The 57,113-nt window shown below is 65.2% G+C and carries 51 protein-coding genes (1 of these 51 only partly in view); 31 read left to right on the top strand and 20 right to left on the bottom strand.

What is annotated here, in order from left to right:
* Positions 1 to 34 precede the first annotated feature (34 nt).
* The 6 genes from JEY66_RS30970 (at position 35) to JEY66_RS30945 (ending at position 5,588) form a co-directional block, all read left to right on the top strand.
* Positions 35 to 853: a putative hydro-lyase gene (locus JEY66_RS30970; protein WP_026192485.1), complete on the top strand. Its 819-nt coding sequence runs from the start codon at positions 35 to 37 to the stop codon at positions 851 to 853.
* 87 nt (positions 854 to 940) lie between these two features.
* On the top strand, positions 941 to 2,188 hold the full coding sequence (locus JEY66_RS30965; RefSeq protein ID WP_026192486.1) for an ABC transporter substrate-binding protein: 1,248 nt from the start codon (positions 941 to 943) through the stop codon (positions 2,186 to 2,188).
* Positions 2,189 to 2,316: 128 nt separating this feature from the next.
* Entirely contained in the window at positions 2,317 to 3,195 is an 879-nt protein-coding gene (locus JEY66_RS30960; RefSeq protein WP_026192487.1) for a branched-chain amino acid ABC transporter permease, read from the top strand.
* The gene (locus tag JEY66_RS30955) at positions 3,195 to 4,172 is read left to right on the top strand and encodes a branched-chain amino acid ABC transporter permease (RefSeq protein WP_016842863.1); all 978 of its coding nucleotides are present in this window, start codon (positions 3,195 to 3,197) and stop codon (positions 4,170 to 4,172) included. Before JEY66_RS30960 ends, JEY66_RS30955 begins: the two co-directional genes overlap by 1 nt.
* Positions 4,169 to 4,900: an ABC transporter ATP-binding protein gene (locus tag JEY66_RS30950; RefSeq protein ID WP_016842862.1), complete on the top strand. Its 732-nt coding sequence runs from the start codon at positions 4,169 to 4,171 to the stop codon at positions 4,898 to 4,900. The genes JEY66_RS30955 and JEY66_RS30950 overlap by 4 nt, the downstream gene beginning before the upstream one ends.
* On the top strand, positions 4,884 to 5,588 hold the full coding sequence (locus JEY66_RS30945) for an ABC transporter ATP-binding protein (protein ID WP_018270525.1): 705 nt from the start codon (positions 4,884 to 4,886) through the stop codon (positions 5,586 to 5,588). The genes JEY66_RS30950 and JEY66_RS30945 overlap by 17 nt, the downstream gene beginning before the upstream one ends.
* Positions 5,589 to 5,673: 85 nt before the next feature.
* Here the strand turns inward: JEY66_RS30945 and JEY66_RS30940 are convergent, their stop codons facing one another.
* Positions 5,674 to 5,949, bottom strand: a complete 276-nt coding sequence (locus JEY66_RS30940) for a hypothetical protein (protein ID WP_018270526.1) — start codon at positions 5,947 to 5,949, stop codon at positions 5,674 to 5,676.
* A gap of 33 nt (positions 5,950 to 5,982) precedes the next feature.
* Positions 5,983 to 6,639, bottom strand: coding sequence for a 3-oxo-tetronate 4-phosphate decarboxylase (gene otnC / locus JEY66_RS30935; RefSeq protein WP_018270527.1), 657 nt, complete (start codon positions 6,637 to 6,639; stop codon positions 5,983 to 5,985).
* A gap of 178 nt (positions 6,640 to 6,817) precedes the next feature.
* Between otnC and ltnD the strand changes: the two genes are divergently transcribed.
* From ltnD to JEY66_RS30905, 6 genes are all read left to right on the top strand, one after another.
* The gene (gene ltnD / locus JEY66_RS30930) at positions 6,818 to 7,747 is read left to right on the top strand and encodes an L-threonate dehydrogenase (RefSeq protein ID WP_259171330.1); all 930 of its coding nucleotides are present in this window, start codon (positions 6,818 to 6,820) and stop codon (positions 7,745 to 7,747) included.
* A gap of 12 nt (positions 7,748 to 7,759) precedes the next feature.
* A complete protein-coding gene (otnI, locus tag JEY66_RS30925) occupies positions 7,760 to 8,542 on the top strand; it encodes a 2-oxo-tetronate isomerase (RefSeq protein ID WP_018270529.1) in 783 nt (260 codons plus the stop codon).
* Positions 8,539 to 9,828 carry a 3-oxo-tetronate kinase gene (otnK, locus tag JEY66_RS30920; protein ID WP_018270530.1) on the top strand — a complete coding sequence of 430 codons (1,290 nt, stop codon included), beginning with the start codon at positions 8,539 to 8,541 and terminating at the stop codon, positions 9,826 to 9,828. Before otnI ends, otnK begins: the two co-directional genes overlap by 4 nt.
* Positions 9,829 to 9,997: 169 nt before the next feature.
* On the top strand, positions 9,998 to 11,689 hold the full coding sequence (locus tag JEY66_RS30915) for a methyl-accepting chemotaxis protein (protein ID WP_018270531.1): 1,692 nt from the start codon (positions 9,998 to 10,000) through the stop codon (positions 11,687 to 11,689).
* Between the two features lie 381 nt (positions 11,690 to 12,070).
* Positions 12,071 to 15,250 (top strand): efflux RND transporter permease subunit, encoded by a 3,180-nt coding sequence (locus JEY66_RS30910; RefSeq protein ID WP_018270532.1) that lies wholly within the window; start codon positions 12,071 to 12,073, stop codon positions 15,248 to 15,250.
* Positions 15,237 to 16,439, top strand: a complete 1,203-nt coding sequence (locus JEY66_RS30905; RefSeq protein ID WP_018270533.1) for an efflux RND transporter periplasmic adaptor subunit — start codon at positions 15,237 to 15,239, stop codon at positions 16,437 to 16,439. The genes JEY66_RS30910 and JEY66_RS30905 overlap by 14 nt, the downstream gene beginning before the upstream one ends.
* A 122-nt stretch (positions 16,440 to 16,561) precedes the next feature.
* Here JEY66_RS30905 and JEY66_RS30900 read toward each other — a convergent pair whose 3' ends face one another.
* Both JEY66_RS30900 and JEY66_RS30895 read right to left on the bottom strand, forming a co-directional pair.
* The gene (locus JEY66_RS30900; protein ID WP_069276196.1) at positions 16,562 to 18,076 is read right to left on the bottom strand and encodes an acetyl-CoA acetyltransferase; all 1,515 of its coding nucleotides are present in this window, start codon (positions 18,074 to 18,076) and stop codon (positions 16,562 to 16,564) included.
* A 184-nt stretch (positions 18,077 to 18,260) separates the two neighbouring features.
* Positions 18,261 to 19,394 (bottom strand): nitronate monooxygenase, encoded by a 1,134-nt coding sequence (locus tag JEY66_RS30895; protein ID WP_018270535.1) that lies wholly within the window; start codon positions 19,392 to 19,394, stop codon positions 18,261 to 18,263.
* 278 nt (positions 19,395 to 19,672) lie between these two features.
* Between JEY66_RS30895 and yghU the strand changes: the two genes are divergently transcribed.
* Positions 19,673 to 20,548 (top strand): glutathione-dependent disulfide-bond oxidoreductase, encoded by an 876-nt coding sequence (gene yghU / locus JEY66_RS30890; protein WP_018270536.1) that lies wholly within the window; start codon positions 19,673 to 19,675, stop codon positions 20,546 to 20,548.
* Positions 20,549 to 20,617: 69 nt separating this feature from the next.
* Here the strand turns inward: yghU and JEY66_RS30885 are convergent, their stop codons facing one another.
* From JEY66_RS30885 to JEY66_RS30865, 5 genes are all read right to left on the bottom strand, one after another.
* Positions 20,618 to 20,893 (bottom strand): GNAT family N-acetyltransferase, encoded by a 276-nt coding sequence (locus JEY66_RS30885; RefSeq protein WP_018270537.1) that lies wholly within the window; start codon positions 20,891 to 20,893, stop codon positions 20,618 to 20,620.
* A 13-nt stretch (positions 20,894 to 20,906) separates the two neighbouring features.
* Positions 20,907 to 21,524: a flavin reductase family protein gene (locus JEY66_RS30880; protein WP_018270538.1), complete on the bottom strand. Its 618-nt coding sequence runs from the start codon at positions 21,522 to 21,524 to the stop codon at positions 20,907 to 20,909.
* Between the two features lie 288 nt (positions 21,525 to 21,812).
* Complete coding sequence (locus JEY66_RS30875) at positions 21,813 to 23,087, bottom strand: acyl-CoA dehydrogenase family protein (RefSeq protein ID WP_018270539.1); 1,275 nt, start codon at positions 23,085 to 23,087, stop codon at positions 21,813 to 21,815.
* Between the two features lie 269 nt (positions 23,088 to 23,356).
* Positions 23,357 to 23,734 (bottom strand): VOC family protein, encoded by a 378-nt coding sequence (locus JEY66_RS30870; RefSeq protein WP_026192489.1) that lies wholly within the window; start codon positions 23,732 to 23,734, stop codon positions 23,357 to 23,359.
* A 345-nt stretch (positions 23,735 to 24,079) separates the two neighbouring features.
* On the bottom strand, positions 24,080 to 24,862 hold the full coding sequence (locus JEY66_RS30865; protein ID WP_016845858.1) for an SDR family NAD(P)-dependent oxidoreductase: 783 nt from the start codon (positions 24,860 to 24,862) through the stop codon (positions 24,080 to 24,082).
* A gap of 151 nt (positions 24,863 to 25,013) precedes the next feature.
* Between JEY66_RS30865 and JEY66_RS30860 the strand changes: the two genes are divergently transcribed.
* The 3 genes from JEY66_RS30860 to JEY66_RS30850 are packed head-to-tail and all read left to right on the top strand — an operon-like array spanning position 25,014 to position 27,161.
* The gene (locus JEY66_RS30860; RefSeq protein ID WP_018270541.1) at positions 25,014 to 25,805 is read left to right on the top strand and encodes an enoyl-CoA hydratase/isomerase; all 792 of its coding nucleotides are present in this window, start codon (positions 25,014 to 25,016) and stop codon (positions 25,803 to 25,805) included.
* On the top strand, positions 25,802 to 26,788 hold the full coding sequence (locus JEY66_RS30855; protein WP_018270542.1) for a phosphotransferase family protein: 987 nt from the start codon (positions 25,802 to 25,804) through the stop codon (positions 26,786 to 26,788). Before JEY66_RS30860 ends, JEY66_RS30855 begins: the two co-directional genes overlap by 4 nt.
* Position 26,789: 1 nt before the next feature.
* A complete protein-coding gene (locus JEY66_RS30850; RefSeq protein ID WP_018270543.1) occupies positions 26,790 to 27,161 on the top strand; it encodes a DUF6285 domain-containing protein in 372 nt (123 codons plus the stop codon).
* Between the two features lie 266 nt (positions 27,162 to 27,427).
* Here JEY66_RS30850 and JEY66_RS30845 read toward each other — a convergent pair whose 3' ends face one another.
* A complete protein-coding gene (locus JEY66_RS30845) occupies positions 27,428 to 28,207 on the bottom strand; it encodes an enoyl-CoA hydratase-related protein (protein WP_018270544.1) in 780 nt (259 codons plus the stop codon).
* A gap of 220 nt (positions 28,208 to 28,427) precedes the next feature.
* Here JEY66_RS30845 and JEY66_RS30840 point away from each other — a divergent pair, with 220 nt between their 5' ends.
* Together JEY66_RS30840 and JEY66_RS30835 are read left to right on the top strand one after the other, a co-directional pair.
* On the top strand, positions 28,428 to 29,702 hold the full coding sequence (locus JEY66_RS30840; RefSeq protein ID WP_018270545.1) for an acyl-CoA dehydrogenase family protein: 1,275 nt from the start codon (positions 28,428 to 28,430) through the stop codon (positions 29,700 to 29,702).
* A 15-nt stretch (positions 29,703 to 29,717) separates the two neighbouring features.
* Entirely contained in the window at positions 29,718 to 30,194 is a 477-nt protein-coding gene (locus JEY66_RS30835; protein ID WP_018270546.1) for a GFA family protein, read from the top strand.
* Positions 30,195 to 30,244: 50 nt separating this feature from the next.
* Here JEY66_RS30835 and JEY66_RS30830 read toward each other — a convergent pair whose 3' ends face one another.
* The gene (locus tag JEY66_RS30830) at positions 30,245 to 31,825 is read right to left on the bottom strand and encodes a fatty acid--CoA ligase (protein ID WP_018270547.1); all 1,581 of its coding nucleotides are present in this window, start codon (positions 31,823 to 31,825) and stop codon (positions 30,245 to 30,247) included.
* A gap of 243 nt (positions 31,826 to 32,068) precedes the next feature.
* On the bottom strand, positions 32,069 to 32,944 hold the full coding sequence (locus JEY66_RS30825) for an SDR family oxidoreductase (protein ID WP_018270548.1): 876 nt from the start codon (positions 32,942 to 32,944) through the stop codon (positions 32,069 to 32,071).
* 100 nt (positions 32,945 to 33,044) lie between these two features.
* Between JEY66_RS30825 and JEY66_RS30820 the strand changes: the two genes are divergently transcribed.
* The 3 genes from JEY66_RS30820 to ppc all read left to right on the top strand — a co-directional run bounded on the left by JEY66_RS30820 (position 33,045) and on the right by ppc (position 38,627).
* The gene (locus JEY66_RS30820; RefSeq protein WP_018270549.1) at positions 33,045 to 33,854 is read left to right on the top strand and encodes a crotonase/enoyl-CoA hydratase family protein; all 810 of its coding nucleotides are present in this window, start codon (positions 33,045 to 33,047) and stop codon (positions 33,852 to 33,854) included.
* A gap of 139 nt (positions 33,855 to 33,993) precedes the next feature.
* The gene (locus tag JEY66_RS30815) at positions 33,994 to 35,541 is read left to right on the top strand and encodes an acyl-CoA synthetase (protein ID WP_018270550.1); all 1,548 of its coding nucleotides are present in this window, start codon (positions 33,994 to 33,996) and stop codon (positions 35,539 to 35,541) included.
* Positions 35,542 to 35,819: 278 nt separating this feature from the next.
* Positions 35,820 to 38,627 (top strand): phosphoenolpyruvate carboxylase, encoded by a 2,808-nt coding sequence (ppc, locus tag JEY66_RS30810; protein ID WP_026192491.1) that lies wholly within the window; start codon positions 35,820 to 35,822, stop codon positions 38,625 to 38,627.
* A gap of 153 nt (positions 38,628 to 38,780) precedes the next feature.
* On the opposite strand, the gene JEY66_RS30805 is transcribed toward ppc, so the two are convergent.
* From JEY66_RS30805 to JEY66_RS30790, 4 genes are all read right to left on the bottom strand, one after another.
* Positions 38,781 to 39,893, bottom strand: a complete 1,113-nt coding sequence (locus tag JEY66_RS30805) for an SMP-30/gluconolactonase/LRE family protein (protein WP_018270552.1) — start codon at positions 39,891 to 39,893, stop codon at positions 38,781 to 38,783.
* Positions 39,894 to 40,063: 170 nt separating this feature from the next.
* Positions 40,064 to 40,978, bottom strand: coding sequence for an SDR family oxidoreductase (locus JEY66_RS30800; protein WP_018270553.1), 915 nt, complete (start codon positions 40,976 to 40,978; stop codon positions 40,064 to 40,066).
* Positions 40,979 to 41,150: 172 nt separating this feature from the next.
* Positions 41,151 to 42,290 (bottom strand): thiolase C-terminal domain-containing protein, encoded by a 1,140-nt coding sequence (locus JEY66_RS30795; RefSeq protein WP_018270554.1) that lies wholly within the window; start codon positions 42,288 to 42,290, stop codon positions 41,151 to 41,153.
* Between the two features lie 4 nt (positions 42,291 to 42,294).
* The gene (locus tag JEY66_RS30790; RefSeq protein ID WP_016841161.1) at positions 42,295 to 42,708 is read right to left on the bottom strand and encodes a Zn-ribbon domain-containing OB-fold protein; all 414 of its coding nucleotides are present in this window, start codon (positions 42,706 to 42,708) and stop codon (positions 42,295 to 42,297) included.
* Between the two features lie 233 nt (positions 42,709 to 42,941).
* Here JEY66_RS30790 and JEY66_RS30785 point away from each other — a divergent pair, with 233 nt between their 5' ends.
* The 10 genes from JEY66_RS30785 (at position 42,942) to JEY66_RS30740 (ending at position 52,532) form a co-directional block, all read left to right on the top strand.
* Positions 42,942 to 44,189: an amino acid ABC transporter substrate-binding protein gene (locus tag JEY66_RS30785; protein WP_018270555.1), complete on the top strand. Its 1,248-nt coding sequence runs from the start codon at positions 42,942 to 42,944 to the stop codon at positions 44,187 to 44,189.
* Between the two features lie 46 nt (positions 44,190 to 44,235).
* On the top strand, positions 44,236 to 45,159 hold the full coding sequence (locus JEY66_RS30780; RefSeq protein ID WP_018270556.1) for a branched-chain amino acid ABC transporter permease: 924 nt from the start codon (positions 44,236 to 44,238) through the stop codon (positions 45,157 to 45,159).
* A complete protein-coding gene (locus JEY66_RS30775) occupies positions 45,152 to 46,072 on the top strand; it encodes a branched-chain amino acid ABC transporter permease (protein ID WP_018270557.1) in 921 nt (306 codons plus the stop codon). Before JEY66_RS30780 ends, JEY66_RS30775 begins: the two co-directional genes overlap by 8 nt.
* A complete protein-coding gene (locus JEY66_RS30770; RefSeq protein ID WP_018270558.1) occupies positions 46,062 to 46,790 on the top strand; it encodes an ABC transporter ATP-binding protein in 729 nt (242 codons plus the stop codon). The genes JEY66_RS30775 and JEY66_RS30770 overlap by 11 nt, the downstream gene beginning before the upstream one ends.
* Positions 46,780 to 47,499: an ABC transporter ATP-binding protein gene (locus tag JEY66_RS30765; protein WP_018270559.1), complete on the top strand. Its 720-nt coding sequence runs from the start codon at positions 46,780 to 46,782 to the stop codon at positions 47,497 to 47,499. The genes JEY66_RS30770 and JEY66_RS30765 overlap by 11 nt, the downstream gene beginning before the upstream one ends.
* A 107-nt stretch (positions 47,500 to 47,606) precedes the next feature.
* Entirely contained in the window at positions 47,607 to 48,956 is a 1,350-nt protein-coding gene (locus tag JEY66_RS30760; protein WP_018270560.1) for an amidase, read from the top strand.
* On the top strand, positions 48,949 to 49,635 hold the full coding sequence (locus JEY66_RS30755) for a DUF2848 domain-containing protein (RefSeq protein ID WP_018270561.1): 687 nt from the start codon (positions 48,949 to 48,951) through the stop codon (positions 49,633 to 49,635). The genes JEY66_RS30760 and JEY66_RS30755 overlap by 8 nt, the downstream gene beginning before the upstream one ends.
* Positions 49,636 to 49,868: 233 nt before the next feature.
* Entirely contained in the window at positions 49,869 to 50,612 is a 744-nt protein-coding gene (locus JEY66_RS30750; RefSeq protein ID WP_016841153.1) for a 2OG-Fe(II) oxygenase, read from the top strand.
* Between the two features lie 13 nt (positions 50,613 to 50,625).
* Positions 50,626 to 51,279, top strand: coding sequence for a DNA oxidative demethylase AlkB (gene alkB, locus JEY66_RS30745; protein ID WP_018270562.1), 654 nt, complete (start codon positions 50,626 to 50,628; stop codon positions 51,277 to 51,279).
* Between the two features lie 41 nt (positions 51,280 to 51,320).
* A complete protein-coding gene (locus JEY66_RS30740; protein ID WP_018270563.1) occupies positions 51,321 to 52,532 on the top strand; it encodes an MFS transporter in 1,212 nt (403 codons plus the stop codon).
* A 118-nt stretch (positions 52,533 to 52,650) separates the two neighbouring features.
* Here JEY66_RS30740 and JEY66_RS30735 read toward each other — a convergent pair whose 3' ends face one another.
* From JEY66_RS30735 to hpaE, 4 genes are all read right to left on the bottom strand, one after another.
* On the bottom strand, positions 52,651 to 54,279 hold the full coding sequence (locus JEY66_RS30735; RefSeq protein ID WP_018270564.1) for a thiamine pyrophosphate-dependent enzyme: 1,629 nt from the start codon (positions 54,277 to 54,279) through the stop codon (positions 52,651 to 52,653).
* Between the two features lie 25 nt (positions 54,280 to 54,304).
* Positions 54,305 to 55,177: a fumarylacetoacetate hydrolase family protein gene (locus tag JEY66_RS30730; protein WP_018270565.1), complete on the bottom strand. Its 873-nt coding sequence runs from the start codon at positions 55,175 to 55,177 to the stop codon at positions 54,305 to 54,307.
* A gap of 177 nt (positions 55,178 to 55,354) precedes the next feature.
* Entirely contained in the window at positions 55,355 to 56,338 is a 984-nt protein-coding gene (gene hpaD / locus JEY66_RS30725) for a 3,4-dihydroxyphenylacetate 2,3-dioxygenase (RefSeq protein WP_016841148.1), read from the bottom strand.
* Positions 56,339 to 56,447: 109 nt separating this feature from the next.
* Positions 56,448 to 57,113: the 3' portion of a 5-carboxymethyl-2-hydroxymuconate semialdehyde dehydrogenase gene (gene hpaE / locus JEY66_RS30720; protein ID WP_018270566.1), read on the bottom strand. It continues 879 nt past the right edge of the window; only the last 666 of its 1,545 coding nucleotides appear in the window; its start codon lies beyond the right edge, outside the window — the gene reads right to left on this strand; its stop codon occupies positions 56,448 to 56,450.

Below are 57,113 nucleotides of genomic sequence, written 5' to 3'. Positions count from 1 at the left end.
TTGTCCTTGTCGAGATTATGGGCAGGAGAATCCCATGACTGTTTTTGCGGCAGTGCAGCGATCTCAGGGGGAGCCGGTGCCGGCGAGCGTCGAAGCGCGCCGCGCCTGCCGTGACGGCGTGGCCTCGGCCACCACGGCCGGCCTCGCCAATGGTTTCGTCCAGGGCAATCTCGCGATCCTGCCGGAAAAGCTCGCCGGCGCCTTCCACCGCTTCTGCCAGCTCAATCCGAAGCCGTGCCCGATCATCGGCATGTCCGATGTCGGCGACCCCCGCATTCCGGCGCTCGGCCTCGACCTCGACATCCGCACCGACGTGCCGCGCTACCGGGTCTGGCGCGACGGCGAGGTGGCGGACGAGCCGACCGACATCACCAAATACTGGCGCGACGATCTCGTCACCTTCGTGCTCGGCTGCTCCTACTCGTTTGAAGAGGCGCTGCTGGATGAGGGCCTGCCGATCCGTCACATTGAACGCAATCTGCGTGTGCCAATGTACCGGACCAATATCGCCTGCAGCCCGTCGGCGCCGTTCGCGGGACCCATGGTGGTGTCGATGCGCCCGTTCAAGCCGGCGGATGCGATCCGCGCGGTGCAGATCACCTCGCGCTTTCCGTCCGTGCATGGCGCGCCGGTCCATCTCGGCCATCCGCATGCGATCGGCATCAAGGATATCGCCAAGCCCGATTACGGCGATGCGGTACCGGTCGCCGATGACGAGATCCCGGTGTTCTGGGCCTGTGGCGTCACGCCGCAATCGGTGATCGCAAGCGCGAAGCTGCCGTTCGCGATCACGCATTCGCCGGGCCTGATGCTGGTGACCGATCTCAGGAACAAGCAGCTCGCTGTGCTCTGAATAGGCAATTCGTGCAATTCATTGAGGCTTTACTGCGCGCTACAAGCGTCACATCGATAATAACAAGCTGACCAAGGGGAAATTTCGATGACGATCTCTCGCCGTAACGTGTTGCTGGGTGCCACTGCCGCCGCGGCGCTCGGTCCGATGGCCGCGCGCGCGCAGGCCAGTGAAGTGGCAATCGGCGTGATCTATCCGCTCTCGGGCGCCAGCGCCCAGATCGGCGTCGACGCGCAGCGCGCGTTCGAGACCGCGGCAGACATCATCAACAAGAACTATGATTTCGCGCTGCCGCTCGCCAAGGGCGAGGGCCTGTCCGGCCTGGGCGGCGCCAAGGTCAAGCTCGTGTTCGCCGACCACCAGGCCGATCCGCAGAAGGGCCGCGCCGAAGCCGAGCGCCTGATCACGCAGGAGAAGGTCTGCGCCGTGATCGGCACCTATCAGAGCGCGGTCGCCGTCACCGTCAGCCAGATCTGCGAGCGCTACGGCGTTCCGTTCCTCTCGGCCGACAATTCCTCGCCGAGCCTGCATCGCCGCGGCCTGAAATACTATTTCCGCGCCTCGCCGCATGACGAGATGTTCTCGACCGCGATGTTCGATTTCTTCGATGCGATGAAGAAGAAGGGCCAGAAGATCGAAACGCTGGCGCTGTTCCACGAGGACACCATCTTCGGCACCGATTCGGCGAACGCGCAGACCAAGCTCGCCGGCGAGCGCGGCTACAAGATCGTGGCCGACATCAAGTACCGCGCCAACTCGCCGTCGCTGACCGCCGAGGTGCAGCAGCTCAAGGCGGCGAATGCCGACGTGCTGATGCCGTCGAGCTACACCACCGACGCGATCCTCCTGGTCAAGACCATGGCCGAGCTCGGCTACAAGCCGAAGAACATCATGGCGCAGGACGCCGGCTTCTCCGAGAAGGCGACTTATGACGCGGTCGGCGACAAGCTCGAGGGCGTGATCTCGCGCGGCAGCTTCTCGCTCGACCTGGCGCAGAAGCGTCCGATGGTCGGTCTGATCAACGAGATGTACCGTGCCAAGTCCGGCAAGGACTTCAACGACTATTCGTCGCGCCAATTCATGGGCCTGATCGTGATGGCGGACGCCATCAATCGCGCCAAGTCGACCGACGGCGAGAAGATCCGCGAGGCGCTGGTCGCCACCGACATGCCGGGCGATCAGACCATCATGCCGTGGCGGCGCGTCAAGTTCGACGAGATGGGGCAGAACAACTTCGCAGATCCGGTGCTGTTGCAGTACTCCGCGAAGAACTTCGTGACGATCTTCCCGGAACAGGCCGCCGTCTCCGAGGCGATCTGGCCGATGAACAGCTGATCGGTCGGGCGCCGGAGCTCCGTTCCGATTGTACCGGAACGGAGCCCCGGATTCTTGTTGCGACGCGTTTTCCTAGCGCGAACCGGTATCCACTTCGCTCGAAAACGCTCTAGAGGGGACAGACGGCGGTGACAGCCGAGACCATTATCCAGAGTTTGGCGAGCGGCCTGTTGATGGGCCTGCTCTACGGACTGATCGCCGCAGGCCTCGCATTGATCTTCGGATTGATGGACGTCGTGAATTTCGCGCACGGCGAATTCCTGATGATCGCGATGTACGCGACCTTCTTCCTGTTCGCGTTCTTCGCGATCGATCCCTTGCTCTCGGCGCCGCTGGTCGCCGCGGCGCTGTTCGTGTTCGGCGCGGTGGTCTATCTGTTGATCGTCCGCTTCGCGATGCGCGCCAAGGCCAATGCCGGCATGGTGCAGATCTTCTCGACCTTCGGCCTGGCGATCGTGATGCGGGGCCTCGCCCAGTTCTTCTTCACGCCCGACTACCGCAGCGTCACCAACTCCTGGGTCGGCGGCAAGACGGTGTCGATCGCCGGCATCTATCTGCCGGAGCCGCAGCTGATCGGCGCGATGCTGTCGATCGCGGCCTTCGTCGCGCTCTACTTCTTCATCAATCGCACCGATTTCGGCCGCGCGCTCGAGGCGACGCGCGAGGATGCCGGCGCGGTGGCGCTGGTCGGCATCGACAAAAACCGGGTGTTCGCGCTCGGCTGGGGCCTTGGTGCTGCGCTGGTCGGCCTCGCCGGCGCCATCATGGCGATCTTCTTCTACGTCTATCCCGATGTCGGCGCGTCGTTCGCCCTGATCGCCTACGTCACCGTGGCGCTCGGCGGCTTCGGCAGCGTGTTCGGCGCCTTTGCCGGTGGCATCATCGTCGGCCTGGTGGAGGCGACCACCGCGCTGATTCTGCCGCCGTCGCTGAAATCGGTCGGCATCTATGCCGTTTACCTGCTGGTCGTCTTCATCCGCCCGCGTGGCCTGTTCGGATCGATGTGATGGACACCCAGTTCGCCCAACGCCGCAGGCGTGACCTGATCGTGGCGGCCTGCCTCGCGGTGATCGCCGCGCTGGTGCCGCTGTTCGTCAAGGACGTCTACGTCCAGAACATCATGGTGCTGACGCTGATGTATGCGGCGCTGTCGCAGAGCTGGAACATCCTGTCCGGCTATTGCGGGCAGATCTCGCTCGGCCACGCGCTGTATTTCGGGCTCGGCGCCTACACCACCGCGCTGCTGTTCACCAAGTTCGGCGTGCTGCCGTGGTTCGGCATGCTGGCGGGCGGGGCGATCTCCGCCTTGATCGCGATGGCGCTCGGCTATCCCTGCTTCCGCCTGCGCGGGCACTATTTCGTGATCGCGACCATCGTGATCGCCGAGATCGCGCTGCTGTTGATCCAGAACTGGGATTGGGCCGGCGCGGCGCTCGGCATCGACATCCCGGTGCGCGGCGACAGCTGGCTGAAATTCCAGTTCACGCGCTCGAAGCTGCCATATTTCTATTTCGCGCTGGCGCTGGCCTGCATCGCCTGGTTCGTCACCTGGTGGCTGGAGGATTCCAAATGGGGCTATTGGTGGCGCGCGGTGAAGGACAATCCGGACGCGGCCGAAAGCCTCGGCGTGGTCGTGTTCAATTCCAAGATGGGCGCGGCGGCGGTCTCGGCCTTCCTGGTTGCGGTCGGCGGCAGCTTCTACGCCCAGTTCGTCTCCTACATCGATCCTGAGAGCGTGATGGGCTTCCAGTTCTCGCTGCTGATGGCGCTGCCCGCGGTGCTTGGCGGCATCGGCACCTTGTGGGGCCCGGTACTGGGCGCGGTCATCCTGATCCCGCTCACCGAGCTGACGCGCTCGTTCATCGGCGGCTCCGGGCGCGGCGTCGACCTCATCGTCTACGGCACGCTGATTGTCGTGATCTCGCTGGCGCTGCCGCGCGGCCTGGTCAGCGTGTTCTCCCTGCGCAAGGGAGCCGCACGATGACGGCGCTGCTGGAAACGCGCGGAGTCTGGCAGCGCTTCGGCGGCCTCGTCGCCAACAGCGATGTCTCGATCTCGGTCGGGCGCGGCGAGATTGTCGGCCTGATCGGCCCGAACGGCGCTGGCAAATCGACGCTGTTCAACCTGATCGCGGGCGTGCTGCCGCCGACCCAGGGCTCGATCATCTTCGACGGCGAGGACGTGACCAAGCTGCCGGCGGCGGAACGCTGCCAGCGCGGCGTCGGGCGCACCTTCCAGGTCGTCAAGAGTTTCGAGACCATGACCGTGATCGACAACGTCATCGTCGGCGCGCTGATCCGCAACACAAAGATGCGCATCGCGCGGCAGAAGGCCTATGAGGTGCTGGAGTTCTGCGGACTTGCGGCGCGCGCCGACAAGCTGGCCGCTGATCTGGTGCCGTCGGAGAAGCGCCGGCTCGAGGTCGCCCGCGCGCTCGCCACCGAGCCGAAGCTGCTGCTGCTCGACGAAGTCCTCACCGGACTGACGCCGGTCGAGGCACAGACCGGCGTCGAGCTGGTGCGCAAGGTGCGCGCCGCCGGCATCACCGTGCTGATGGTCGAGCACGTCATGGAGATCGTGATGCCGCTGGTCGACCGCGCCATCGTGCTCAATCTCGGCAAGGTGCTGGTCGAGGGCAAGCCGACCGAGGTCGTCCGCAATCCGGAAGTCATTTCTGCCTATCTCGGGGATCGTCATGCTGTCGGTGCGTGAAGTCACCACCGCCTATCAGGGCCTCGTCGCGATCTCCTCGGTGTCGATCGACGTCACCAAGGGCGAGATCGTCTGCGTCGCCGGCGCCAACGGTGCGGGCAAGTCGACGCTGCTCAAATCGATCGCCGGCGCCGAGCGGCCGCGCGCAGGGACCGTCACCTTCGACGGCAAGCGCATCGACGGCCAGCCGCAGCACGTCATCACGTCAAGCGGCATCGCTTACGTGCCGGAGAACCGTCGGCTGTTTCCGCGGCTCTCGGTGCGCGATAATCTGCGGCTCGGCAGCTATCTCTATCGCAGCCAATCCGACCGCGACGCGCCGCTCGATCTGGTCTTCAAGCTGTTCCCGCGACTTGGCGAACGGCTCGACCAGCGTGCCGAGACCTTGTCCGGCGGCGAGCAGCAGATGCTCGCGATCGGCCGCGCGCTGATGACACGGCCGCGGCTTCTGATGCTCGACGAGCCCTCGCAGGGCATCATGCCGAAACTGGTCGACGAGATCTTCCAGGCCGTGAAGCGCATCCGCGACGCCGGCATGACGGTCCTGATCGTCGAGCAGCGCATGGCCGAGTGCTTGGAGATCGCCGACCGCGCCTACATCCTGCAGACCGGCCGCGTGCTGATGCAGGGCACCGCGGCCGAGATCAGCGGCAATCCGGATGTGCGGAAAGCGTATCTGGGGCTGTAGCGACGGAATATCTCCACGCACGCAACCGTCCGGGCGTCCCGCATATCGCTGCGCTCATGCGGGCTACTGATCCAGCCCACGCAACCTACTTGCCCTCGTCGATCTTTTCGACCTTGGCGGCGAGGTCCGGCACGCGGCTGACGCGGTAGGTCGCGTTGCTGCAGGTCAGCGTCCAGGCCTCGTTGTCGGGCTTGGAGAGCTTGTCGTCCCGTTCGGCCTTGAGCGGCTTGTCGCAAGGATAGCCCTGCGCGCGCAGCTGGGTTGCCAGCATGCCTTGCAAGGTCTCTTCGGTCCGTGCGTCGGACGCCGCAAGGCCAACGGCGAACGGAACCGCTAACGCCAAGCCTGTGAACCTCATCATGACTGTCTTCCGCATATCGATCCTCCGCTTGATCTAGTGAGGGTGATCCGGCAGCACGAGCCCGAACGTCCTGGTCAAATCCGCCACCTGGTCGGGCGACAAATAGCGCGGGTTCAGCCCGCGCAGCAGCAGATAGAGCTTTGCGGTTTCCTCGAGCTCCTCGGTCGCGAACACCGCCGCTTCCAGCGTATCGCCCGACACGACGGGCCCATGATTGGCGAGCAGCACCGATGAATATTTCCCGGCCAGCCCCCGGATCGCGTCGGCAACGGCGGGATCGCCGGGGCGATAATAGGGCACCAGTGCGGTCTGGCCGCACTTCATGACGTAATAGGCCGTCATCGGCGGCAGCGCGGCGCGCGGATCGATCTCGGGCAGCATCGAGAGCGCGACCGAATGGGTCGAGTGCAGGTGCACCACGGCGCCGGCGGAGCCGCGCGTCTGGTAGAGCGCGGTGTGCAGCGGCACCTCCTTGGTCGGGGCGTCGCCGGAGACGAGCCGGCCGTCGCCGTCGAGCCGTGACATTTTCGCCGGATCGAGGAAGCCGAGCGAGGCGTCGGTCGGCGTCACCAGCCAGCCGCCGTCCGCGAGCCGGACGCTGATATTGCCCGACGAGCCCGGCGTCAGGCCGCGCTCGAACAGCGAGCGGCCGAAGCGGCAGATGTCCTCACGAAGCTTTGTTTCGCTCATCCGGTTTCGCTCGTGGCGCCATCCTTGGCGCTATCCGTTTTCCGCTTTGTCTCATGCTTTGGCAGCGCGGCCAAGCCGTGATAGGCAAGCAGCAACGAGCATGATCCGGACCCGGCGGGCCGCGCTGGCGCAAAGTGGCAGCCGGTTTTCCGAAAAGATCACGCTCAAACAACTAAAAATGTTCAGGGATCGCCACATGTCCAGTTCCGCAACATCACGTGTCGCCGTCATCGGGCTGGGCTCGATGGGATACGGCATGGCGACCTCGCTCAGGCGGGCCGGTTTCGAGGTGACCGGCTGCGACGTGTCGGCCGATGCGGTGGCGCGCTTCGTCGCCGACGGCGGCAAGGGCGCCAGGTCGCCGGCCGAGGCGGCCCGGGATGCCGACATCGTCGTCAGCGTCGTCGTCAATGCCGCGCAGACTGAAGGGATCCTGTTCGGCAAGGACGGCGTCGCCGAGACCTTGGCGAAGGACGCGGTCTTCATCTCCTCGGCGACCATGGATCCCGATATTGCGCGGCGTCTCGCAAAACAGCTCGAGGCGACCGGCCGGCATTATCTTGACGCCCCGATCTCCGGCGGCGCGCAGCGCGCGGCGCAGGGCGAATTGACGATTCTCGCGTCCGGCAGCGCGGCGGCGTTTGCGAAGGCGCGGCCGGCGCTGGATGCGATGGCGGCAAAACTCTACGAGCTCGGCGATGCCGCGGGGCAGGGCGCTGCGTTCAAGATGATCAACCAGTTGCTGGCCGGCGTGCACATCGCTGCCGCCTCCGAGGCGATCGCCTTTGCCGCCAAGCAAGGCCTCGATATCCGCAAGGTCTATGAGGTGATCACCGCCTCCGCCGGAAATTCCTGGATGTTCGAGAACCGCATGCCGCATGTGCTCGATGGCGACTATGCGCCGCGCAGCGCGGTGGAGATCTTCGTCAAGGACCTCGGCATCATCCAGGACATGGCGCGCAATGCACGCTTCCCGGTGCCGGTCTCGGCCGCGGCCTTGCAGATGTTCCTGATGACCGCGGCCGCCGGCATGGGCCGCGACGACGATGCGTCGGTGGCGCGGATGTATGCGCAGGTTACCGGCACCAAGCTTCCAGGCGAGAAATAAGAGGATCCTGCAATGCCCCGTTTTGCCGCCAACCTCACCATGATGTTCAACGAGGTCCCGTTCCTCGACCGCTTCGAGGCGGCGGCGAAAGCGGGCTTCACCGCGGTCGAATTCCTGTTTCCTTACGACCATCCGGCCGAGGAGGTCGGCAAGCGGCTGAAGGGCAATGGGCTGACGCAGGCGCTGTTCAACCTGCCGCCGGGCGACTGGAACGCCGGCGAGAAGGGGTTTGCCGCGCTGCCCGACCGTTTCGCCGACCTCCAGCAAAGCCTGAAGACCGCGCTGCCCTATGTGCAGGCGACCGGCGTCAAGCGGGTGCATTTGATGGCCGGGATCGCCGACCGCAGCGATCGACGCGCAGTGGAAGCCTTTTACAAATCCGTCGCGAACGCCGCGGAGTTCTTCGCGCCGCACGGCCTCGACGTCGTGATCGAGCCGATCAATCCGCGCAACGTGCCCGGCTACTTTCTCAACGATTTCAACTTCGCGTACGACCTGATCAGCGAGCTGAAGATTCCGAACCTCAAGCTGCAGTTCGACATCTACCACTGCCAGATCATTCATGGCGACGTCACCATGCGGCTGCGCGAGATGATGCCGATCATTGGCCACATCCAGATCGCGTCGATCCCCTCGCGCAACGAACCCGATGGCGAGGAGCTAAACTATCCGTTTCTGTTCGGCGAGCTCGACCGGCTCGGCTATGGCGGCTTCGTCGGCTGCGAATACAATCCGCGCGGCAAGACCACCGAGGGTCTCGCCTGGTTCAAGCCCTATGCCGGAGTGAAGCCGTGACATCAGCCGGAAAGCTGTCTCTCGGTTGCATCGCCGACGACTATACCGGCGCCTCCGATCTCGCCAACACGCTGACCCGCGCCGGCCTGCGCACGGTGCAGACCATCGGCGTGCCCGCGGACGATCTCGCGCTGCCCGAGGTCGACGCTGTCGTGGTGTCGCTGAAGAGCCGTTCGATCGAGCCCGGCCTCGCCGTAACGCGTTCGCGTGCGGCGGAGGCCTGGCTGCGCGGCCGCGGCGCCAAACATATCCTGTTCAAGATCTGCTCGACCTTCGATTCAACCGATGCCGGCAATATCGGCCCCGTGATGGACGCGCTGCGCGCCGATTCCGGGGATGCCATCGTGCTGGTGACGCCGGCGTTCCCCGAGACCGGCCGCACCGTCTACCAGGGCAATCTGTTCGTCGGCTCGGTGCCGCTGAACGAGAGCCCGCTGAAGGACCACCCGCTCAACCCGATGCATGATTCCAATCTGGTTCGCGTGCTGGCGCGGCAAAGCACGACCAAGGTCGGTCTGGTCGATCTGGCGACGCTGAGCCGCGGCGCGGACGCCGTCCGGGCAAAGCTCGCCGAGCTCGCGCAAGGCGGCATCGGCGCCGCCATCGTCGATGCGGTGTTCGACCGGGACCTCGAGACCATCGGGCAGGTGGCGCTGGATCACCGTCTTTCGGTCGGCGCTTCCGGCATCGGGCTCGGTCTGGCGCGGGCGCTGGTCGCCGCGAGCAAGGCCAAACCGGATACGGCGGATGCGATGCTGGCGACGCCGGTCGGTGGCCCGGCAGCGTGCCTTGCCGGCAGTTGCTCGCAGGCGACCTTGCGCCAGATCGCCAACGCCGAGAAGGTGATGCCGGTTCTGCACCTCGATCCCGAGCAGGTGATCGCCGGCAGGGACGAGGCGCGACGCGCGCTCACCTGGGCGAAGGATCGGCTCGGGTCGGGACCAATCCTGATCGCGAGCAGCTCGACCCCGGATGAGGTGGCAGCTCTGCAATCCCGTCATGGTCGTGATGCAGCCGGGCATGCCATCGAACAGGCGATGGCCGACATCGCGGAGGGGCTGGTGCAGTCGGGTGTGCACAGGCTGGTGGTCGCCGGTGGTGAAACTTCAGGCGCCGTGGTCGATCGCCTGGGCATCCCGGGATTCCTGGTCGGCGCGGAAATCGCGGCAGGCGTGCCGGTTCTGCGCGCAGTCGGCGCCAAGAATGGCGAGATGGTGCTTGCCTTGAAATCGGGCAATTTCGGCGGGCCGGAGTTCTTCTCGGACGCGCTGGCGCTGATGACATGATGCGCCCCTTGCGCATCATGTCACGGCGATGACCGATATCTCAGTAGTTCAACGGGGAACCAAATTAACCCTACTTAAGGAGGGGGGCTGGCTTTGATGTCGGCGGCGTCCCGCCGCGCCCTCAGCCATTCGATCGGGCTTCGCGAGCCCGATATCAAGAGACCCCACGATGTTCGCCAAATTCTCGATCCGCGCCAAGATCATTGCCGTGGTTGCATTCCTGCTCGTCGCGATGACCGGCATGGGCTTGCTCGCCGTCTGGAATATGCGCGCAATCAACGCCAGCACGGTCGACATCACGACCAACTGGTTGCCGAGCGTGCGCGTGTTGGGCGAGCTGCGCGCCGGGGTGATCACCTATCGCAACGTGATCCGCGAACACCTGCTCTCGGAAACGCTCGAGGAGAAGCTGGCCGTCGAAAAGACGCTCGCCAGCGTCGTCGAGGCGAACACCAAGGCCCGCGCCAAGTACGAGCCGATGATCACCTCACCCGAGGAGCGGGCGCTCTACCGGCAATGGACTGACGTCTGGGACAGGTACCGCAAGGGTACCGAAGAGGTGATGGCCCTGTCGCGCAAGGAAGCCGGCAAGCTCCCGCATGAGGCGCATGAGCTCAACTCCAAGGTCGTGAACAAGATCGGTCTTGAGGCGGACGAGATCCTGAACAAGGATATCGAGTTCAACAACACCGGTGCGGACAAGGCCGCGCAGGATGCCGCCAGCAACTACGGCTCGGCGCTGATGATGGTCGCCATCCTGCTCGGCATTGCCATCCTGGTCGGCGTCGGCGTCAGCTTCCTGATGATTCGCGACGTCTCGTCGGGCATTGCTTCGATCGTGGCGCCGATGCAGGCGCTGGGTCGCGGCGACCTGACCGCAAACGTCCCGCATCAGGGCGAGAAGACCGAGATCGGCGCGATGGCCGATACGCTGCAGGTGTTCAAGGAAGCCCTGGTCGCCAAGAAGGCGGCCGATGAAGCCGCCGCTGCCGACGCCGAAGCCAAGATCGAGCGCGGCCGCCGGGTCGATACCATCACCCGCAATTTCGAACAGATGATCGGCGAAATCGTGCAGACCGTGTCGTCGGCCTCGACCCAGCTCGAAGCCTCCGCCGGCACGCTGTCATCGACCGCCCGGCGTTCGCAGGAGCTGACCACGTCGGTTGCCGCCGCGTCCGAGGAGGCCTCGACCAATGTCCAGTCGGTGGCGTCGGCGACCGAGGAGCTGTCGTCTTCGGTGACCGAGATCAGCCGCCAGGTGCAGGAGTCGGCACGGATGGCCGGCGATGCAGTCGTCCAGGCGCGCACCACCAACGATCGCGTCAGCGAGTTGTCGAAGGCGGCCGCGCGGATCGGCGACGTCGTCGAGCTGATCAACACCATCGCCGGCCAGACCAATCTGCTGGCGCTGAACGCGACGATCGAGGCGGCGCGCGCCGGCGAAGCCGGCCGCGGCTTCGCCGTGGTGGCGTCCGAGGTGAAGGCGCTCGCCGAGCAGACCGCCAAGGCGACCGGAGAGATCGGCCAGCAGATCGCCGGCATCCAGACCGCGACCCAGGAGTCGGTCGGCGCGATCAAGGAAATCTCCTCGACCATCGAACGGCTGTCGGAGATCTCGTCCACCATTGCCGCCGCGGTCGAAGAGCAGGGCGCGGCGACGCAGGAAATCTCCCGCAACGTGCAGCAGGCGGCGCAGGGCACCCAGCAGGTCTCGGCCAACATTACCGACGTGCAGCACGGCGCCAACGAAACCGGCTCGGCTTCGTCCCAGGTGCTGTCGGCGGCGCAGTCGCTGTCGGGCGACAGCAACCGCCTCAAGCTCGAAGTCGGCAAGTTCCTCGACGCGGTCCGCGCCGCCTGATCCGGCGCCGCCGCTCGGGCGGCCGCCATCCTTCACCTAACCGATGCCGACGTGGTGGGCTGACCCGGCCCACCACGTTTTACATTTTCGCAGAGCAGCGATGCGTTAAGCTCGCGTCAGCCGAAATAGCATCCTCGGCCTGCTCGCATTCGCAGCAGAGCCGTCTCTTTTTGACGACGATCCGCGCGCGATCGGCGGCACCGTGCCCGGCAGGGTCGATCGGAGCGCGCAGCCTCACGCACTATGCCGAGGAAGTGAAAGCCGCCGCGGCTCCGCGGGTTGGCGTTTTGCCCGCCATCGGGTAAATCGGCCGCTGCGGAACGGCTTTTGCAATGTCGATTCCTCTGCCTGGGCGGGCTTCATTTCGGGAACGCTTCTTTTATGATCGCACTGGTCCGTATCGCGCTGAGCCGGCCATATACTTTCGTCGTGCTCGCGATCCTGCTGCTGATTATCGGACCGCTGGCGGCGTTGCGCACGCCGACCGACATCTTCCCGGACATCCGCATCCCCGTGATCGGCGTGGTCTGGCAGTACACCGGCCTGCCGCCGGACCAGATGTCCGGCCGCATCACCACGCCGTTCCAGCGCGCGCTGACCACGACCGTCAACGACATCGAGCACATCGTCGCCAATTCCTATAACGGCGTCGGCATCATCAAGATCTTCTTCCAGCCCAACGTCGACATCCGCACCGCCAACGCGCAGGTCACCGCGATCTCGCAGACCCTGCTCAAGCAGATGCCGCCGGGCGCGACCCCGCCGCTGATCCTGAACTACAGCGCCTCGACGGTTCCGATCATCCAGGTCGCGCTGTCGGGCGAGGGACTGACCGAGCAGAACCTCGCCGATATCGGCATCAACCAGCTGCGCACGCCGCTGGTCACCGTGCCTGGTGCTGCGATCCCGTATCCGTTCGGCGGCAAGCAGCGTCAGGTCCAGATCGACCTCAATTCGACCGCGCTGCAGGCGCGCGGCCTGTCGGGCCAGGACGTTGCCAATGCGCTCGCCGCGCAGAACCTGATCACGCCGGTCGGCACGCAGAAGATCGGCAATTTCGAATACACCATCAACCTCAACAACTCGCCGCTGCGGCTCGAGGAGCTCGGCGACCTGCCGATCAAACAGGTCAACGGCGCGATGGTCTATGTGCGGGACGTCGCCTCGGTGCGCGACGGCAACCCGCCGCAGACCAACATCGTCCATGTCGACGGCAACCGCTCGGTCTTGATGATGGTGCTGAAGGCCGGCGCCACCTCGACGCTCGATATCATCTCCGGCATCAAGCAGAAGGTGATCGAGGTCAAGGATCAGATGCCGGATGCGCTCAAGATCGGCTTCATCGGCGACCAGTCGGTGTTCGTCCGCGGCGCAATCACCGGCGTCGCCTTCGAGGGCGTGATCGCCGCGCTGCTCACCAGCATCATGATCCTCTTGTTCCTCGGCAGCTGGCGCTCGACCGTCATCATCGCGGTGTCGATCCCGCTGTCGGTGCTCGGCGCCATCATCATGCTGTCCCTGATCGGCGAGACGCTGAACATCATGACGCTCGGCGGCCTCGCGCTCGCGGTCGGCATCCTCGTCGACGACGCCACGGTGACGATCGAGAACATCAATTATCACCTCGAGCAGGGCAAGCCGGTCGAGCAGTCGATCCTCGACGGCGCCAACCAGATCGTGACGCCGGCCTTCGTCTCGCTGCTCTGTATCTGCATCGTGTTCGTGCCGATGTTCTTCCTCACCGGCGTGGCGCGCTTCCTGTTCGTGCCGATGGCCGAAGCGGTGATGTTCGCGATGATCTGGTCCTTCATCCTGTCGCGCACGCTGGTGCCGACCATGGCGAACTATTTGCTGCAGGCGCATGTGCATCATGAGGGCGCGCCGCCGAAGTCGCGCAATCCCCTGGTCTGGTTCCAGCGCGGCTTCGAGGCGCGGTTCGAGCGCATCCGCAGCGGCTATCGCGGCTTGCTCGCGATGGCGCTTGGTCACCGCACGGTGTTCGTGAGCTGCTTCCTCGCGGTCGTCGCCGCGTCGTTCCTCTTGGTGCCGTTCCTCGGGCGCAACTTCTTCCCGTCGGTCGACGCCGGCAACATCCTGATGCATGTCCGCACCCAGGTCGGCACCCGCGTCGAGGAGACCGCCAACCAGCTCGCCGACATCCAGAAGGCGATCCGCAAGCTGGTGCCCGGCGAGATCGAGACCATGACCGACAATATCGGCATGCCGATCTCCGGCATCAACATGACCTACAACAACACCGGCGTGATCGGTCCGCAGGACGGCGATATCCAGATCCGCCTGAAGGAAGGCCACAAGCCGACCGAGGAACACGTCCGCACGCTGCGCGAGCAATTGCCGCGGCTGTTCCCGGGCACCAGCTTCGCGTTCCTGCCGGCCGACATCGTCAGCCAGATCCTGAACTTCGGCGCGCCGGCGCCGATCGATTTGCAGATCCGCGGCGCCAATCTCGAGGCCAACTTCGCCTATGCCAACAAGCTGCTGGCCGGGATCAAGCGGATTCCCGGCATCGCCGATGCGCGGATCCAGCAGTCGCCGAACAACCCGACCTTCAACATCGATGTCGATCGCACCCGCGCGCAATATGTCGGCCTGACCGAGCGCGACGTCACCAACTCGCTGGTGGTCAACCTCGCCGGCTCCTCGCAGGTGGCGCCGACCTATTACCTCAATCCCGACAACGGCGTGTCGTATTCGATCGTGATGCAGACGCCGCAATACCAGATCGACTCGCTGAGCGCGCTGCAGACCCTGCCGATCACCGCGACCGGCAACACCCAGGCGCCGATCCTCGGCGGCATCGCCGACATCAAGCGCGCGACCTCGAGCGCGGTGGTGTCGCAATATGACATCCAGTCGCTGGTGCAGATCTACGCCACGACGCAAGGCCGCGATCTCGGCGGCGTCGCGACCGACGTGCGCAAGCTGATCGCCGACACCGCCAAGGAGGTGCCGAAGGGCACGTCCGTGGTGCTGCTCGGCCAGGTGCAGACCATGAACTCGGCCTTCACCGGCCTCTTGTTCGGCCTGCTCGGCGCCGTCGTCTTGATCTACTTCCTGATCGTTGTGAACTTCCAGTCCTGGTCGGACCCGTTCGTGATCATCACAGCGCTGCCCGCTGCGCTCGCCGGCATCGTCTGGATGCTGTTTACGACGGAGACCACGCTGTCGGTCCCGGCGCTCACCGGCGCCATCATGTGCATGGGCGTGGCGACCGCCAACAGCGTGCTCGTGATCAGCTTCGCCCGCGAGCGCTATGAGGAACTCGGCGATCCCGTCGCGGCGGCCCTGGAAGCCGGCTTCGTCCGGTTCCGCCCGGTGCTGATGACCGCGCTCGCCATGATCATCGGCATGGCGCCGATGGCGCTGGGGCTCGGCGAGGGCGGCGAGCAGAACGCGCCCTTGGGCCGGGCCGTGATCGGCGGCCTGATCTTCGCCACCTTCGCGACCCTGATGTTTGTTCCCGTGGTATTCAGTATGGTACACAAGAAGCAAGGCGCCAAAGCCGCCGCCTCATCGGAGATTCCGCATGCCGCCCACTGAACAGCGCCCCCCGGTCTCACGCCGGAAGCTGGGCATCTTCGGCGTGGTGGCCCTGGTCGGGGCGGGCCTGATCGTCGGCACCGGGATCCGCGCCCGTGAGGAACAGGACACACGGCTGAAGGAATGGACCGACGACCAGGCCATTCCGACGGTCGCGGTGGCGCTGCCCAATGCCAAGGCGCTGAGCCCCACGATCGACCTGCCAGGCCGGCTCGAGGCCTACTCCCGCGCGCCGATCTATGCCCGGGTGTCCGGCTATCTCAAGAACTGGGACGCCGACATCGGCGCTCGCGTCAAGGCCGGCCAGGTGATCGCCGAGATCGAGGCGCCCGACCTCGACCAGCAATTGCTGCAGGCGCGCGCCGATCTCGCCAGCGCCCAGGCGTCCGCCAAGCTCTCCGAGGCCACGCTGAACCGGCGCAAGACGCTGGTGGCCTCGAACTTCGTCTCCGCCCAGGAGATCGACGAGCGCACTGCCGACCTTTCCAACAAGAACGGTGCGGTCAAGGCCGGCCAGGCCAATGTCGAGCGGCTGGAAGCGCTCGCCGGCTACAAGAAGATCACGGCGCCGTTCGACGGCGTGGTGACCTCGCGCGACACCGACGTCGGCGCGCTGATCAACGCCGGCGGTAACTCGGGCCCGGCGATGTTCACGATCTCGGACATCACCAAGCTGCGCGTCTATGTCAACGTGCCGCAGAATTACGTCCCGGCGATCAAGATCGGTGCCAAGGCCACGCTGGTACTGCCGGATTACCCGAACCGCACCTTCCAGGCGACGGTGGAAGCCTCCTCGCAGGCGGTCGATGTCGCCTCCGGCACGACGCGGATGCAACTCGGGCTCGACAACTCCTCCGGCGAATTGATGCCGGGCAGCTATGCCAGCGTGAAGCTGAACCTGCAGCGCGAATCCACGCCGCTCAGCATTCCCGCCAGCGCGCTGATCTTCAACAGCAGCGGCCTGCGGGTCGCAACCGTCGGTCCTGACGACAAGGTGCTGTTCAAGACCGTGAAGATCGGCCGCGACCTCGGCAAGGAGATCGAGATCGCCACCGGCCTTGCGCCCGACGACCGCATCATCACCGCCCCGCCGGACGGACTCGCCGACGGCGACCATGTGCGCGTCACCGGTGCCGGCGCCAAGGGCAAGCCGACCACGGCGTCCGAAAAGCAGGACGTGAAGGGGTAGGGCACAAGCCGCCCTTTACTTCGTCATGCCCGGGCTTGGCCCGGGCATCCACGTCTTACTTTCCTTCATGAGGCAAAGACGTGGATAGCCGGGACAAGCCCGGCCATGACAGCGTTGGTGGGTCAGCCCACCCGCCATTCCAGCATGCCGTCACCGGCGGTGACGATGTTGCCTCTAGTGCCGACCGGCGTACGATCCATGTCCTGCAGATAGGCCAGCGTCGCCGTGTCGCTCGCCGGGATGCGGCCGAGCGTGCGGCGGCCGTCCTCTGTGAGCAGCATGGTGACGCCGTGCTCGACCTCGCCGTTGGCGCGATAGATCACGGTGAAGGCCTCGACCTGGCCTTTTCCCACAGCCTCTGCGGTGAAGTCCGGCACGTTGCGCCTGTTGCGGTCGGCCTCCGCCTGCACGCTGGTGTCCTGCTTGAGCGCGACGTTCGGCGCCGCGCGCGACAACACGAGGCCATGATGCTTGGTGACGAAGCCGCCCTGGCCGTAGAGCAGGCCGAGCGTGCCGCCGCTGCGGAGCTTGCGCACCATCGCGCAGGCCGAGTGCGTCATGTAAGTGTTGAGCGGCGCGCCGAAGAACGTAAGCCCCCCCGTCACGGTCGGCTGCACGTCGGGCCCAAGGCCGAGCGTCCGGCGCGCCATCTTCGGCACACAGGGGAAGCAGCTGTAGAGCTCGATCGCGTCGAACTTTCTGCCGTCGCCGCCGACGAGATCCATCACCGCCTTCAGCACCGCGGTCTGCGCGTGGCTTTCGACGAACTGGTCGCGGATCAGGTAGTCGCGCGGCTCCTCCGCCGAGGCGCCGCCGAGCGGATAGATCAGTTTTTCCTCCGGCACGCCGGCCGCGCGCGCTTTCGCGAGGCTGGTCAGGATCAGCGCACCACCCATGTTCACCGTCGGGTTCGCCACCATCAGCTTTGTATACGGCCAGGCGATCATCCGGTTGTCGGGCGTGGCCGTGGTGATCTCGTCGCCGGTGAACGTCTTCTTCAGCCACGAGTTCGGATTGTCGGCGGCGACGCGCGCATAGGTCGACCACAACTCGCCGGATTCCTTCAGCGCCTCGCGCGGCGTCTGGCCCCAATGCGCCGATGTTGCAGACTCATAGAGCGGATAGACCGTGATCGGCCTGAACACGCCGAGCGCAACGGCCATCGGTTTCTGGAATGCGGCGCCGCGCTTCGGCTCTTCCACGTCATGAGCGAATGGCGTCCACGGCAGCTCGACGCCGGCACGCTGCGCCTTGGTCGCGGTCGACTGCGCCTCCGCGCCGCAGACCGCGGCAACGCTGCATTCGCCGCGCGCGATACGTTGCGCGGCCTCGTGCAGATACCGGATCGGGCTCTCGCCGCCGACCGGGCCGTAATAGAGATGCGCGGGCGCAATGCCGAGCCGCTGCGCCAGCTGCTTCTCGGGATCGCGGTAACGCCAGCTCAGGAAGTTGACGACGTCGAGCGACTGCACCTCGGACAGCAGCCTGGCGCCGCTATCCGCCTCGGCGCGCTTCAGCGCCTCCTCCAGCAAGGTGAGCGGCTCGAGGCCGGCGGCGATGTCCTTTGGGCGATCGACGATCTCGCCGACGCCGACGATGACGGGAATGCGGTCTTCGGGGATGTGAGATGTGGTCATTTCTTCTTGCTTCACTTTCTTTGGTACGCCGCCGCCCTTCGAGGCTCGCTGCGCTCGCACCTCCAGCGACAACGGCTTCGCCGTTGCGCGGGGGTGACGGCTACGGGCACGCCGTCATCCTGAGGTGCGAGCCCTGCGGCGCTTCAGCGCCGTAGGGCGAGCCTCGAAGGATGGGCCACGTACTCTACTCCGCCACCAGCGCGTTCATGTGCTCGACGGCCTCGATGAACTCTTCCTTGAACTCCTGCACCACGGCGCCGGCCGATTTGACGCTGTCGACCAGGCCGACGCCCTGGCCGACGAAATAGCTGACGAGGTCGCGGGCCTTCTCGTTGCCGGCCGCAGCCGAGCGGTCGATGGCGTTGAAGGCGTCGCGGCTGATGATGCTTTGCAGCGGCATCGGCAGCGCGCCGGGGCTCTCCGGCGAGCGGTCCCACGCGTCGGTCCAGACCGAGCGGAGCTGCCGCGCCGGCTTGCCGGTGCGGCCCTTCGAGCGCACCGCGTCACGCGAGGAGGCCGCGATCATCTTCGCGCGGAAGATCTCCGAGGTCTCCGATTCCACCGTGGCCAGCCACACCGAGCCGGTCCAGGCGCCGGCCGCACCCATTGCCATGCAGGCCGCCATCTGGCTGCCGGTCATGATGCCGCCGGCGGCGAGCACCGGCACGTCGCGGATCCTCTTGACCGCCTTGATCACCTCGGGCACCAGCACCATGGTCGACACCTCGCCGCAATGCCCGCCGGCCTCGGTGCCTTGCGCTACCAGGATATCGACACCGGCCGCAACCTGGCGCAGCGCGTGCTCCTTGGAGCCGACCAATGCCGCCACCGGCACACCATGCTTGCGGCCCATCTCGATCATCGCCTTCGGCGGCACGCCGAGCGCATTCGCGATCAGCCTGATCGGATGCCGGAACGAAACCTCGAGCAATTGCAGCGCGGTCTCGGCGTCGAACGGCTGCGGCTGGTTGTCGGCGACGTTGCGGCTGGTCAGCTCGATATCGTATTTCTTCAGCAGATTGCGGGTGAAGTCGCGATGCTCCTGCGAGACGCGCGCCTCGAGGCTCTTCCAGGTTACGTTTTTCTCGCCCGCGGTCGAGATGTTTTCAGGGATCAGCACGTCGATGCCATAGGGCTTGTCGTCGACATGCGCGTCGATCCACTTCAACTCCTGCTCCAGCGTCTCCGGCGAATGCGCCGTCGCGCCGAGCACGCCGAAGCCGCCGGCGCGGCTGACCGCCGCCACCACGTCGCGGCAATGGCTGAAGGCGAGCAGGGGGAAGTCTATCCCCAGCATGTCGCAGATCGGTGATTTCATGGACTGGTTCTCTCCCGGCGGCTGCTTCTTGTGCTTGTTGGCATCAGCCCCTGCAACGCTAGCGCATCACGGTCAGCGAAGCCAAGCGGGTTTCGGCCACGGCGATCTTGCGTGCAGGCGCTGCTTCGGCTGCATCCCTCGCCGTGCATTCCGCTGGATAGAAAATGCGATCGTGCGGGGTGGGCAAAGCGCAGCCTGCGCACCATCTAGTGCGGACATGGGATGGGCACGGCGGCCGCCGCGCCACCCGGCAAGAACATGAATCGGGAGCCAACGACGTGAATGACATTTCTGCCTACGAGCCGCCGAAGGTCTGGACCTGGAACAAGGAGAGCGGCGGGCGCTTCGCCAGCATCAACCGGCCGATCGCCGGTCCCACCCACGACAAGGAACTGCCGGTCGGCCGCCATCCGCTGCAACTCTACTCGCTGGCGACGCCGAACGGCGTCAAGGTCACCGTGATGCTGGAAGAGCTGCTGGCGGCGGGTCACAAGGGCGCGGAGTATGACGCCTGGCTGATCAAGATCGACGGCAACCAATTCGGCAGCGGCTTCGTCGCGGTCAATCCGAATTCGAAGATCCCGGCGCTGATGGACCGCAGCGGGAAGGAGCCGATCAGGGTGTTCGAGTCGGGCTCGATCCTGGTTTACCTCGCAGAAAAATTCGGTGCGTTCCTGCCGACCGACGTCAAGACCCGTGCCGAAACCTTCTCCTGGCTGTTCTGGCAGATGGGCGCCGCGCCCTATCTCGGCGGCGGCTTCGGGCATTTCTATGCCTATGCGCCGACCAAGATCGAATACGCCATCGACCGCTTCGCGATGGAGGTGAAGCGCCAGCTCGACGTGCTCGACCGCCGGCTCGCCAACAATGAGTATCTCGCGGGCGATGTCTACACCATCGCCGACATGGCGGTGTGGCCCTGGTACGGCAGCCTTGCCAAGGGCCTGCTCTATGGCGGCGGCGAATTCCTCTCGGTGCAGGACTACAAGAACGTGCAGCGCTGGACCGATGCGATCGCAGCAAGGCCGGCGGTGAAGCGCGGCCGGATGGTCAACCGCACTTGGGGCGAGCCGTCGAGCCAGCTCCACGAGCGCCACGAGGCCAGCGATTTCGAGACCAGGACGCAGGACAAGATCGAGCAGGCGGCATCGTAACGAAACGCGTCATGGCCGGGCTTGTCCCGGCCATGATGAAATGACACGCTTTGCCAACTCGCCCTGCGGTCAACCCAACAGATCGTCATACTCCGGATGCTTCTTCATGAAGCCCTGGATGAATTCGCATTTCACCACGAGCTTGATGCCCTGCGCGCGGACGGCGTAGAGTGTCGCGCGCGCGAGCTTGGAGCCGATGCCGCGGCCGCCGAGCTCCGCCGGCACCTCGGTGTGAACCAGCGTGATCGTGTCCGGCGTCTTGCGGTAGACCACGAAGGCGGTGGCACCGTCGACGGCGAGCTCGAACCGGCTCTGCGCTTCGTTGTCGCGGAATGTTTCGCTCATTGTCTTGTCCTTGTTATTTCGTCTTTGCGCCCTCAGCCGCGGGAAACACCACGCGGTCGTCGGTGCGGCAGTAGCGGTCGGCGAACATGCGGCCGATCGGGTGGTAGCGCTCCATGTAGACGCGCATCGCCTCGCGGTCCCACAACTCGTCGCGGATATGGAAATGGATGCCTTCGCCCATGATGAGCTGGCGGTCGCCATTGACGTCGATCAGCTTCCAGGTCTTGCACTCCATCGCGAACGGCGCATCCGCAAGCCGGGGCACCGCGATCCTGCTTGAGGGCGCGAGCTTCAATCCGAGATAATCGGGCTCGCCGATCTCGGGCGGGAAGTCGCCGCTCGTCTCGTGCATCGCGCGCGCCAGCGGCTCGTCGGTGAGGTTGACCACGAACTCGCCGAGGCGCTGGATGTTGACCAGGGTGTCCTTCTCGCGGCCGTCCGGCCTGCGGTTGACCGCGAACATGCAGAGCGGCGGATCCTCGCAGAACACGTTGAAGAACGAGAACGGCGCTGCGTTGACCACGCCGTCCGCGCCCTGGCTCGTCACCCAGGCGATCGGCCGCGGCAGCACGAAGGAGGTCAGCACCTTGTAACGTTCGCGCTGGGTGAGGTCGCTTGGGGAATATTCCATGGGATGTCCGGAAGTTCGTAGAGCAGGTTAGCGAAGGGTAACCGGCCGCGAGCGGACCGCAAAGCAAAAGGCGGGTTACGCTCGCGCGAACCCGCCTTGCAGACTTGCTTGTTTGTTCCTTGGAGCGCTCTTCCCTTACCTCGCCCCGCCTGCGGGGAGAGGTCGGATCGCATCGTCAGATGCGATCCGGGTGAGGGGATTCTCCGCGAGATGATCTCTCACCGTGCTTGCGGAGGCGGCCCCTCATCCCGACCTTCTCCCCGCACGCGGGGAGAAGGGGAAGATAGGCTACGGCATGCTCAGCTCGTGGCGGCCGACCACCATCCAGTGCACTTCGTCCGGACCGTCGGCGAAGCGGAGATGGCGGACGTCCTGGTACATTTCGCCGAGCGGCGACCACTGCGAGATGCCGGTGGCGCCGTGCATCTGGATCGCCTGGTCGATCACCTTGCAGGCGCGCTCGGGCACCATCGCCTTGACCATCGAGACCCAGACCCGGGCTTCCTTGTTGCCGAGCACGTCCATCGCCTTGGCCGCCTTCAGCACCATCAGCCGCATCGCCTCGATCTCGCAACGCGCCTGGGCGATGATCTGCATGTTGCCGCCGAGATGAGCAATCTTCTTGCCGAACGCCTCGCGCGTCAGGCCACGCTGCACCATCATGTCGAGCGCCTTCTCGGCCTTGCCGATGGTGCGCATGCAGTGATGGATGCGGCCCGGGCCGAGGCGGACCTGCGAGATCTCGAAGCCGCGGCCCTCGCCGAGCAGCATGTTCTCCTTCGGCACCTTGCAATTGTTGAAGCGCAGATGCATGTGGCCGCGCGGCGCATGGTCGTGGCCGAACACGTGCATGGGCCCGAGGATCTCGACGCCGGGGGTGTCGATCGGTACCAGGATCTGCGACTGCTGTTTGCTCGGCGCGGCGTCGGGATTGGTCTTCACCATCACGATCATGATCTTGCAGCGCGGATCGCCGGCGCCGGAGATGTAATACTTCTCGCCGTTGATCACCCACTCGTCGCCGACCAGCTTCGCGGTGGTCGAGATGTTCTTGGCGTCGGAGGAGGCGACGTTCGGCTCGGTCATCGCATAGGCCGAGCGGATCTCGCCGTTGAGCAGCGGCTTCAGCCACTTCTCCTTCTGCGCCTTGGTGCCGACGCGCTCCAGCACCTCCATGTTGCCGGTGTCAGGCGCCGAGCAGTTCATGGTCTCGGAGGCCAGCGGGCTCTTGCCGAGCTCGGCGGCGATGTAGGCGTAGTCGAGGTTGTTGAGGCCTTCGCCGGTTTCGGCATCGGGCAGGAAGAAGTTCCAGAGGCCGACTTCCTTGGCCTTGTCCTTGGCCTTCTGCAGGATCGCGAGCTGCTCGTCCGTGAAGCTCCAGCGGTTGGTCTTCTTCTCGCCGGCGCGATAGAACTCGACCGACATCGGGTCGACCGTGTCGCGGATGAACTGCTTCACATGATCGTAGAGCGGACGGACCTTGTCCGACATGCGCAGGTCATTGAGCTCGTCGCCCGGATTGAGCGTGTAGTTCGTGGTGCGCGGCACATAGGCATGTTTCACTGTCTTTTCTCCCTCGCGAAGGCGCGTTTCGCGGCGGACAATAGACGCGTGCGACGCCAAGCGCGAGCACCGATTTTTCCGATCACCTCTGCCGCATCGCGGAATTTCGCGACGACGTTTCAAACGTTGTTTGAACGCCCTCTCTCCGCACGCTCGTCATGGCCGGGCTTGTCCCGGCCATCCACGTCTTTCTTGTGTGTAGAGATCGAGACGTGGATGCCCGGCACAAGGCCGGGCATGACGAAGTGAAAACGCCGGGGGCCGGATCGTCAGACCATCCGGTGCATCGCGCAGATCTTGTTGCCGTCGAGGTCGCGCAGATAGGCGAGGTAGAGCTTGATGCCGCCTCCTTCCCGCACGCCCGGCGGGTCCTCGCAGCTCTTGCCGCCATTGGCGACGCCGGCCGCGTGCCAGGCTTCGACCTGTTCCGGCGAAGAACAGGCAAAGCCGATCGTACCGCCATTGGCATGCGTCGCCGGTTCTCCGTTGATCGGCTTGGAAACCATGAAAATGCCGGCCTTGGTGAGGTACATAATGCGGTGACCGTCGACCCGGGCCGGCCGGACCTCGAGCGTGCCAAGCAGCGCATCATAGAACGTCTTGGCCTTGTCCAGATCGTTGGTGCCAACCATCACGTGTGAAAACATCTGAAATATCCTCCCTGCTTGTTAAAAGCCGCCTCATTGCGTCCCTTGCGGCTCAAACGCTAGCAGCAGTTTTGCCGCGACGGAAGCGACGCGGCGTCGCGCGTTGTTCTACCCGTCACTCTCCGGCCGTCATTCCGCGCCACGCAACTGCGCCGCGAGGGTGCGGATGTATGACTCAACCTCGCGCCACATATTCAGCGTCGTCCCGGCGAAGGCCGGGACCGATAACCACCGATGTCATTTGTGATGCGATGCTGGTACGACGAGTCCCGTTCACAACATCCGCCGCGGCGTATGGGTCCCGGCCTTCGCCGGGACGACGGCGTTGATGCGGCAACAGCCGGGCTAGAACGCCGTGTACCCGCCGTCGATCACAAAGCAATCCGCCGTATGATAGGACGACGCCTTGCTCATGATGTAGACGGCGATGCCGCCGAAATCGCTCGGCTCTCCGAAGCGGCGCAGGGGGATGCGCGGCATCACATTGGCGACGAACTTGTCGTTGGCCATGATGCCCGCGGTCATGTCGCTCTTGATCCAGCCGGGCAGGATCGCGTTCGCGGTGACGCCATGGCGCGCGAGCTCGACGCCGAGCGCGCGGCACAGCGCGTTCAGCGCCGCCTTGGTGCCGGCATAGTGCTCGTTGCGCGCAGTGCCGAACAGCGAGGCGAGGCTCGAGGTCGCAACCAGCCGGCCGAACTTGTCGCCGGCCTCGGCGCGGTCGGTCATGTGGCGTGCCGCCGCCTGGAATACGTGAAACACGCCGTCGAGATTGGTCGCGAACATCTTGCGCCATTCCTCCTCGGTGCGGTCGATGAAGGCTCTTCGTCCGCCGCCGCCGATGCCGGCATTGGCGAAGCAGCCGTCGACGCGGCCGAAGGTGTCGAGGGTTGCCTTCATCGCGGTCTTGACCGAGCCGGGATCGCTGACGTCGCAGAATTGCGTCGCGACCTTGCCCGGGCCGGCCTTCATCGAGGCCGCGGCGTTGGCGTTTTTTTCCGCGTTGCGGCCCCAGATCGAGACGTTGCAGCCGGCGGCGTTCAGCGCCTGCGCGATGCCGAGGCCGATGCCGCCATTGCCGCCGGTGATGACAGCGACGCGGCCGGTGAGATCGAAGATGCCACTCATTGGGGTTTCCATTTGGTTTGGTGCGCGCTAATCACGCGTTCACGGATGGGCTTGCCGCCGACCATGGACAAGCCCGGCACAAAAATCAAATATGGGTCGAAGCGTCGACCTACCGCGGTACCAACCGTCGAAACAACGTAAAGAGGAAACCATGCAGTTCAAACATGTCACGCTCGACTTCGACGGATCGGTCGCGATCCTCAGGCTCGACCACCAGGAAGTCATGAACGCGGTCTCGATCGATATGCTGGGCGGGCTTGCCGAGGCGCTCGATGCGATCGACGACAAGCGCGACGAGGTGCGCTGCCTGGTGATCACGGGCGCGGGCCGCGCCTTCTGCACCGGCGCCAATCTGCAGGGCCGCAACCAGCAGAAGCCCGGCAAGAGCAATGCCGGCGCGGCGCTGGAGACCGCGTTCCATCCGTTCCTGCGCCGGTTGCGTAAGCTGCACTGTCCGATCGTGACGGCGGTGAACGGTCCGGCCGCCGGCGCCGGAATGAGCTTCGCGCTGATGGGCGACCTCATCCTGTGCGCGCGGTCGTCCTATTTCCTGCAGGCGTTCCGCCGCATCGGCCTGGTGCCGGATTGCGGCTCGACCTGGCTGTTGCCGCGGCTGATCGGCAAGGCGCGCTCGGTCGAGCTGTCGCTGCTCGGCGAGCGGCTGCCGGCCGAGAAGGCGCTGGAGTGGGGCCTCGTCAACCGCGTCTATGACGACGCCGCGCTGATGGAAGAAACCATGAAGCTCGCGCACGATCTCGCCAACGGCCCGACGGTGGCGTTGTCGCTGATCCGCAAGCTCTATTGGGACAGCCCGGAAAATACCCTCGAGGATCAGCTCAATCTGGAATTCGAGTCGCAACGCCTTGCCGGCAGCGCCGAGGATTTCAAGGAAGGTGTCACCGCGTTCCTCGAGAAGCGGCCGGCGAAGTTCAAAGGCAAATGATCGAGACCGAGCTCACCCGCTGCGTCGCCTCGTTTCATCCTGGTGCTACCGGTGTCACCGGTGCCGCAAAGCTCTCCGGCGGCGCCAGCCAGGAGACCTGGACGTTCGACATCGTGCACCCGAACGGCACTATCGGCGCGATCCTGCGCCGCGCGCCGCCGGGTTACGGTGCCGCGCCGGGCCGCGCCGCCGGCCTCGATGCCGAGGCGACGCTGATGCAGCTCGCGCATGACGCGGGCCTGCCGTCGCCGAAGGTCATGCATGTCTTGAGGCCGGAGGACGGCCTTGGCCGCGGCTTCATCATGGCGCGGGTCGAAGGCGAGACCATCGCGCGAAAAATTTTGCGCGACGAGGAATTTGCCGGCGCGCGGCCGATCCTCGCCCGCCAGCTCGGCCGCGTCATCGCCGGCATCCATGGTCTGCCGCAGGCCAAACTGCCGAAGCTGCGCAGCCTGACCGCGACCAAGGAGATCGAGGATCTCTCCCGCGAGTATCACAGCTTCGACTGGCCGCGGCCGGTGTTCGAGCTGGCGCTGCGCTGGCTGCGCGATCACGATCCCGGTCCCTCATCCGAGACGACGCTGGTGCATGGCGATTTCCGCCACGGCAATCTGATCATCGGTCCCGACGGGGTGCGCGCGGTGCTCGACTGGGAGCTCGCGCATACCGGCGATCCGATGGAGGACCTGGGGTGGATCTGTGTCAACTCGTGGCGCTTCGGCGAGATCGACAAGCCGGTCGGCGGCTTCGGCACACGCGAAGATCTGTTCGCGGGCTATGCAGAAGCCGGCCGCAAGGCCGACCCCGACCGCGTGATGTTCTGGGAAGTGATGGGCACGCTGCGCTGGGGCGTGATGTGCTGTGGCATGATGCAGCGCTTCCGAAGCGGCCCGGATCACTCGATGGAGCGCGCGATGATCGGACGGCGTGCGTCGGAGACCGAGATCGATCTGCTTAGGCTACTCGCACCGAGAGGTCGTTGAGATGCAGGACGAACCGACACCCGCGGAGCTGATCAAGGCCGTCGCCGATTTCCTGCGCAGCGAGATCGCGCCCGCGATCAAGGGACACAACGGCTTCAAGCTGCGCGTCGGCATCAACGCGCTCGACCTTGTGACGCGGCAGCTCGCGTTCGCCGAGGCCGGCGATGCGGTCGAAGCCGCGCGGCTGAAGCAATTGCTGGACATCGACGGGACGCTGATGGAGCTGAACCGCGCGCTGTCGGAGAAGATCGCAGGTGGCGCGGTCGATCTGAACACGCCGGGCCTATCGGAGCATCTCTGGCAGACCACGATGGACAAGCTCGCCGTCGATCAGCCGAACTACGCGTCTTATAAGAGGGAACTCGGAAAGTAGGGCGGGTGGGACGAAGCGATACCCATCGCGACGCGCGTCACTGGGCCTCGCTGCGCTCCAACAAGCTTGCCGTCGTCCCGGCCTAGTGCGCAATTGCGCACGGGGGCCGGGACCCATAACCCCAAATCTCACTTGTGGTGCGATGCTGGGCCACAGCCTTTCATCCACAATTCACATAGGTGGTGATGGGTCCCGGCCTTCGCCGGGACGACGAGGGGAGACAGCGATGCGCTCACTCCCCCGCCATTGAGGTGCGGACGAAGTCTTTACCGCCCGAGCCACTTCGGCGGCCGCTTCTCCGAAAACGCCTTCGGTCCCTCGATGTAATCCTGCGAGGCGGCCATCGCCTTCACCGCCGGATAGTCGCGCTGCTCGGTCATGGCCTGCTCGAGCGAGACTTCGAGGCCCTTCTGGATCGCCTGCTTCGAGGCGCGGATCGACATCGGCGAGTTCTTGGTGATGGTCTCGGCCCAGCGCTCGGCGGCTGCCAGCGCCTCTCCCTGCGGCACCACCTCGTTGACGAAGCCAAGCTCGAGGCCTTCCTTGGCGCTGACATGGCGCGCGGTCAGGATCATGCCCATGGCGCGCTTCAGCCCGATCTGGCGCGGCAGCCGCTGCAGGCCGCCGGCAAGCGCGGCAAGGCCGACGCGCGGCTCGGGTAGGGCGAAGGTCGCATTCTCCGCGGCAATGATCAGGTCGCAGGCCAATGCGACCTCGAACCCGCCGCCCATCGCGACGCCGTTGACGGCGGCGATGATCGGCTTGTCGCAGTCGAAGCGGGTGGTGAGGCCGGCAAAGCCGCCCTTGTCCCAGCCGCGCTTGCCGCCGGCGGCCTGCCATTTCAGGTCGTTGCCGGCGCAGAACGCCTTGTCGCCGGCGCCGGTCACGATCGCGACCCACTGCTCGGGATCGGCGGAGAAGTCGTCGAACACCTTGTTGAGCTCGAAATGCGCGTCGATATGCAGCGCGTTGTAAACTTCGGGCCGCGACAGCGTCACGATGGTGATGGGACCCTTGCGCGTCACCTTGGAGAATTTCAGATCCATGTTTGCTCCCGTCGATTTTCTGCGGCGAAGAATATTGCTCGTATCCTAGCGCCTGCATGGCGTTCCGTGCCATCCAATTGCGCAAGGCGACCGCGCGTGCAAGCCTCGCTCGCCTGCTTGACTTGGCGACAGGCTTCTCACCTTAATCGATCCGAACGTGGATGCGCGACAGCGTCTAGACGCAAAATCAGAATCAACAATATTTCCGGGAGAGACCGCCTTGGATTTCAACCTGCCGGCTGACCTGACAGCCTATCTCGCCGAGCTCGATCGTTTCATCGAACGCGAGATCAAGCCTCTGGAAGAGGCTGATGACAACATCCGCTTCTTCGACCATCGCCGTGAATGGGCGCGCACCGATTTCGACAAGGGTGGCTTGCCGCGCCATGACTGGGAGCTGCTGCTGCGCAAGGCCAAGAACCTGGCCGATGCGGCCGGCCACCTGCGCTTCGCGATTCCGAAGCGTTACGGCGGCAAGGACGGCTCCAATCTCTGGATGGCCGTGATCCGCGAACATTTTGCCTCGAAAGGTCTCGGCTTGCACAACGACCTGCAGAACGAGCACTCGATCGTCGGCAATCTGCCGATCGTCACCATGCTCGACCGCTACGGAACCGACGAGCAGAAGGCGATGATCGACGGCTCCATCACCGGCAAGTACCGCATCACGTTTGGTCTGACCGAGCCCGAGCATGGTTCCGACGCCACGCATATGGACACCAAAGCGGTTCAGGCCACGCGTGACAACGTCAAGGGCTGGATCATCAACGGCGAGAAGATGTGGACCACGGGCATGCATGTCGCGACGCACTGCGCGCTGTTTGCCCGCACCTCCGGCAATGACGGCGACGCCCGCGGCATCACCTGTTTCCTTGTGCCGGCGAAATCCGCGGGGGTGAAGGTCGAGGAGTATATGTGGACCTTCAACATGCCGACCGACCATCCGCGGGTCAGCTTCACCGACGTATTCGTGCCAGAGGATGCGCAGTTCGGCGAGGTCGGACGCGGCCTGTCGCTGGCGCAATGCTTCGTGCACGAGAACCGCATCCGCCAGGCGGCGAGCTCGCTCGGCGCTGCGGTCTACTGCATCAATGAGAGCGTGAAATATGCCCGCGAGCGCAAGCCGTTCGGCAAGGCGCTGGCCGAGAACCAGGCGATCCAGTGGCCGCTGGTCGAGCTCGCGACCCAGGCCGAGATGCTGCGGCTATTGATCCGCAAGACCGCCTGGGAGATGGATCAACTGACCCAGGCGCAGGTCGAGCACACGCTGTCGGATCGGGTCTCGATGTGCAATTTCTGGGCAAACCGTCTGTGCTGCGAAGCCGCCGACCGCGCGATGCAGGTACATGGCGGCATGGGCTATTCGCGCCACAAGCCGTTCGAGCACATTTATCGCCACCATCGCCGCTACCGCATCACCGAAGGCAGCGAGGAGATCCAGAAGCGCAAGGTAGCGGGCTTCCTGTTCGGCTACATGGGAGCCGGCAAGCACTAACGCAGAGGAGGCGGCATGAACATGGAAGGTGGATGCACCTGCAGGAATGTCCGCTACCGTCTGACCGGCAGGCCGCTGATCGTGCACGCCTGCCACTGCACCTGGTGCCAGCGCGAGACCGGTACCGCGCACGCGCTCAACGCGATGTACGAGGCCGAGCGGGTCGAGCACATCGCGGCCGAGCCCGAGATCGTCGACACACCGTCGGCGAGCGGCAAGGGGCAGAAAATCGCGCGCTGCCCCATCTGCAAGGTCGCGGTGTGGAGCAATTATCCGGGCGCGGGACCGGCGGTGCGCTTCGTCCGCGTCGGCACGCTGGACGATCCGAGCCAGTGCCCGCCTGATGTCCACATCTTCACGTCATCGAAGCAGCCTTGGGTGACGCTCCCGCGGGGCGCCAAGGTGTTCGCCGAGTATTATGATCGGCGAGAGGTCTGGCCGAAAGAGGCGCAGGAGCGCTGGCGCGTCTTGCGGGAGAAGATGAAGGCGTGATGCGTATCTCCCTCCATCGTCGTCCCGGCCTTCGCCGGGACGACAGGAGGCTAATTCACCTGCCGATCCTTGCCCGCCCAGTACGGTTCACGCAGGCTCCGCCGCAGGATCTTGCCCGACGGATTGCGCGGCAGCGCCGGGATGAAGTCGACCGATTTCGGCGTCTTGTAGCCGGCGATCCGCTCGCGCGTGAAGTTGATGATGTCGGTCGCGGTCGCAGTTTTTCCCGGCTTCATCACCACCACCGCCTTCACCGCCTCGCCCCATTTGTCGTCGGGAATGCCGATGACAGCGGCTTCCGCCACGTCGGGGTGGTCGCACAGCGCGCTCTCGACCTCGGCCGGATAGATGTTCTCGCCGCCGGAGATGATCATGTCCTTGATGCGGTCGTGGATGTAGAGGTAGCCGTCACTGTCCATGTAGCCGGCATCGCCGGTGCGCAGCCAGCCGTCGCTGTCGATCGTGCGCGCGGTGGCCTCGGGCAGATTCCAGTAGCCGGCCATGTTGGAGCCGGAGCGGGTCGCGATCTCGCCGACTTCGCCCGGCGGCAGCGGCTTGCCGTCCGCGTCGAGGATCGCAAGCTCGATGCCGGGCAACGCCTTGCCGGCCGAGCGCATGCGGTCGAGCCCTTCGATATGGTCCTCCGGCGGCAGCGCGACGATGGTGCCGGTGGTCTCGGTCATGCCGTACATCTGCACGAAGCCGCATTTGAAGACCTCGATGCACTCCTTCAGCAGCGCCGCCGGAATCGGGGAGGCGCCATAGAGCATGTATTTCAGGCGGGAGAAGTCGACCTGACGTGCGCGCGGCTGCCGCACCACGAACTGCATCGCCGCCGGCACCATGAACAGCTTTGTGATGCCGGACTGCTCGAAGAAGTCGAGCACCTTGGTCGGATCGAACTCGCGCGCGATCACGCCGCGGGCGCCGTGATAGAGCCCCATCACGCCCCAGCCGGAGCCACCGATGTGAAAGATCGGCATCGCGACCAGCGAGACGTCGTCGGTGGTCCAGCGGTTCCATTCCGGCTTCTCGGCCTCGTTGCCGCTCTGCACGAGGTTGAGGAAATTGGCGTGCGACAGCATCGCGCCCTTCGGCTTGCCCGTCGTGCCGGAGGTGTAGAGCTGGATCGCGATGTCCTTTGGCTCGATCGCAACCCGCGGGTCGTCGCCGCTTTGTGCGTCGCGCCAGGCGACGAAGTCGGGCCATTCCGGCGCGCCGCCCTCGGTCGTGATGATGGTGCGAACGCCGGGCAGCTTGTCGCTGATGTTGCGCGCCTGCGTGATGAATTCGGGGCCGACGAACAGGACGGGGGCCTTGCAGTCGTCGACGATGAAGGCGACCTCGGGGCCTGCAAGGCGCCAGTTCACCGGCGCCATCACCACGCCGGCTTTCATCGCGCCCATCAACAGCTCGAAATAGAAATCGCTGTTCTTGCCGAGATAGGCGATGCGCTGGCCCTTCTTGACGCCCATCGCGATCAGCGCATTGGCGACGCGGTTGGTCTTGACGTCGAACTCGGCGAAGCTGGTTTGCCGACCCTCGAATTCATAGGCCAGCGCATTGCCGCGGCTTTTGGCGCGGTCGCGCACCATGTCGGCAAGATTGGTCAGTTTCGGCGCGTCGGACATGTTTCCCCCGTGACGTCTTGTTTTGGTTGCGCGGAGTGTGGCGGGATCCGGCGGCAAAGACAATACGGAGCAAGCGGCCGCGCTGTTTCAGCATCGTCGTCCCGGCGAAGGAAGGGACCCATAACCACGAATCTGAATGTGGCGCGACGCTGGGGCCGCAGCGAGCTCAACAACGAGCAGCGATGGTTATGGATCCTGGCCTTCGCCAGGACGACAGCGGTGATTGCGGCACGCGCGCGGGCCTCAACCTCGCGCCGCGCGGTCCTTCTCGTTCTGGGCCTTGATCGACTCGCGCGCCTTGGTCCAGTCGTCATCGCTCCAGTCGCGCAGCTGGTAGAAATTGCCGCCCATCGCCAGCGCCTGCGCGCCGTCCATGGCGATGGTCTCGCCATTGATCCAGTCGCAGCCGCCGGAGATCAGGAACACCGCGAGGTTCTGCAATTCCTCCATGGTGCCGACGCGGCCCATCGGGTTCATTGCCTTGGTGCGCGCACCGGCCTCATCGCCGGGCTTGATGCGCTTGCTCATGCCTTCGGTGGGGATCTCGCCGGGCGCGATGGTGTTGAGGCGGATGCCGTGACGGCCCCATTCGATGGCAAGCGACATGGTCATGGCGTGGATCGCCGACTTGCTCATCGCCGATGGCACCACATAGGGCGAGCCGTTGCGCACCCAGGTCACGGTGATCGACACCACGTTGCCGCGATGCCCGCCGGCGATCCAGCGCCGGCCCACCGCGTGCGTCACATAAAAGGTGCCGTGCATCACGATGTTGGCGACCGCATCGAAGCCGCGCGGCGACAATTCTTCCGAGCGCGAGATGAAATTGCCGGCGGCGTTGTTGATGAGATCGGTGAGCGGGCCGCTGGTGGTCCAGATCGCCTCGATCATCTCGTCGACCGCCATGGCATTGCGGATATCGACGCCGTGGCTGACCACGCGCCCGCCATGCTCGGCCATCAGTTCGGTTGCGGTCTCGTCGCAGACGCTCTTGCGGCGGCCGCAGATATGCACCTCGGCCCCGAGCTGGAGGAACCGCGAGGCCATGGACTTGCCGAGGCCGGTGCCACCACCGGTTACCAGTATGCGCCGCCCGGCAAGAAGCTGATCAGAGAACATCGTTTCCTCCACGGGGGTTGTCAGTTAATTGGTCGATTGACTAAAAGCGGACAACGGCCTTTCTGTAAAGCGCCAACAAGGAACAGCGGAGGAGATTTCAATGGAAGATCGCGTTTCGATATCGATTTCGGACGGTATCGCCGATGTCCGCCTAGTGCGGGCGGACAAGATGAACGCGCTCGACGCCGCGATGTTCGAGGCATTGGTGGCCGCAACCGACCGGCTTTCCAGGGAAAAGGCCGTTCGGGTGGTCGTGCTGTCCGGGGAGGGCCGGGCGTTCTGCGCCGGGCTCGACATGGGCCGGTTCGCCGCCATGAAAGACGGCGGTAACGGAGTGCCGGGCGGCGAGAAGCGCGATCTCACCATCCGCACCCACGGCAAGGCCAATTTCCCGCAGCAGGCGGTCTGGGGCTGGCGCCAGCTTCCGGTGCCGGTAATTGCTTCGGTCCACGGCGTCGCGTTCGGCGGCGGCTTCCAGCTCGCGCTCGGCGCCGACATGCGCTTCCTCTCGCAGGATGCGCGGATGTCGATCATGGAAATCAAATGGGGCCTGGTGCCCGACATGGCGGGCACGCCGATCCTCGCGAGCCTCGTGCGCGACGACATCTTGCGCGAGCTCACCTATACCGGCCGTATCTTCTCGGCGCAGGAGGCCCAAAGTTACGGCCTTGCCACCCGCGTCTGCGACGACCCGCGCGCCGCGGCGCTCGAGATCGCGCGCGAGATCGCCGGCAAGAGCCCGGATGCGATCCGTGCCGCCAAGCGCATGCTGAACAATCTGTCGGTCGATCCGGCGGCCGCGCTGCTCGCGGAGTCGGTCGAGCAGCAGAAGCTGCTCGGTAGTCCGAACCAGACCGAATCCGTGCGCGCCAATCTGGAGAAGCGCGCGCCAAGGTTTGTGGATGCGTGACGATGTGTAGCCGTCATGGCCGGGCTTGTCCCGGCCATCCACGTCTTTGTTGCGGTGGTAAAGACGTGGATCACCGGGACAAGCCCGGTGATGACGAAGGCAACGAGGCCGCTGACGAATAACGAAGAACAACGCAGAAATGAACGAAACGTCCCAGCCCTTCCTCGGCATCGTCAGCGGCGGTCGCCGGCGCGATCACGCTGCGGTGGCCGAGCGCGCCGACCGTATTGCCAGCGGCCTCAACGAGCTCGGCGTCAAGCCGGGCGACAGCGTCTGCATGCTGATGCGCAACGACATTGCCTTCATCGAGGCTGCCTATGCCGCGATGCGGCTCGGCGCCTATGGCGTGCCGATCAACTGGCACTTCAAGCCGGAGGAGATCAACTATGTGCTGACGGATTCCGGCACGCGCGTCCTGATCGGTCATGCCGACATGCTGCATCCGCTGCGCGGTGCGATCCCGCCCGATGTCATCGTGCTCAGCGTGCCGACGCCGCCGGAAATCCTCGCCAACTACAAGATCAATCCCGATCATCTGGCGACACCGGATTTCGCGATCGATTTCGAAGCCTGGCTCGCGCAATTCCCACGCTACGATGGCCCGGTGGTGCCGCAGCCGCAGAACATGATCTACACCTCGGGCACCACAGGCCATCCGAAGGGCGTGCGCCGCTTCGCGCCGACGCCGGAGCAGACCGCCAATGCGGAAGCAATGCGCGCGATGATCTACGGCCTGAAGCCCGGCGCACGCGCGATCCTGCCGGGACCGCTCTACCATTCTGCGCCGAATTCCTTCGGCTTGCGCTCGGGCAAGCTCGGCGGCGCGCTGGTGCTGATGCCGCGCTTCGACGCGGAGGAGTTTCTGCAGCTGATCGCGCGCGAGCGGATCGACACCATCTTCATGGTGCCGACGATGTTCATCCGCCTGATGAAGCTGCCCGAGGAGGTGCGTCGGAAGTACGACATGTCGTCGCTGCGCCATATCATCCATGCCGCCGCGCCCTGTCCGCCCGATGTCAAGCGCGCCATGATCGAATGGTGGGGGCCGGTGATCTATGAATTCTACGGCTCGACCGAGTCAGGCGCGGTCACCTTCGCCAATTCCGAGGACGCGCTGAAGAAGCCCGGCACGGTCGGAAAGATCTCGCCCGGTGCCGAGCTGCGGTTCATCGGCGACGACGGCAAGGAGGTGCCGCAAGGCCAGATCGGCGAGATCTATTCGCGGATCAAGGGCAATCCCGATTTCACCTATCACAACAAGGCCGAGAAGCGCGCCGAGATCGACCGCCAGGGATTCATCACCTCAGGCGACGTCGGCTATATCGATGCCGACGGCTACGTCTTCATCTGCGATCGCAAGCGCGACATGGTGATCTCGGGTGGCGTCAACATCTATCCGGCCGAAATCGAGGCGGTGCTGCATGCCGTCCCCGGCGTGCACGACTGCGCGGTGTTCGGGATTCCCGATGCCGAGTTCGGCGAGGCGCTGATGGCGGTGGTCGAGCCGCAGGTCGGCGTCGTGCTCGACATCGCCTCCGTCCGCGCCCAGCTGAAGACTGCGCTCGCCGATTATAAGGTGCCCAAGCACATCGAGATCCAGACCAACCTGCCGCGGGAGGATTCCGGGAAAATCTTCAAGCGCCGGCTGCGCGATCCATACTGGGAACGGGCGGGGCGGAGAATCTAGCCCAACGAGCAACCGTCGTCCCGGGAAAGCCAACGGGTCGGCGCGAAGCGCCGCCCGATGACAGGCTCCGCGCGACCCGGGACCCACAACCACGGATGTTCCGTTGCGTGAGCTGCGGCCCCATCCAATGCCAAGGTTCGATAGGTCCCGGCCTTCGCCGGGACGACATTGGTCAGTGTGCACCGCCACCAAGTTCATCTTGCGCTGCGGCAAAAAAAGCGCACACTCGGGGGGAGCCGGGCAGCCTCCGGAGTAGCCAAGCCATGTCTCCCCAGGTAATGCCTCCCCAGACCATGCCGTCCGAGACGGAAATCCGCGCCAAGCGTGCCGCGGAGGTCAGCCTTCTGGAAGCGACCGCGCAGGAGGAGGATGCGCGGCTCCGGAACGACATCCGCCTGCTGGGGCGCGTTCTCGGCGACACCGTGCGCGACCAGGAAGGGGCCGATGTATTCGACCTGGTCGAGCGCATCCGCCAGACCTCGGTTCGCTTCCATCGCGACGAGGACAGGCTGGCGCGGCGGGAGCTGGAAGGCATCCTCGACGGCATGTCGATCGCCGAAACGCTGCAGATCGTCCGCGCCTTCAGCTATTTCTCCCACCTCGCCAACATTGCCGAGGACCAGAACAACATCCGCCAGATGCGCAGCCGCGGCCCCAGCGGGGCGCCGCGCCCGAGCACGCTGGAGCAGACGCTGGTGCATGCCCGCCAGGCCGGCATCAGCCCGGCCGACCTGCGCAGCTTCTTCAGGAGCGCGCTGGTCAGCCCGGTGCTGACCGCGCATCCGACCGAGGTCCGCCGCAAGAGCACGATGGACCGCGAGATGGAGATCGCGCATCTGCTCGACCGCCGCGAGCGGTTGCAGATGACGCCGGAGGAGAGCGAGGCCAGCGACGAGCAACTGCGCCGCGCGGTCGTGACGTTGTGGCAAACCAACCTGCTGCGCCGGACCAAGCTGACCGTGCTCGACGAGGTCGCCAACGGCCTGTCGTTCTACGACTACACCTTCCTGCAGGAGGTGCCGCGGCTGCATTGCGCGCTGGAGGACCGCCTGAACAAGGAGGGCGGCGAAGCGGGCGAACTCGCTTCCTTCCTCAGGATGGGAAGCTGGATCGGCGGCGATCGCGACGGCAATCCCTTCGTCACCGCGGAGGTGATGCGCGGCACGCTGCGCCTGCAGTCGAGCCAGGCGCTCAACTTCTACCTGGAGGAGCTGCATGCGCTTGGCGCCGAATTGTCGCTGGCGGCGCATCTCGCTGACGTCTCGGACGAGCTGCGGAGCCTCGCCGAGCGCTCGCCCGACACCTCGCCGCATCGCAGCGGCGAGCCGTATCGTCTGGCCGTATCGGGTATCTATGCAAGGCTTGCGGCGACGGCCTCTCGGCTCGAGGTCGAGACCAAGCGGCCGCCGGTCGGCAAGGCCGAGCCCTATGCGAGCGCCAGGGAATTCCAGGCCGACCTCGACGTGCTCAACAGCTCGCTGATCGCGAACAATTCCAGCGTGATCGCGCGCGGCCGGCTGCGGCTGTTGCGGCGGGCGGTGGATTGCTTCGGCTTCCATCTGGCGCGGCTCGACATCCGCCAGAACTCGGCGGTGCACGAGCGTACCATCGCCGAACTGTTCGACACCGCCAATCCGGGGATGTCCTATCTGGCGCTCGGCGAGGACGCCCGCGTCAGCCTGCTGCTCGGCGAGCTGCGCAATACACGGCCGCTGGCCTCGCCCTTCGTGAAATATTCCGAGGAGACCCAAAGCGAGCTCGCCGTGTTCCGGGCCGCGGCCGAGGCGCATGCCAGGTTCGGGCCGGAGGTGATCTCCCAGTGCATCATCTCGATGTGCCAGGGCATGTCCGACATGCTCGAGGTCGCGGTGCTCTTGAAGGAAGTCGGGCTGGTCAATCCGTCCGGCCGCAGCGCCGTCAACATCGTGCCGCTGTTCGAGACCATCGAGGATCTGCAGGCCTCCAGCGGCATCATGGACCGCATGCTGGTGCTGCACGATTATCGCAAGCTGGTCGACAGTCTCGGCAGCGTGCAGGAGGTGATGCTCGGCTATTCCGACAGCAACAAGGATGGCGGCTTCGTCACCTCGGGCTGGGAACTCTACAAGGCCGAGATCGGCCTCGTCGAGGTGTTCGAGCGCCACGGCGTGCGGCTGCGCCTGTTCCACGGCCGCGGCGGTTCGGTTGGCCGCGGCGGCGGCCCGAGCTATGACGCGATCATCGCGCAGCCTGGCGGCGCCGTGAACGGCCAGATCCGCATCACCGAGCAGGGCGAGATCATCTCCTCGAAATATTCCAATGCCGAGGTCGGCCGCAGCAATCTGGAAATCCTCGCCGCGGCGACGCTGGAAACCAGCCTGCTGCAGCCGCGGCAGAGCGCGCCGCGCCCCGAATATCTCAAGGCGATGGAGGAAATATCTGCGCTCGCCTTCAAGGCCTATCGCGGCCTCGTCTATGAGACCGAAGGCTTCGCCGATTATTTCTGGGGTTCGACCGTCATCAACGAGATCGCGACGCTGAACATCGGCAGCCGCCCGGCCTCGCGCAAGAAGACCCGCGAGATCGAGGACCTGCGCGCCATCCCGTGGGTGTTCTCCTGGGCGCAATGCCGGCTGATGCTGCCGGGCTGGTATGGCTTCGGCAGCGCGGTCGAGAGCTGGATATCCGGGCATCCGGAGCAGGGCATGGCGTTCCTGCAGGAGCTCTATCGGGAATGGCCGTTCTTCCGCACGCTGCTCTCCAACATGGACATGGTGCTGGCGAAGAGCTCGATCGCGATCGCCTCGCGCTATGCCGAGCTGGTGCCCGACGTCGCGTTGCGCGAGAAGATTTTTGGCCAGATCCGCCGCGAATGGCACCTGTCGATCGAGACGCTGCTCGACATCATGGGGCATGACCGGCTGCTGCAGGGCAATCCGCTGCTGGAGCGCGGCATCCGCAACCGCTTCCCTTACATGGATCCGCTCAATCACGTGCAGGTCGAGCTGCTCAAGGAGTATCGCGCGCAGAACCCGGACGAGCAGGTGCTGCGCGGGATTCAGATCACGATCAACGGGATCTCGGCGGGGTTGAGAAACAGCGGATAGCCGCAGCGTCGTCCCGGCCTAGTGCGCGATTGCGCACGGGGCCGGGACCCATAACCACGACCGGGAGTGTCGTGAACGATGTGGGCCCCAGCTTTCTTCAGCTATCAACAGCGGTGGTAATGGGTCCCGGCCTTCGCCGGGACGACGCTTAGATCAACAGTTGTGCGCGCCCTTCGTCTCCACATAGACCGCGTAGAGCGACTGGCTTGCGGTCATGAACAGGCGGTTGCGCTTCTTGCCGCCGAAGGTGAGGTTGGCGCAGGTCTCGGGCAGCAGGATCTGGCCGATGCGCTGGCCGTCGGGCGCAAACACCTGCACGCCGTCATAGCCCGGTCCGACCCAGCCGGCGCCGACCCAGATATTGCCGTCGACGTCGACACGCATGCCGTCCGGGAAGCCTGACTTGCCGTCCAGCGTCATGTCGATCAGCGTGCGCGGGTTGGAGAGCTTGTCGCCATTGAGGTCGTACTGCCAGACGATGTTCTTGGCGTTCGGGTAATGCGTGGTGCCGGTGTCGCAGACATAGACCTTCTTGTAGTCGTGGCTGAAGGCGATGCCGTTCGGCTTGAACGGCTCGTCGGCGACCTTGGTGATCTGGCCGGTCGCAGCGTCGATGCGATAGACGGCTTCCTTCTGGTAGGGCTGCTTCGATCCCGTGTTGGCCAGTTGGCCCTCATAGATCGAGATAGCGCCATAGCCGGGATCGGTGAACCAGATCGACTTGTCGTTGGGATGCACGACCATGTCGTTCGGCCCGTTGAGCTGCTTGCCATTGGCCTGCTCCGCCAGGGGCGTGACGGTTCCGTCGTGCTCGTAGCGCACCAGCCGCGTGCGCTCGGCGGTGATCTGGCGGCCCTCGAAATCGAAGGTCGAGCCGTTGGCCTCGTTCGACGGCTTGTGGAATTGCTCGGAGATGTGGCCGTCGTCGTCGAGATAGCGCAGTTGCCGGTTGGCCGGGATATCGCTCCAGACCAGATACTGGCCCTGCGCGTTCCAGGCCGGGCCCTCCGCCCACAGGCAGCCGGTGTAGAGCCGCTTGATCGCGGTGTTGCCGACCTTGGCCTTGAAGCGCTTGTCGTCGATCACGACGATGTCTGGATCGGGATAGCGCTGCGGTTCCGCGTTGGGGCCGAAGTCGCGCGCTGCGGCATCGGATGCCGCCATCGCGGTTGCAGCAAGCGCGGTTGCGCCGCGCAAGATTGTCCGACGGTCGAACGCCTTCGCACCGTCGCCCTTGTGTTTCTGAATGTTGCTTGGATTTGTCACGAAAGTCCTCCCAGGCTTTTTTGTTATCGGGAGGACGATCATACCCCCGCAATTCTGGCACAATGCGGGCACGCCATGATGAAACAACCAAAGAGTGTGCCGCCCCCGCTGTTTCGCGGAGGCGACGATTTCACAAAACTGTCAGATCAGATCGGAGGATCAAATCGGGTTCAGATCGGATCCCAGGTGAAGACGTCGGCCGAGCGGTCGAGCTTGGCGAACGATCCCTTCAGCGCCGGCATGCCGTGTTCGGCAATGGTCTCGGGCGTCCAGCCTTCGCCGCGATGCACCGAGCGCACCGGACGATGCTGGCCGAACAGGAAGATCTCGTTCATGCGCACGCCGAAGATCTGTCCGGTGACGTCCTTGGCCGCGTCCGACAGCAGATAGGCGCAGACCGGCGCGATCTTCTCCGGGCCCATCTGCTTGATCTTCTCGACGCGCGCCTTCTCGGCGTCGGTCTCGGTCGGGATGGTGCCGATCATGCGGGTCCAGGCGAACGGCGACACGCAGTTCGAGCGCACGTTGAAGCGGCCCATGTCCAGCGCGATCGATTTCGACAGGCCGACGATGCCGAGCTTGGCGGCGGCGTAGTTGGCCTGGCCGTAATTGCCGATCAGGCCGGAGGTCGAGGTGAAGTGCACGAACGAGCCCGACTCCTGCTCGCGGTAGATCCGCGCGGCGGCGTGGCTCACATAGAACGAGCCCATCAGATGCACCTTGATGACGGCCTCGAACGCCTCCACGCTCATCTTGTGGAAGATCATGTCGCGCAGGATGCCGGCATTGTTGACGACGCCGTCGAGCCGGCCGAAATGGTCGGTCGCGGTCTTCACGATCTTGCTGGCGGGGATCGCTTCCGCCACCGACTCGAAATTGGCGACCGCGGTGCCGCCGCGCTTCTTGATTTCCTCGACCACCTCCTCGGCGGGCGCCGCGCTCGTGCCGGCGCCATCGGCGGCGCCGCCGGGATCGTTGACCACGACCTTGGCGCCTTCCGCCGCACAGAGCAGCGCGATCTCGCGGCCGATGCCGCGCCCCGCGCCAGTGACGATGATGACTTTATCCTGCAGTGATTTTGCCATGTCGGTTCTCCTTGGTTCTTGCTGACCTCGCCCCGCTTGCGGGGAGAGGTCGGATCGCATCGCAGATGCGATCCGGGTGAGGGGGACTCTCCGCGAGTCCGGTGTGTGGAAGCAGCCCCTCACCCCAGCCCTCTCCCCGTAAGAACGGGGAGAGGGGGAGCGAGCAGCTCATTCATTTCTCGTTCGTAAAGATGATCGTGCCACTTGCGGCGAACATGCCGCCGACGCCGTGACAGACCGAGATCTTCGCGTTCGGCACCTGCGCCGGCGCGATGCCGCGCATCTGCCGCACGCTCTCCTGCAGCGCGTACATGCCGTACATGCCGGAGTGCATGTAGCTGAGGCCGCCGCCATTGGTGTTGAGCGGCAGCTTGCCGCCGGGGCGGGTGTTGCCGTCGGCGATGAACCTCCCGGTCTCCTCGTACGGCATGAAGCCGAGGTCGCCGAGGCCGTAGAGCGGCAGATGTGCGAAGGCGTCGTAAATCATCAGATGATCGACGTCCTTGTGGGTGATGCCGGCCTCCTTGAAGGCCAGGGGGCCCGCCACCTTGAAGGCGCGCGACGAGTCGAACGTCTTCATCTGGCTGACCATCGCCGTTTCCACGCTCTCGCCGGTGCCGAGGATGTAGACCGGCTTGTTCGGGAAATCCTTGGCGCGGTCGGCCGATGTGAGGATCAGCGCGCCGCCGCCGTCGGTGACAAGGCAGCATTGCAGCAGCCGGAACGGATAGGCGATCATCCGCGAGTTCAGGACGTCGGCGACCGTGATCGGATCCTTCATGGTCGCGCGCGGATTCTTCGCCGCCCATTCGCGCTGCACGACAGCGACCATCGCAAGCTGCTCATGCGTGATGCCGTGCGTCTTCATGAAGCGCAGCACGGGAATCGGGAACATGCTCGGCGGCCCGTAGACACCGAACGGCGCCTCGAACTGGCCGTTGAGGCTGTCGGCCGGCGTGAAGCGCGGTTGCTTGCCGATCATCGACTTGCCGCTCTCGGCGTGGGTGATCAGTACGGTCTTGCAGAGGCCGGCCTCGATGGCGGCGGCGGCGTGGCGGACATGCAGCATGAAGGAGCAGCCGCCGACCGAGGTGCCGTCGACCCAGGTCGGCGTGATGCCGAGATAGTGTGCCATCTGCTGCGGGGTCTCGACCGCGGTGGCGAAGCCGTCGATGTCGGACAGCTTCAAGCCGGCGTCCGCGATCGCATTCAGCGCCGCGTCCGCGTGCAGCTGGATCTGCGACATGTTCGGGATGACGCCGAGTTCGGTGGTTTCGGCCGCGCCGACGACGGCAACCTGGTTCCTGCGCATTGCGTTACCCCTTTGCCGGACGGAACAAGGGAAGGGTGATCTTGTCGTCGAGCGCCTCGAAGGCGACCTCGAGCCGCATGTCGAGCTCGAGCGCTTCCGGCGTCTGCGGACAATCGATGATGTTGCTCATCATGCGCGGACCTTCGTCGAGCTCGACCACGGCGATCGCATAAGGTGGCGTGAAGCCGGGCGCGGCGGGACGGTGGTTGATGACGTAGCTGTACAGCTTGCCCTTGCCGCTGGCCTTGAAGATCGAGACCTTGCGCGAGGCGCAGGAGGGGCAGAACGGCCGCGGCGGAAAGTAGACATTGGCGCAGGCATCGCAGCGCTGCAGGCGCAGCTCGCCGGCCTTGGTGCCATCCCAGAAATGCTGGGTCTCCGGTGTCGGTTTTGGTTTCGCGCGCGCGGGCTCGGCCATGTCTGATGTCTCCTCCCGAAATCGTTACAGCCTTGATGCGCCATTGAACCAAGGCCCGTCAACGGTCCATCCATGCTCCGCGCGGCGGCCTGTGTCCCGCGCATGCCGCATATTCCGCCCCTCGCACAATTGCTAAGGCCGCGATGCTTGTGCCGCTCCGATCCGGCGCGTAGAAGGGCCGCGGTTCAAGACACGTCCAAGACACGTTCAAGATAGCCGGGAGGAACAATATCATGCTGAGGATCATCGGCGCGGCACTCGCTGCCAGCCTCGCATTTGCCACGCAGGCGATGGCCGCCGACGCACCGTCGGAGATCAAGATCGGCACGCTCTATGCGTCGTCGGGGCGCTACGCCTCGATCTCGATGCCGGTCTACAGCTCGCTGAAATTGTGGGTCGAGCAGAAGAACGCCGAGGGGGGCGTGTTCGTGAAGGCGTTCGACAAGAAGATCCCGATCAAGCTCGTCTCCTATGACGACCAGAGCAACACCGCGACCGCCTCGACGCTCTATAATCAGCTCGTCACCCAAGATAAGGTCGACCTCCTGGTCGCCGATTCCGGATCGGTGCTGACGGCGCCCGCGGTTGCGATCGCGCGCGACCACAAGATGTTCCTGTTCGACCAGACCGGCACCGGCGCGAGCTTCTTCTCCAAGGACAATCCCTACATCGCGCTGATGGCCGACCCCGTGTCGACGGTGTGGCCGAAGCCGGTCGCCGACTTCATCAGTCATGACGGCCCGGGCCTCGGCATCAAGAAGGTCGCCATCCTCTATTCGACCAACGAGTTCACCGGTACCCAGGCCAACGCGTTCCGCAAGTTCGTCAAGGAGTCCGGCGCGCCGATCGAGATCGTCTATGACCAGGGCGTTCCGACCGAGACCACCAACTACAACGTCATCATCAACAACATCAGCAACGCCAATCCTGACGCGGTGATCCATTTCGGCTATGCGCCGAACGACATCGCCTTCCTGCGCAACGTCCAGGACGTCGGCACCAAGTTCAAGATGCTGTTCGCGATCTATGCCGGCCTCGAGACCGAGTTGCTCGAAAAGAATGTCGGCGCCAAGGGCCTCGAGCACATCTGGACCTATGTGCCGCCGTCCGAATTGGACTATCCCGTCAATTTCGGGATGAACATGAAGGATTTCCGCGCCGCCTGGACCAAGAAGTACAACGACGGCAAGATGGAGTTCGGCTTCAACGCGGTCGCCGGCTACACCACCGCGCTGGTGATCGAGAAGACGCTGTCGGTTGCGACCAGCCTCGACCAGATGGAGCTGCGCCGCGCGGTGTTCTCGCTCAGCGGCCAGCTCAAGACGCTGGACGGCACCTTCGCGCTGGATGAGACCGGCGGCCAGATCGGCGAATTGACGCCGCTCGGCCAGCTCACGGTCGACGAGCACGATCACATCAAGTTCGTCTCGATCTATCCGCGCGAGACCGCCACCGGCAAGCCGATCTATCCGGCGCCGTGATGCAGGTGAGTGCGGCAGGCGTAACCTTCGGCGGTGAGCGGGTAGCATGACCTATGCGCTCGTTGCCGGCGTGCTGTTCGGGTTGTATTTCAGCCTGGTCGGCATCGGTCTCAATCTCGTGTTCGGCGTCATGCGCATCGTCAACCTTGCGCATGGCGACATCCTGATGCTGGGCGCCTTCATCGCGCTCGGCGTGGTCGGCATCGCCGGCATCGACCCGCTGTTCGCGGTGCCGCTCGCCTTCGTGGTGTTCGTGCTGGTCGGCGTGCTGCTGTACTGGGTGCTGGTGCCGCGGCTGCAGGGCTCGGCCAATCCGGAAATGCTGTCGATCATCCTGTTCTTCGGCTTGTCGCAGGTGATCGAAGCCGTCACCACGATCTTCGCCGGCACCAGCGAGCGCTCGATCCAGAGCCGGCTGCTCGGCACCGTGTTCACGACCATCAAGGTGAAGTGGTTCGGCGGCAAGGCGGGCGGGGCAGGGCCGATCCAGATCTTCGGCCAGGGCTTTCCCGCGCCCTGGGTGATCGCGGCGATCACCAGCCTGATCGCGATCGCGCTGATCTACCTCTATCTCTACCACACGCGGCTCGGCACCCTGACACGCGCGGTGATGTCACGCCGTGACGAGGCGCTGGCGACCGGCATCGATGTCGATCGCGTCTCGGCGGCGGCGTTCGGCATCGGTCTCGGCATCGCGGCGGTCGCCGGCGTGTTCGCGCCCTTCATGTTCGGCTCGGTGACGCCGGCGTTCGGCGCCGATGCGACCGTGACGTCGTTTGCGATCGTCGTGCTGGGTTCGCTCGGCAATCCGCTCGGCACCGCGCTCGGCGGCGTCGTCTACGGCCTGTGCTACATGCTGGTGCAGACCTATCTCAGTTCCTGGGCCGACCTGCTGCCCTATGTGTTGTTGATCGTGATCCTGTTGTTGCGCCCGAGCGGTCTGCTCGGAAGGCGGGTGCGCGTTGCATAACGCATCGAAGCACCTGCTGTTCATCCTGGCGCCGCTGGTGGTAGTGTTCGCGCTGCTGCCCGGCGTCTATCAAAACCATCTGCTGCTGTTCAACTTCGTGATCTTCCTGATCCTCGCGCAGGGCGTGAACATCATCTATGGCTTCACCGGCTATCTGCCGTTCGGTTATGTCGGCTTCTTCGGCGCCGGCGCCTATGGCTTCGCCATCATGGTGATGCATCTGCAGACGCCCGCGCCGCTCTCCGTGCTGGTCGGCGGCGTCGTGGCGGTCGCGCTCGGCCTGTTGCTGACACCGCTGCTGCGGCTGTCGGGCGCGTATTTCGCGATCGCCAACCTCGCGGCTTCGCTCGCGGTGCTGCACTTTGTTGCCAACCCGGCGCTGGAAGGCATCACCAAGGGCCCCTACGGCGTCTCGCTCACCGGCACCTTCAACCCGACCCACGCCTACTATGCGGCCGTCGTCGTGATGGCGCTGACCGTCGGTGCGGTGGTCTATCTCAAGAACTCGCCGTTCGGGCTGGCGCTTCAGGCCGTGCGCGAGGATGCGGTGTCGGCCTCGATGGCCGGCGTCAATATCGTGAAGATGCGGGTGATCGCCTGGCTCGCCTCGGCGCTGGTCGCCGGCCTCGCCGGCGGTATCTACGCCTGGTACGTCTCGGTGTTCTATCCGGACAACGTGTTCTCCGGCGAGTTCTCGATCTTCGCGATCGTGTTCGCGCTGTTCGGCGGCGTCGCCACTATCACCGGCCCGATCGTCGGCGTGCTGATCCTCTACGGCATCTACAATTTGATCGGCTTCACCACGCCGCAATACTTCCAGCTGATCTATGGCCTCCTGATCATGGGCCTGGTGCTGTTCCTGCCCGCAGGGCTGGTGTCGCTGGCAACCCGCAGGGGGTGGCATGTCCCCTGAGAAAACCCCGATCCTCAAGGTCTCCAAGCTGGTCAAGCGCTTCGGCGGCTTCCATGCGCTCGACGGCCTCAGCTTTCACGTCGTACCGGGCGAGATCCTCGGCCTGGTCGGCCCGAACGGCTCCGGCAAGACCACGGCGATCAATGTGATCTCCGGTCTCTATGCGCCCGATGGCGGCGAGGTTGTGTTCGACAGCGCGTCCGCCGGCGGCGTCGCCTCGCACAAGCTCGTTCACCGCGGCATCAACCGTACCTTCCAGGTGCCGAAGCCGTTCCTGTCGCTCACGGTGCGCGAGAACATCCAGGTGGCGCTGGCCTATGGCAGCGCCACCGGTGCGCCGTCGATCGCCGAACTGCTCGAGGATTTCAGGCTGAAGGAGGTTGCCGACCGTCCGGCCGCCGATCTCAACAGCGCGCAGCAGAAGATGCTCGATCTGACCCGTGCGCTCGCCACGCGGCCGCGGCTGTTGCTGCTCGACGAACTCGCCGCCGGCCTCAACCCGGCGGAGCTCGACTGGATCGCCGGCCGCATCAAGGCCTTGGCCGCGACCGGCATGGCGATCATCGTGGTCGAGCACCTGATGGGCTTCATCGAGCAGATCACCGACCGCGTCATCGTGCTCAATGCGGGCAAGGAGATATTCGAGGGGACGCTCGCGACCGCGGTGCGCGAGCCGCAGGTGATCGAGGTATTTTTGGGAGGCGAGCATGCCCACTGATGCGGTGCCGCTTCTGGACACGAGGGGCATCGATGCCGGCTACGGCACCATGCAGGTGTTGTGGGGCGTCGATCTCGACGTCCGCCCCGGCGAGACCGTGCTGCTGCTCGGCGCCAACGGCGCGGGCAAGACCACGTTCCTGAAGTCGCTAGTCGGCCTGATCGAAGCCCGCAGCGGCCACATCAAGCTCGGCGGCGAGGACATCACCAGGATGCGCTCGTCGGACCGGATGAAGCGCGGCATGACCTACATGTCGGAGCTTGCAGTGTTTCCCGACCTGTCGATCGAGGAAAATATCCGCGTCGGCGCACAGGCGCTGGGGCATGCCAATCCGGGCGCGCGAGTCGACGAACTGTACGGCCTGTTCCCGGTGCTGCGCGACAAGCGCCGCGATCCCGCGTCGAGCCTGTCCGGCGGTCAGCGCAAGATGCTCGGCATCGCCAAGGCATTGTCGGCCGAGCCGAAGCTGCTGGTTATGGACGAGCCCTCGGCCGGGCTGTCGCCACTGTTCGTCAAGGAGGTCCTGCGCGCCCTGTCGAGCCTGCAGGGCCGCGGACTGGCACTCTTGATCGCCGAGCAAAATATCGGTTTTCTCGAGATTGCCACCCGCGTATTCGTGCTGGAAGGCGGGCGGATCCGCTTCTCCGGCACGGTTGCTGAGATGAGCGGCAATGAAGCGCTGCACCGCGCCTATTTCGGGCTCAAGTGATGCGAGGTGAGGGCCGGTGGGCTGGAAATCGGCCCCGGTTCGGGTGACAATCAGCTGCAAGAGCTTTGAATTGCAAGCCATGAAGTGCAAGCCGTGAAGTGAAAGCCATGCCCAAGAATCCGACACTCGCCTCCCTTGCCGCCGATCTCGCCGGCGGCGCGACCTCTGCCCGCAAGCTCGTCGAGCAGTGCATCGCCAGGATCGCTGAACCCTCAGGCGAGGGCCAGCGCACCTTCATCCATGTCGACCGCGACGCCGCGCTCGAGGCCGCCGACGCCATGGACCGGCTGCGCAAGGCCAATGCGGCGCCGTCGCCCTTTGCCGGCATTCCGGTCTCGATCAAGGACCTGTTCGACATCAAGGGGCAGGTGACGCGGGCGGGCTCGCGGGCGCTGGAGGATTCCGCGCCGGCGGAGGCCGATGCGCCGGTGGTGGCGCGGCTCAAGCGCGCCGGCTTCGTCGTGATCGGCCGCACCAACATGACCGAGTTCGCCTATTCCGGCATCGGCATCAATCCGCATTACGGCACGCCGAAGAGCGCCTGGAACCGGAGCGTCGGCCACGTACCGGGCGGCTCGTCCTCGGGGGCGGCGGTCTCGATCGCCGACGGCATGGCGTTCGGCGCGCTCGGCACCGACACCGGCGGCTCCTGCCGGATTCCGGCGGCCTTCAACGGCATCGTCGGCTACAAGCCGACGCAGCGCCGGATTCCGCTCGATGGCGGCGTACCGCTGTCGTTCACGCTCGACAGCTACGGCCCGCTGGCCAATTCGGTGGCCTGCTGCGCCGCGCTCGACGCGGTGCTCGCCGACCAGCCGGTAACGTCGCTCACGCCGCGTCCGGTCAAAGGCATGCGGCTCGCGGTGCCGACCACGGTCGCGCTCGACGACCTCGATGATGCCGTCGCGAAAACCTTCGAGCGCGCGCTCGCTTCGTTGTCGCGCGCAGGCGCCTTGATCGAGCGGATCGAGGTGCCCGAATTGCTCGATGTCGGCGTCATGAACGCCAAGGGCGGCTTTGCCGCCGCCGAAAGCTATGCCTGGCATCGCTTCCTGCTGGCCAGCAAGGGCGATATCTACGATCCGCGCGTCGCCGTGCGCATCCAGCGCGGCGAGGGCTTTCCGGCCGCCGACTATATCGATCTGCTCAACGCGCGCCGCTCCTTCATCGCCCGCACCGAGACGCGGATCGCGCCCTATGATGCGATGGTGCTGCCGACCACGGCGAACCTGCCGCCAACGATCGCCAGCCTCGCCGACGACAAGGCGTTCGCCACCGAGAATTTGCGCGCGCTGCGCAATTGCACGCTGATCAATGTGCTCGACGGCTGCGCGATCTCGCTGCCCGCGCATCGCGAGGGCGAGGCGCCGGTCGGCCTGATGCTCGCCGCCGCCGGCGGTTCGGACCGGCGCATCTTCGAACTCGCTGCGGGAATGGAGACCGTGATCCGTGTTTGATCTCACCTTCAATGTCGACGACAAGGGCGTCGCCACTCCGCTCGCACTGGAAATCAGGCAGGCCGTGATCGCCGGGTGGACGGGCCGCGACCCGGTGGCGCGCGACAAGCACATCGCCGAGCTCGAGGCGCTCGGCATCGCACGACCCGCGACCACGCCGATCTACTACCGCTGCTCGGCGCGCCGGCTCACCTTCGCCGATATCATCGAGGTCTGCGGCGAGGACTCGAGCGGCGAGGTCGAGTTCGTGCTGATCGGCTGGCAGGGCCGCATCTTCGTCGGCTGCGGCTCCGACCACACCGACCGCAAGGTCGAGAGCTACAGCGTCACCGTGTCGAAGCAGATGTGCGACAAGCCGATGGCGTCGGAGCTGTGGGAACTCGAGGATGTGATTGATCACTGGGACCAGCTGGTCCTGCGCTCCTGGGCCACAATCGGCGGCCAGCGCGTGCTCTACCAGGAAGGCACGCTCGATCACATGCTGCCGGTGAAGGACCTGATCGCGCGCGGCTTCGACCAGGGCGCGCTGCCCGACGGCTGCGCCATGTTCGGCGGCACCTTCGCCGCCAAGGGCGGCATCCGCCCCGCCAGCCGCTTCGAGTTCGAACTGGAAGACCCGGTGCTGAAGCGGAAGATCAGCCACGGCTACGATGTGGTGACGCTGCCGGTCAGGGGCTGATTTCTCTCTGCGCAAGTCGTGCCAGAAAATGTCGGCTAACACTCGCTCCACGTGTCGTCCCGGCGAAAGCCGTGACCCATAACCACAGGGCATTGTGGTTGGCACGCTGTGGCCCCAGCGATCTCAACAGCTGACGACGGTGGTCATGGATCCCGGCATTCGCCGGGACGACACCGCAATTTCGATCGGAAATCGGGTGGCGCGGGCCACAATCAGGGGCCAGATTCCGTCCCATGACAGCAACAGCCAAAACCATCACCCGCCCAGCCCCCGGCATTCTCGCCCGCGTCGACGCGCTCGACTGGGACCGGATCACGACCGATCTCGACGGGCAGGGCTGCGCCGTCCTCAACGGCTTGCTGACACCTGAGGAATGCGATGCCATCGCCGCGCTCTATCCCGACGACAGCCAGTTCCGCAGCCGGATCGTGATGGGCCGTCACGGCTTCGGCCGCGGCGAGTACAAATATTTCTCGTATCCGCTGCCGGACCTGATCGCGGAGCTTCGGCCCGCGCTCTATGCGCGGCTGACCGCGACAGCCAATCGCTGGAACGAGACGATGGGGATCGAGATCCGATATCCCACGTCGCATGCGGTGTTCCTGAAGCGCTGCCACGACGCCGGACAGACGCGGCCGACGCCGCTGCTGCTGCAATATGGCGAAGGCGACTACAACTGCCTGCACCAGGATCTCTACGGCGAGCACGTGTTTCCGATCCAGGTCGCGATCCTGCTGTCGCAGTCGGGGCGCGATTTCACCGGCGGCGAATTCGTGCTGACCGAGCAGCGGCCGCGGATGCAGTCGCGGCCCGAGGTGGTGCCGCTGACCAAGGGCGATGCGGTGGCCTTTGCCGTGCATCATCGCCCGGTGCAGGGGACGCGCGGACCGTATCGTGTCAATCTGCGCCACGGCGTCAGCCGGATTCGCTCCGGCCACCGCCACACCGTTGGTGTGATCTTCCACGACGCGAAGTGAGTGCGAGAGAGGCGTGGCCGCTGATCTGTTCGAGACAATTGGCGATGCACGGCCGTCGCGCGAGACGATCGCGGATGGCGCGGTGCTGCTGCGCGGCTTTGTCCGGCCGTTCGAGGCCGAGCTGATCCCAGCATTGCGCGTCATCGTCAAGCAGGCGCCGTTCCGGCATCTGATCACGCCGGGCGGCCACCGCATGTCGGTCGCGATGACCAATTGCGGCAGCCTCGGCTGGGTCTCCGATCCCGGCGGCTATCGCTATGATCCGATCGATCCCGACTCGGGGCAGCCCTGGCCTGAAATGCCGGAGGTGTTGCGCAGGCTTGCCGCCGGCGCCGCTGAAGAAGCCGGCTTCAACGGCTTCGCGCCTGAGGCCTGCCTGATCAACCGCTACGTCCCCGGCGCAAAACTGTCGCTGCATCAGGACAAGGACGAGCTCGACTACCGCGCACCGATCGTGTCGATCTCGCTCGGGTTGCCGGCGATCTTCCTGTTCGGCGGCCTGAAGCGCAGCGACACGCCGCGCCGCTATCGGCTCGAGCATGGCGATGTTGCGGTGTGGGGCGGACCGTCACGGTTATTTTATCACGGCGTGGCACCGCTCGCCGACGGCGAGCACAGCATGCTCGACCGCCAGCGCATCAATTTGACCTTCCGCAAGGTGCGCTGACTCCCCTCCCGCAAATCGGGCGGGTGGTCTAGACTTGGCTCATGACCACCAAGGCCGACCGCGCCGTCAACCTCACCGGCGTCTATCTCGCCGTGCTGCAGCTCGTGTTCACGCTGGGCTGGACCACCTACCTGATCTATCTGCCGAAGCTGTGCGCCGATGTCGGCATCGCGCCGGCGACCGTGATCCTGATCCTGATGATGGATCAGGGCATCTTCACCGTCACCGACACGGCGATGGGCATGGCCGCCGACAGGATTTCGAGCCTGGTCGGCCGCCTTGGCTTGTTCGTCGGTATCCTTGCCGCGATCTCCTGCGCCGCCTTCATCGCGCTGCCTTACGTGGCCGGCACCGGGCCGGGAGCAAAGGTCTGGCTGATCGTGCTGATCGTGATCTGGGCCGTGACGTCGTCGGCCCTGCGTGCGCCGCCGCTCACGCTGCTCGGCAAGTATCGCGCGCAACCCTCGGTCCCGTTCCTCGCGGCGCTGGCGATGCTCGGTTATGGCATCGCGGGCGCGGTCTCGCCCTATCTTGGCGTCGTGCTGCGCAATCAGGATGCGCGGCTGCCGTTCGTGCTGTCGGGCGCCGTGCTGCTGCTGACCGCGCTGGCCTTCTCGGGGATCGAGCGCCGCATCGCGGCGGAGGCGCAGCCGGCGCGGCTTGTGCCCCCGGCCAAGCGGCTCGGGGCGGTGCCGATGTTCCTGATCGGATCGATGGTGCTGCTGTCGCTCGGCTACCAGCTGCACTTCAACATCAACAGCGCGCCGTTCTATTTGCGCTTTGCCAAAGCGGGCGATCTGCAATGGCTGATGCCGGTGTTCTGGATCGGCTTCAACATCGCGATGTTCCCGGCGAGCATTGTCGTCAAGCATCGCGGCGGCCTGGTCGTGATGGGCGCAGCGGGACTGCTTGGCGCGTTCGCGATCGTCGCCGCGGAGATCGCCGGAAGCCTCAATGGCCTGATCGTGGCGCAATTCATGGCGGGGGCCGCCTGGGGCTGCATGCTGATGAGCGCGGTGTCTGCTGCGCTCGCGATCGGGGAGACCGGCGCGGAAGGCAAGGTCACCGGCCTCGTCTTCTCGGCGCTGGCGCTTGCGACCTTTGCGCGGATGGCGGCAGTCGCGGGCGGCCTGCAGAAGATGCCGGACTATGCGCCGCTGGTGCACTGGGCGCCGGTCGCCTGCTGGTCGGTCGCCGGCGCCGGCCTGCTCGTGATCGCCGCGTCACGGCTGCAACGCGTGAAGCAGGCTTAGTCTTCACCGTCGTTCCGGGGCGCGCGCAGCGCGAACCGCAGATGCGCAGTTGCGCATCGGGGAACCTCGAGATTCCGGGTTCGATGCTGCGCGCGCCCCGGAATGACGAGCGTTTGGCTTAGTTATTCCGCGCCGGGTGGATGAACGCCCAAGGGCTGACTTCCGAATCCGTCGGGACTTCTACCGAAATCACGTAAGGCCCGCCGTCGGCCAGCGCCTTCTCCAGCACGGGGCGGAAGTGGTCGGGCGAGGTGACGCACGCGGCGCCGACGCCGAAGGATTCTGCAAGCTTCACGAAATCCGGATTCACCAGGTCGGAGGCGACGACGCGGCCATCGAAGCGCTCGCGCTGGTCGCGGCGGACATTGCCATAGGCGTTGTTGTTGAAGACGAGCGTCACCACGCCGATCTTGAACTGCACGGCGGTGGCGAGTTCCTGCACGCCGAACATGAAGCCGCCGTCGCCTGATATCGCGACCACCGGCTTGTTCGGGTTGGCGACCTTGGCGCCGAGCGCGGTCGGGAAGCCCGAGCCGAGCGTGCCCTGATAGCCCGAGGTGACGAAGGTTCGCGGCTCGTAGATCGGAAAGCCATACCAGGAGGCGAAACCGACCTGCGACAGCTCGTCGGTGACGATGGCGTTGGCCGGCAGCACCTCGCGCAGGATCTTCAGATAGGCCATCTGGGGCTGGATCCGCTGGATCTCCTGCTCGGTCGCGGCCGTTGCCTCGCGGATCGCGGTGCGGCGGCCGGAGGTCTTGCGGTAGCCCACCTTGCGCACAGCGGCGACGAGATCGGCGGTGCCGGCCCTGGCGTCCGCGATCACACCAGCATCAGCCGGCCAGCGCCGCAGCTCGACCGGATCGATGTCGATGCGGACGCATTTCAGTCCGGCCGGCTGGTAGGGCCAGCGCGACATGGTCGGCAGCTCGAGGCGCGTGCCAATGCCGATCATCAGATCGGTCTTCGGCCAGAGCTTGTAGGCCGAAGCCATGGTGAGCCCGAGTTCATGCGCGTTGGAGACGATGCCGCGGCCGCTGCGGAACGCGACGACCGGCGCGTCGATCATCTCGGCCAATTCAAGGATCTCCTCGCGCGCCTCGATGGCGCCGCTGCCGACGAAGATCATCGGCGCCTTGCTGCCGGCGATCAGGTCGGCGGCCGCCCTGATGCGGTCCGGATCGGGCTGCGGCGCCGGCAACGGATCGAACGGCTTGACGGCTGCGACCTGAGTGCGCTGGGTGAAGACATCCCACGGCATCTCCAGCGAAGCCGGGCCGCGCCGGCCCGACAGCATTTCCTGGAACGCGCGCGACACCAGCGCGGGCGCGTTGTCAGGATATTCGATCCGGTCGGCCCATTTCACGAAGGTGCGCAGCGTCGCGAGCTGGTCCGGCATCTCATGCAGATGGCCGCGGCCCTTGCCCAGAAACTGCGTCGGCACCTGGCCGGTCAGGCACAGCACCGGCTCGTTGCAGCCGAATGCGGTGAGCAGCGCCGCCGAGGCGTTGAGCACGCCGGGGCCGGGCACCACGCTGAACACGCCGGGCTTGCCGCTGGAGCGCGCATAGCCGAACGCCATGTAGCCGCAGGCCTGCTCATGCCGGGCGCCGATCACCTTGAGCTGGGCCTGGTGGAAGGCATCGAACAGGCCATAGATCTGCGCGCCGGGCAGGCCGAACACGGTGTCGACGCCGTGGGCGACGAGGCCGTTGACGATCGCTTCGCCGCCGGATGTTGAGGTCATGGCACTGTCCACTTTGCTTGCGAGGTTAGGTAGCTTCGTCGACGACGTTGTTGCGCAGGATGCCGACGCCTTCGGCCTCGACCTCGACGACATCGCTGGGCTTCAGGTAGCGCGGCGGATCGAATCGCGCACCTGCACCGGTCGGCGTCCCCGTGACGATGATGTCGCCTGGAACCAGCGTCGTGAAGGTCGAGATGTAGTTGATGAGGTAGCGGAAGCCGAAGATCAAGCGCGAGGTGCGGTCGTCCTGGCGGGTCTCGCCGTTCACCCGCGTGGTCAGGCGGATATCGGCGATCTGCGCTTCACCGGTGTAGGGCACGATCCACGGACCGAGGCTGCCGGTGGAATCGAAGTTCTTGCCCTGGGTGACGTTGAACTTGGCGTGGCGCACCCAGTCGCGGATGGTGCCTTCATTGCAGAGCGTGATCGCGGCGATGTGATCGAGCGCGGCGCTCTCCGCAATGTGCCGGCCGGCCTTGCCGATCACCAGCACCAGCTCGCCCTCATAGTCGAGCTGCGGCGAGATGCGCGGCCGCACCACCGGCGTGTTGTGGCCGACGAAGGAACGCGGCACCCGCAGGAACATGCTGGGGTATTTCGGCGCGTCCGAGCCGTCCTTGTATTCGGCATTGCGGTCCGGGTAGTTGACGCCGATGCAGATGATTTTTTCCGGCGCCGGGATCGGCGGCTGCCAGTCGACTGCGTCGAGCGCATGGTCGGGTGCGCGCCTGGCGGCGTCTTCCACGAGCCTGCTCAGCGCGCCGGCGGCGATCGCCTCGCGCAGCGTCGGATAGTCCTTGGCGAAGCGCGACGAGAGGTCGACGATGCCGGTGTCGGTGACGGCGCCGTAGCTGGTGGCGCCGTTGACGGAATAGGTGGCGAGGCGAGGGGCTGACATCGGAAATCCATTCATTGGTGTCGTCCCGGCCTAGTGCGCAGTTGCGCACGGGGACCGGGACCCATACGCCGCAGCCATCGGAATGGGTACGCGGCTAGACATTCTTTCGGCAACCCTATTCGGTGGTTGTGGGTCCCGGCCTTCGCCGGGACGACGTGGTGTTCGTTGCGTTCGTCTTCAATCCGCAACCAGCACGTCGGCGACGAACCGCGGCTCGCGCACCGCCTGGCCGGCGAAGGTCGAGCCTTCCTCGAACCAGGAGCGCGGCGCAGGCGCGCCCCACAGCGTCTGGCGGCGCGGATCGCGCAGCGACCAGCGCAGCGGCTCATGGTCGTGATCGCCGGTGAAATAGTCGCTGGTGTAAAGCTCGATCCGATGACCGTCGGGATCGCGGATGTAGAGGAAGAAGGCGTTGGAGATGCCGTGCCGGCCCGGGCCGCGCTCGATGTTCTTGAGGAAGCCGGAGGAGGCCATCACGTCGCAGAGATGCACGATGTTCATCGCGGTCGGCACCCAATAGGCGATGTGGTGCAGGCGCGGGCCACGGCCGTTGGTGATCGCGAAGTCGTGGACGTTGCCCTTGCGGTGCATCCAGGCGGCTGCGATGCGGCCGTTGTCGCCGTCCTCCTCGGCATATTCGGTGAGACGGAAGCCGAGCCGGGCGTAGAAGTCGACGGTGTCCTGCACCTCGGCGGCGAACACGTTGAAATGGTCGAGTCGCTGCGGATGACAGCCCTTGTAGAGATCGTAGCGCCGCAGCAGATGCGGGCGCTTCTCCATCGCGGCGTAGAGCTCGATCTGAAAGCCGAACGGATCGGTGAATTGCAGGGTGCGGCCCTGGAACGGCTGGTCGACGAAGGCATAGGCGATGCCGTTTTCGGAGAAGAAGGCAGCCGCCTTGTCGAGGTCGCCGTCATTGCCGACCTTGAAGCCGAGCCGGTTGCAGGCCGCCTTCGGTGCTTTGCGCAGCACCACCGAGTGATGCTGGTGCTCCTCGCTGGCGCGCAGATACACCGACTTGTCGTCGCGGTCCTCGATGTGGAGGCCGATGGTCTTCTCGTAGAAGGCGGCGCTCTTGTCGAGATCCGTGACGTCGAGCACGGCGTGACTGCAGCGGATGATGTTGAACGGCGGATCGAAAACGTGCGTCGGAACGGGCATCGGTGTTTCCTCAATTTGTGTCCGTCATTCCGGGATGGTCCGAAGGACCGGACCCGGAATCTCGAGGTTCCGGGTTCGCCGCTACGCGCCGCCCCGGAACGACGCGCAATCAAATTCCCAGTTTCTGAATCTTGTGCGTCCCGCGCGCGAGCGAGACGTGCTTGGTTTCCATGTAGAAGTCGAACGAATAGTCGCCGCCGTCGCGGCCGATGCCTGACGACTTCATGCCGCCGAACGGGGTCGGCAGATGGCGGACGTTTTCCGAGTTGAGCCAGATCATACCTGCTTCCAGCGCATCCGCCACGCGCAGCGCGCGGCCCATGTCGCCGGTCCAGACATAGCCGGTCAGGCCGTATTGCACGCCGTTGGCGATCTCGATGGCGTCAGCTTCGTCCTTGAACGGGATCACGGTCAGGAACGGGCCGAACACCTCCTCCTGCGCGACGCGCATTTTTGCGTTTGCGCCGGTCACCAGCGTCGGCTGCACATAGTGGCCGCCGCCGGGGCCGTCATGCGGCTTGCCGCCGACTGCGATCGTGGCGCCGTCGTTCTTGGCGACGTCGAAATAGCTGCAGACCTTGGCGAGATGCCGCTCATGGATCAACGGCCCGATCTCGGTGGCGGGATCGAGGGGGTGACCGACCTTGAGCGCCTTCACGCGTTGGGTCAGCTTCTCGATGAACTTCCCGGCGACGCTCTCCTGAACCAGCAGCCGGCTCGACGACGTGCAGCGCTCGCCATTGAGCGAGTAGATCATGAACACGACGGCGTCGAG

The sequence above is a fragment of the Bradyrhizobium elkanii USDA 76 genome (genome assembly GCF_023278185.1).
Lineage (GTDB): Bacteria > Pseudomonadota > Alphaproteobacteria > Rhizobiales > Xanthobacteraceae > Bradyrhizobium > Bradyrhizobium elkanii.
The sequence above is the reverse complement of the archived record's forward strand: the minus strand, read 5'-3'. Positions and strand labels throughout refer to the sequence as shown.

Bases quoted from the DNA above. Each gene is read 5' to 3' on its own strand.
- JEY66_RS30970 (WP_026192485.1), top strand. From the start codon at position 35: ATGACTGTTTTTGCGGCAGTGCAGCGATCTCAGGGGGAGCCGGTGCCG.
- JEY66_RS30965 (WP_026192486.1), top strand. From the start codon at position 941: ATGACGATCTCTCGCCGTAACGTGTTGCTGGGTGCCACTGCCGCCGCG.
- JEY66_RS30955 (WP_016842863.1), top strand. From the start codon at position 3,195: ATGGACACCCAGTTCGCCCAACGCCGCAGGCGTGACCTGATCGTGGCG.
- JEY66_RS30950 (WP_016842862.1), top strand. From the start codon at position 4,169: ATGACGGCGCTGCTGGAAACGCGCGGAGTCTGGCAGCGCTTCGGCGGC.
- JEY66_RS30945 (WP_018270525.1), top strand. From the start codon at position 4,884: ATGCTGTCGGTGCGTGAAGTCACCACCGCCTATCAGGGCCTCGTCGCG.
- JEY66_RS30940 (WP_018270526.1), bottom strand. From the start codon at position 5,949: ATGATGAGGTTCACAGGCTTGGCGTTAGCGGTTCCGTTCGCCGTTGGC.
- otnC (WP_018270527.1), bottom strand. From the start codon at position 6,639: ATGAGCGAAACAAAGCTTCGTGAGGACATCTGCCGCTTCGGCCGCTCG.
- ltnD (WP_259171330.1), top strand. From the start codon at position 6,818: ATGTTCAGGGATCGCCACATGTCCAGTTCCGCAACATCACGTGTCGCC.
- otnI (WP_018270529.1), top strand. From the start codon at position 7,760: ATGCCCCGTTTTGCCGCCAACCTCACCATGATGTTCAACGAGGTCCCG.
- JEY66_RS30915 (WP_018270531.1), top strand. From the start codon at position 9,998: ATGTTCGCCAAATTCTCGATCCGCGCCAAGATCATTGCCGTGGTTGCA.
- JEY66_RS30910 (WP_018270532.1), top strand. From the start codon at position 12,071: ATGATCGCACTGGTCCGTATCGCGCTGAGCCGGCCATATACTTTCGTC.
- JEY66_RS30905 (WP_018270533.1), top strand. From the start codon at position 15,237: ATGCCGCCCACTGAACAGCGCCCCCCGGTCTCACGCCGGAAGCTGGGC.
- JEY66_RS30900 (WP_069276196.1), bottom strand. From the start codon at position 18,076: ATGACCACATCTCACATCCCCGAAGACCGCATTCCCGTCATCGTCGGC.
- JEY66_RS30895 (WP_018270535.1), bottom strand. From the start codon at position 19,394: ATGAAATCACCGATCTGCGACATGCTGGGGATAGACTTCCCCCTGCTC.
- JEY66_RS30885 (WP_018270537.1), bottom strand. From the start codon at position 20,893: ATGAGCGAAACATTCCGCGACAACGAAGCGCAGAGCCGGTTCGAGCTC.
- JEY66_RS30880 (WP_018270538.1), bottom strand. From the start codon at position 21,524: ATGGAATATTCCCCAAGCGACCTCACCCAGCGCGAACGTTACAAGGTG.
- JEY66_RS30870 (WP_026192489.1), bottom strand. From the start codon at position 23,734: ATGTTTTCACACGTGATGGTTGGCACCAACGATCTGGACAAGGCCAAG.
- JEY66_RS30865 (WP_016845858.1), bottom strand. From the start codon at position 24,862: ATGAGTGGCATCTTCGATCTCACCGGCCGCGTCGCTGTCATCACCGGC.
- JEY66_RS30860 (WP_018270541.1), top strand. From the start codon at position 25,014: ATGCAGTTCAAACATGTCACGCTCGACTTCGACGGATCGGTCGCGATC.
- JEY66_RS30855 (WP_018270542.1), top strand. From the start codon at position 25,802: ATGATCGAGACCGAGCTCACCCGCTGCGTCGCCTCGTTTCATCCTGGT.
- JEY66_RS30850 (WP_018270543.1), top strand. From the start codon at position 26,790: ATGCAGGACGAACCGACACCCGCGGAGCTGATCAAGGCCGTCGCCGAT.
- JEY66_RS30845 (WP_018270544.1), bottom strand. From the start codon at position 28,207: ATGGATCTGAAATTCTCCAAGGTGACGCGCAAGGGTCCCATCACCATC.
- JEY66_RS30835 (WP_018270546.1), top strand. From the start codon at position 29,718: ATGAACATGGAAGGTGGATGCACCTGCAGGAATGTCCGCTACCGTCTG.
- JEY66_RS30830 (WP_018270547.1), bottom strand. From the start codon at position 31,825: ATGTCCGACGCGCCGAAACTGACCAATCTTGCCGACATGGTGCGCGAC.
- JEY66_RS30825 (WP_018270548.1), bottom strand. From the start codon at position 32,944: ATGTTCTCTGATCAGCTTCTTGCCGGGCGGCGCATACTGGTAACCGGT.
- JEY66_RS30820 (WP_018270549.1), top strand. From the start codon at position 33,045: ATGGAAGATCGCGTTTCGATATCGATTTCGGACGGTATCGCCGATGTC.
- JEY66_RS30815 (WP_018270550.1), top strand. From the start codon at position 33,994: ATGAACGAAACGTCCCAGCCCTTCCTCGGCATCGTCAGCGGCGGTCGC.
- ppc (WP_026192491.1), top strand. From the start codon at position 35,820: ATGCCTCCCCAGACCATGCCGTCCGAGACGGAAATCCGCGCCAAGCGT.
- JEY66_RS30800 (WP_018270553.1), bottom strand. From the start codon at position 40,978: ATGGCAAAATCACTGCAGGATAAAGTCATCATCGTCACTGGCGCGGGG.
- JEY66_RS30795 (WP_018270554.1), bottom strand. From the start codon at position 42,290: ATGCGCAGGAACCAGGTTGCCGTCGTCGGCGCGGCCGAAACCACCGAA.
- JEY66_RS30790 (WP_016841161.1), bottom strand. From the start codon at position 42,708: ATGGCCGAGCCCGCGCGCGCGAAACCAAAACCGACACCGGAGACCCAG.
- JEY66_RS30785 (WP_018270555.1), top strand. From the start codon at position 42,942: ATGCTGAGGATCATCGGCGCGGCACTCGCTGCCAGCCTCGCATTTGCC.
- JEY66_RS30780 (WP_018270556.1), top strand. From the start codon at position 44,236: ATGACCTATGCGCTCGTTGCCGGCGTGCTGTTCGGGTTGTATTTCAGC.
- JEY66_RS30770 (WP_018270558.1), top strand. From the start codon at position 46,062: ATGTCCCCTGAGAAAACCCCGATCCTCAAGGTCTCCAAGCTGGTCAAG.
- JEY66_RS30765 (WP_018270559.1), top strand. From the start codon at position 46,780: ATGCCCACTGATGCGGTGCCGCTTCTGGACACGAGGGGCATCGATGCC.
- JEY66_RS30760 (WP_018270560.1), top strand. From the start codon at position 47,607: ATGCCCAAGAATCCGACACTCGCCTCCCTTGCCGCCGATCTCGCCGGC.
- JEY66_RS30750 (WP_016841153.1), top strand. From the start codon at position 49,869: ATGACAGCAACAGCCAAAACCATCACCCGCCCAGCCCCCGGCATTCTC.
- JEY66_RS30740 (WP_018270563.1), top strand. From the start codon at position 51,321: ATGACCACCAAGGCCGACCGCGCCGTCAACCTCACCGGCGTCTATCTC.
- JEY66_RS30735 (WP_018270564.1), bottom strand. From the start codon at position 54,279: ATGACCTCAACATCCGGCGGCGAAGCGATCGTCAACGGCCTCGTCGCC.
- JEY66_RS30730 (WP_018270565.1), bottom strand. From the start codon at position 55,177: ATGTCAGCCCCTCGCCTCGCCACCTATTCCGTCAACGGCGCCACCAGC.
- hpaD (WP_016841148.1), bottom strand. From the start codon at position 56,338: ATGCCCGTTCCGACGCACGTTTTCGATCCGCCGTTCAACATCATCCGC.